This window comes from Burkholderia sp. WSM2230 (assembly GCF_000472445.1).
Classification (GTDB): domain Bacteria; phylum Pseudomonadota; class Gammaproteobacteria; order Burkholderiales; family Burkholderiaceae; genus Paraburkholderia.
On sequence record NZ_AXAJ01000004.1, the window covers coordinates 230,540 to 286,233 of the forward strand.

A 55,694-nucleotide genomic window follows, 5' to 3' on the forward strand; every position below is an offset into this window, starting at 1 on the left:
TCGCCCGGAAGGCGGCATGTTCATCTGGGTGAACCTGCCCGCGCAGATCGACAGCACGAAGCTGCTGGAAGAAGCCGTCGCGCAGAATGTCGCGTTCGTGCCGGGCGGTCCGTTCTTCGCGAACGAGGCGCAGCACAACACGCTGCGGCTGTCGTTCGTCACGGTGCCGCCCGCAAAGATCGACGAAGGCGTGGCGCGTCTCGCCGCGCTGATCCGCGCGAAGGTCTAAACCCAACCGCCCGCTCGCACAACACGCTTCTCCGTTTTTCACTACCGACCGAGGACAACATGGCTCAAACGAATGTTTACGACAAGCTCAAGGAACTGGGCATCGAATTGCCGACCGCCGGCGCGCCGGCTGCCGCTTATGTGATGAGCGCGCAAAGCGGCAACACCGTGTACCTGTCCGGCCACATCGCGAAGAAAGACGGCAAGGTGTGGGCAGGCAAGCTCGGCGCCGACCTCGGCACCGAAGACGGCAAGGCTGCGGCACGCTCCATCGCCGTTGATCTGCTGGCCACGCTGCACGCTCACGTGGGCGACCTGAATCGCGTCAAGCGCATCGTCAAGCTGATGAGCCTCGTCAACTCCACGCTCGATTTCACCGAGCAGCATCTGGTCACGAACGGCGCGTCGGAACTTATCGCCGACGTGTTCGGCGAGCGCGGCAAGCATGCGCGCTCGGCATTCGGCGTCGCGCAGATTCCGCTCGGCGCATGCGTCGAGATCGAGATGATCGCGGAAGTGGAGTAACGCAGCCTCACGCATTGTCAGGCCGGGCCACCAGGTTTCGCCATAGCCGGGCCGGCTCGGCCGGGCGCTGAACAGAACGCGTCGCGGGGTGCAAGTACCCGCGGCGCGTTTTCCATTTGTGGCGAGGTAGATCGTTCGGGCGGCAGCGGATAGAATCCGCGAACCATACCAACCGCAGGAATCGCCGGACCACGCCCGATGCCCGCCAACACAGTTCGTTTCAAACAGGTGGACGTATTCACGTCTGTACCGTTCAAAGGCAATCCGGTCGCCGTCGTGTTCGACGCCGACGCGCTCAGCGCCGATCAGATGCAGGCAATCGCGCACTGGACGAATCTGTCCGAAACGACCTTCCTGTCGCAGCCCACGGAGCCGGCCGCCGACTATCGCGTGCGCATATTAACGACGCACGGCGAATTACCGTTCGCGGGACATCCGACGCTCGGCACCGCGCATGCGCTCCTCGAAAGCGGCTATCGGCCGAAGCAGCCGGGCAGGCTCGTGCAGCAATGCGGCGTGGGGCTCGTCGAATTGCAGGCCTTGGGCGAAAGCGCAAGCGGCGCCGAGGGAGCGTGGGCCTTTGCCGCGCCGCCCGCGCGGATCGCGCCGCTGCCAGAACTACAATACCCGGCACTTTCTACGGCTTTACGTAGCAACGCGATAGACTTCAGGGCCGCGCCGTGTGCCGTCGACAATGGCGCGCCGTGGCTCGTGGTGCGGATGAATTCGGCGCGCGATTGTCTCGCGCTCGAACCGGACCCGGCGCTGCTCGCGCAAATCGTGCAGTCGGTCGGCGCGCACGGCGTCGCGGCGTATGGTCCGCACGATGCGGGCGGCCCCGCCACCTTCGAGGTGCGCTGCCTGATGATGGGCGGCGCGTTCGGCGTCGGCGAAGACCCTGTTACCGGCAGTGCGAATGCCGCGCTCGCGGGTCTGCTGAGCGCGCAGAATCTGCGGCCCGGCGCCAGCTATACCGCGCGCCAGGGCACTGCGCTCGGACGCGCGGGCCAGGTCCTCGTGCGTTATGACGACGCCAACGGCAAGACGTGGATTGGCGGGTCATCGGTGACGGTGGTCGACGGTACGTTCCGGATGCCATGACCGGCCCGTCGTTTGCTTCCGTCCCGCTAACTTTGCAGCAGCAACGGTAACGCTGCCGCAACCCGGCGACGATAAGCCGGTGACGATAACCCGGACGCGGTTTACTTCTTTTAGTCACGCTTGAACTACGCTTGACCAGGTTTGCCATAAAAGCCGCGGGCCGCATTTGCGCGATGCGGCTTGCATAACGAAACGCCTGAAAAGGTCATGTGCGCAAGGCGCCATGCCGGAACGCCGAACCCGATGGACTATTCGAACATAATGACCGCCAGCGTACGATCCCGCGCATGCCCTGATCTGCCGCCCGACCGGCGGCCGGGCACGCCTCGGAACGAAGTCCGGAAAAACGCGGAAAACAGCCCGGAAAACGGGCAGCAAAACAGCTTCCTTACGGTCTCGGACTGCGCCCGCGTATACCCGATGCCCGGACCCTTCCTTAATCCAGTCGCATTAAGTAATATCGAAACGTACCTGACAAAGTGCGAACGATCAGCGCCAAGCCACGCCCCTTCTTGCGCAGCAGTTGCGGCAACTCCATGCAGCCACCCATGAAAACAGCGCAGTCGACCCTCGCGTCTTCGCAACCGGCCGGCAACTGGGTACGGGCCGCCTGATGAGCAAAACCCGCTTCTCCGACCAGCGCGAATCCCAAAGCCGTCGCGATCCCGCAGCATCGCGGCGCCGCGCGTTGCTCGCCATTCCCGCGCTCGGCGTACTCGTGCTGATTCTCCTTTGGACGGTCATCTTCGCGCGTCTTTCGGTCGAAAAAGAAGCCACGTACCGCGAAGCCATGGCGTCTGCCGCGATTCTCTCGGCTGCGCTCGAACAGCATACGATCAAGGCGATTCACCAGGTCGATCAGATTACGCGCTTCGTCAAATACGAGTTCGAGAAAACGCCGGGACGTTTCGATCTGACCAACACCGTCGAAAAGGGCGTCGTGCAAAGCGAGACGCTCGTGCAGGTCTCGTTGATCGATGAGCACGGCAAGCTGATTGCCAACACGGCCGAGCTCAATCCCAAGCGCATCGATCTGTCGGACCGCGAGCACTTCAAGGTCCACGAGCACGAAAACGACGACCAGTTGTATATCAGCAAGCCTGTACTCGGCCGCGTGTCGGGTCACTGGACCCTGCAGATGACGCGCCGTCTCAATCATCCGGACGGCACGTTCGCGGGCGTCGTGGTGGTGTCCGAAGACCCGAGCTATTTCACGAGCGACTTCTACAACAACGCGGCAATCGGCCGCGAAGGCGTGATCGCGGTGATTTCAGACAACGGCACGGTGCTCGCGCGGCGCACCGGCAGCGTCGTGAATGCGACCGGCACGTTTTCGGCAAGCGGTTCGTATCCGACTTCGGAGCATGTGTCGGGCACCTATGTCGATTCGATCGACAACGTCACGCGCATCGTCTCCTACCGGCATATCGACGGCTATCCGCTCGGCGTGCTCGTGGGTCTCTCTCAAGCCGAGGAGTTCGCCGACTACAACCACACGCGCAACGTCTATCTGCTGATGGCGGGTTTCATCTCGCTCGCCATGCTGAGCTTCTTCGCCGTGGCAACGGGTTTGATCGGCAAGCTGCTAGGCCGCGAGCGAGAAATGACGCATCTCGTCGAATACGATCTGCTGACCGGCTTGCGCAATCGCTACGCCACCTTGCGCACGCTGCGGCAAGAGGTGGCGCAGCCGGCCAACCTCGGCCACCTCGCGATCCTGTTCATCGACCTCGATAACTTCAAGACCGTCAACGACACGCTCGGTCACAACGCCGGCGACATCGTGCTGCAAATGACGGCCTCGCGCCTCGCCACCGCGGTCGCGGACGGTGGCACGTTGAGCCGCATAGGCGGCGATGAGTTCGTCGTCGTGATCAAGGGCGACGAGGTCGAGAAACGCGCCGTGGCGCTTGCCGAAGCGGCGGCCGAAGCGTTCTCGAAACCGTTCGAAGTGCGCGGCAGTTCGTTCGTGCTGCATGCGAGCATCGGGATCGCGCTTTACTCGGTCGCCAACGAGAGCGAGATCGACCTGCTGAAAAAAGCCGACCTCGCGATGTACAGCGCAAAAGACGCGGGCAAGAACTGCTATCAGTTTTATTCGCCGCAACTGTCGCATCGCGCGGATCATCTGATGAAGTGGGAGCAGCAGTTGCGGGTCGCGCTCGCCGAAGGACAACTCTTTCTCGCCTATCAGCCGAAGATCGATCTGACGCGCCGCTGCATTACCGGTTTCGAGGCGCTGGTGCGCTGGAATCATCCGCAGCACGGTCTGATTCCGGCCAACGAATTCATTCCCGTTGCGGAGTCGACGGGCCTGATCGTGCCGATCGGCGACTTCGTGATCGAAACCGCCTGCCGCCAGTTGGCGATATGGCAGCAGCAAGGCTACGACACGTTGTCGCTGGCGGTGAACATTTCGGCCGTGCAATTCTGGCGCGGCGATCTGTACGAAACGGTCTCGCACGCGATCGAGGAAAGCGGCATTTCCGCGCGCCGCCTGGAACTCGAAATCACCGAAACGGCGATGATGGAGTATCCGGAACTCGTCTCCGAAAAGATCTTTGCGCTCAAGCGCCTCGGCGTGCGAATCGCACTCGACGACTTCGGCACCGGTTATTCGTCGCTCTCGTATCTGAACCGGTTCTCGGTGGACACGCTCAAGGTCGACCGGTCGTTCGTCCAGGCCATTCCGGGCGATCGCAGCGTGTGCGTGATGGTCACCGCGATCGTCAATCTGGCGCGCTCGCTCGGGCTCACGGTGGTGGTCGAAGGGACTGAGACCGAAGAGCAGATTGCGTGGCTCGCCGCACTCGGCCATATCGAGGCGCAAGGCTTTCTGTTTTCGCGCCCCGTTCCCGTCGAGGCGATTCCTGCGCTGCTCGAACGTTTCGGCGTCTGCGGCATGAACGGCCGGCGCCCCATTCAGGAAGCGAACAGCACGAGCGCCAGCACGAACGGTTAGGCAGTGCGTGCCCGATATGCCGGACACCCTGGCTGAGGGCTTCGCGCAACGCGGCGGCTTGACAGGTCCGTCGATACCGCGGCCGCGCAAAACCGGCTACATTCTCGCTGTATCGCGTTCTCGCGCGACGCCGTCGGACCGGCCGGCCGCGCGCAACATCAAAGGATCCACAGGACGGGCGCCCGCACACCGGGCGCCCGCGGCGCCATGCAGACGATAACAAGCCACGATGCGACAAGACGAGGGGAGCGGGAACCGCTATGGACGCTGTTCAAGGTCGTGTTCGGCCTGTCCGCATTGTCATGGGGCGGCCTTGCGCTGATGGCGCAGCTCGAAAATCATTATGTCGAGCGCGAGGCGCGGCTCTCGCGCGTCGCGTTCTCCGATCTGATTGCGCTCGCGTGGATGGTGCCGGGACCGGTGGGCTGCAACGTCGCCGTGCAACTCGGACACGCGCTGCGCGGACGCGCCGGCGCATGGGTCGCGGGCGTCGCGAGCGTGCTGCCCTTCTTCATGCTGATGACGCTCTTCGCGATCTTCTACCGCACGCCTCTTGTGCGCGCCGCCGCGTCGCAAACCTTGCTCAATCATTTCAGCGTCGTACTGGCGACGCTGATCGGCATCACCTGGTATAAGCAGACGCGCGCGCTGGTTCGCGGCAAGCTCGAATGGGCCGCGGCGGTGGTCGGTTGCTTTGCGCTTTTCTTCGCGCACAGCCCCGCCGCTTATGTGCTGATGCTAAGCGCGGCGTTCGGCGCCGGCTGGGCGGTCAGCCCGGTGCGCAACGCGCGCTTCGTGGTGTCGTTTGCGCGCGGCGACTGGCAGATACTCGGCATGCTGTGCGTGTTCGTGCTGCTGTTCGCTCTGCCGCTGCCGCATCGCTACGATCTCGCCCTGCTATGGCCGCGCCTCGCGGGTGCCGGCATGACGCTGTTCGGCGGCGGCTTTTCCGCGCTGCCGGTGCTCAAGACCTTGTTCGTCACGCCGACCATAGGGATTTCGGACAACGACTTCACGCTGGCTTTTTCGCTATCGCCGATCTCGCCCGGACCGCTTCTGAATGTAGTGCCGTTCTTCGGCTATCTCGTCGACGGATGGGCGGGCGCGCTTTTGGCCACGCTCGCCCTGTTCGTTCCGTCGGGATGCCTCGTCGTACTGGCGCAGCGGCATCTGCATCAGTTGAAGATGAATCCGCGATTCGAGCATGGCATGCGCATTCTGCGCGCGGTCACGACCGCCTTCCTCGCGGTGGCCGTGCTGCGTATCGCCGGACGTGTGCCGCTGCAACCGGTCTATCTGATCACCGCCTTGTTCTCGGCGATGTGCTTCGCCAAGCTCAAGCTGCCGGTGTATGCGGTGTACGGCACCGTGGCCGCGGCATGCGGGTTGTGGCTGGCGTATGGCGCCTGGGGCTAGACTCGGCTAGCGGCGACGCTTTTGGAAATAGCGCGCCGGCTGGCAGCGCTTTCGTAAATGGCTTGCTGGCCGGCCGCGGCCTGGTAAATCACGCGCCAGCCGACGACGACGCAATCAATCGCACGCGCCCTCAGAATCCGCGGGAAAGCACTGCGACGCCGACGGTCACCACGCCCAGCACGATGTTGACCAGCACGAGACGCCGGATCGTGCCGACGGCCTGTGCGCCGTCAGGCCACTTCTGCGCCTGCACCGCGCGGCGAATGCGCGGAAAGACGGCAAAGCGGATATGCCCGAAGATCAGCATCATCACAATGCCGATGCCAGCCATTGCATGCAGCGGCCACGTGGCGTGACCGCCGCCGAATTGCATCAGCAGGAAGCCGCCCGTCACCAGAATGACGAGCACCGAAGCGGCCACCCAGTTGAAGAAGCGGCCGAACACCGATTCCCACAACGGCAGGCGCAATTGCGGCGAAAGATCGGCCATTGCCGGGCGCAAGCAGAAATGCGCGAAGACCATCCCGCCCACCCACACCGCGACCGCGAGCAGATGTAGAAAGAGCGCGAGTTCGATAGCCTTGTTCATGGTGTATTCCTCTCCGACGATGCCGCGCCGCTTGTGCGAAACGCTATGAGCAGCGGCTATTGAGCGCGTTCGACCGCACGTGCTGCGTGCAGTTCCGAAACGCCCATGGCTACCGTCGTTTTTCTTGTTGTTATTGCAGCGCGCCCGATGTTTCGACGATGTACCGACACCTGGCACTTCGACTCGACACCGCAACGCCGCCCCGGATCTGCCGCGCGATGCATTGCGCTTGATGCTGTGCTAGTTGCTGCGTTTGTTAGCTGGGTTTGTTAGCTGTGCTTGCCGCGGCGCGTATTGTTCCGCTCACTGCCGCACTCACTCACCGGCCGCGCTTATTGCTTTCACCTACTGCACGCGGCCAGCGTCTCGCATGCTAGCAGACGCCGGCCGTTTCCAGCATGAATCTTCGTCAGCCGGCCAGCACGGGACGCATACCTTCGAGCTTGAGCTTGCTCTCAGGCGCGCGGCCCTTGCGGGCCCGCTTGCCGACATGCGCGGTGAGCGCGGCGCCGCTCAACTTTTCTTCGTCGAGACGTCCGCCGCGACGCGCGCCGATCAGCATGACGCCCGCGGCATTGATGGCGAGCGCCTGCACCAACGTTTCCTTCTCGTCGAGCGCCATGAGCGTGACGCCGCGTCCGCCGCCCGAGAGCGTCTTCATTTCGTCGATGCCGAACACCAGCAGGCGCCCGGCCGACGACAGACACGCGACCTGCGTCGCGTCCGGCAACATCGGCATCGGCGCGAGCGGCGCGGCGCCGGCGTCAATGGTCATGAACGACTTGCCTGCCTTCACGCGGCTCACCATGTCGCCGACCTTGGCGATGAAGCCAAAGCCGTTGCTCGACGCGAGCAACAAGGCCTGATCCGCCGAAGCCGCGTAGTAATGCATCAGATGGCTGCCCGATTCGAGCTCGATCAGCGACGTGACCGGCACGCCGTCGCCGCGGCCGCCCGGCAGCGACGCCACCGCGACCGAATAGACGCGCCCGTTGCTGCCCCACGCGACGAGCGTGTCCGGCGTGCGGCACTGGAACGCCGCGTACAGACCGTCGCCGGCCTTGAACGTGAAGCCGGCCGTATCCAGACCGTGACCCTTCAGCGCGCGCACCCAACCCTTTTGCGAAACCACGACCGTGACCGGCTCGTCGATCACGCGCGCTTCGTACGTCGCGCGCTTTTCCTGCTGGATCAGCGTGCGGCGCTCGTCGCCGTATTGCTTCGCGTCGGCTTCGATTTCCTTGATGAGCAGGCGCTTCATCGCCGATTCGCTGCCGAGCAGTTCCTCGAGCCTGGCCTTCTCGTCGCGCAGTTCCGCGAGTTCCTTCTCGATCTTGATCTTTTCGAGCCGTGCCAACTGACGCAGCCGGATTTCAAGGATGTCGTCGGCCTGACGATCCGAGAGCCCGAACGCGGCCATCAGCGCGACCTTAGGCTCGTCGGATTCGCGAATGATGCGGATGACTTCGTCGATATTCAGATAGACGATCATCCGCCCTTCGAGGATGTGAATCCGGTCGTCCACCTTCGTCAAACGATGCCGCGTGCGACGCGTGACCGTCGCGAAGCGGAATGCGATCCACTCGTGCAGGATTTCGCTCAAGCCCTTCTGACGCGGCCGGCCGTCGCCGCCCACCATCACCAGATTCAGCGACGCATTCGATTCGAGGCTCGTATGCGCGAGCAGCGTGTTGACGAACTCCGTCTGATCGATGCGGCTCGACTTCGGCTCGAACACGAGGCGCACCGGCGCGTCCTTGCCGGACTCGTCGCGCACCGCGTCGAGCAGGCCGAGCATGGTCTGCTTCGCCTGCAGTTGCTCGGGCGTAAGCGCCTTCTTGCCGAGCTTGATCTTCGGATTGGTCTGCTCCTCGATTTCCTCTAGCACCTTCTGCGCGGCCGTGTTCGGCGGCAATTCGGTGATGACCAGTTGCCACTGGCCGCGCGCGAGGTCCTCGATCTTCCAGCGGGCGCGCACCTTCAGGCTGCCGCGGCCCGTTTCGTAGGCCGCCGAGATTTCCGTCTCGCTCGAAATGATCTGGCCGCCGCCGGGGAAGTCAGGCCCGGGCATGTGCTGCATCAACTCCGCGTGCGCGATCTTCGGATTGCGGATCATGGCGACCGTGGCGGCCGCGACTTCGCGCAAATTGTGCGACGGAATCTCGGTGGCGAGACCCACGGCGATGCCCGAGGCGCCGTTGAGCAGCAGGAACGGCAAGCGCGCGGGAAGTTGCCGCGGCTCCTGTTCGACGCCGTCGTAGTTGGGCATGAAGTCGACCGTGCCCTGATCGATCTCGTCGAGCAGCAGCTTCGAGATCGGCGTCAAGCGTGCTTCGGTGTAGCGCATCGCCGCGGCGCCGTCGCCGTCGCGCGAACCGAAGTTGCCCTGCCCGTCGATCAGCGGATAGCGCATCGCAAAGTCTTGCGCGAGACGCACCAGCGCGTCGTACGCCGACTGATCGCCGTGCGGATGATACTTACCGATGACGTCGCCCACCACGCGCGCCGACTTGACCGGCTTCGCGTTGTCGCTCAGGCCGAGCTCGTTCATCGCGTACAGAATGCGCCGCTGCACCGGCTTTTGCCCGTCGCAGACGTCGGGCAGCGCGCGCCCCTTCACCACGCTCACTGCGTACTGAAGATAGGCGCCTTCCGCGTAATTGCCGAGCGTGAGGAAGTCGCCTTCGGGCGGCGGCGGCTCGGTGAAAAGGTCGAGAGTGTTATCGTCGTCCATCTAGAATCCGTATCGTGTTTGGCGTGAAGTTTCGTGCGGGAGCGCTTGTGCCGCTCAAATGTCCGCTTCGACCTCGTTACCCTTTTCTTCCAGCCAGCTGCGCCGCGAGGCCGCTTCGCCCTTGCCCATCAGCATGGTCATGCGCGCGACCGTGGTGTCGTAGTCGAGCTCGCCGAGCGCCACCGGCGTAAGACGCCGCGTGTCCGGGTTCATCGTGGTGTCCCACAGTTGCTCGGCGCTCATTTCGCCGAGGCCCTTGAAACGGCTGATCGACCATTGCGTGTCGCGCACGCCGTCCTTGCGCAGCTTGTCGAGAATCGCTTCGAGTTCGCCTTCGTCGAGCGCGTACAGCTTCTGCGCCGGCTTCTTGCCGCGCGCGGGGGCGTCGACGCGAAAGAGCGGCGGACGCGCGACGCACACATGGCCACGCTCGATCAATTGCGGGAAATGCTTGAAGAACAGCGTGAGCAGCAACACCTGGATGTGCGAACCGTCGACGTCCGCGTCCGACAGAATGCAGATCTTGCCGTAGCGCAGATTCGACAGATCGACCTTGTCGTCCGGGCTATGCGGATCTACGCCGATAGCCACCGAAATATCGTGCACCTCGTTATTGGCAAAGAGTCGATCGCGCTCGGTTTCCCACGTGTTCAGCACCTTGCCGCGCAGCGGCAGGATCGCCTGATATTCCTTGTCGCGGCCCATTTTCGCGGAGCCGCCCGCCGAATCGCCTTCCACGAGGAACAATTCGTTGCGGCCGATTTCCGTCGATTCGCAATCGGTCAGCTTGCCCGGCAGCACAGCCACGCCCGAGCTCTTGCGCTTCTCGACCTTCTGGCCGGCACGCGTGCGCGCCTGCGCCTGCTTGATGACGAGATCCGCGAGTTTCTTGCCGTGCTCGACATGCTGGTTGAGCCACAATTCGAGCGCGGGCCGCGCGAACGACGCCACGAGCTTTACCGCGTCGCGGCTGTTCAGACGCTCCTTGATCTGCCCTTGAAATTGCGGGTCGAGAACCTTGGCGGACAGCACGAACGAGACTCGCGCGAACACGTCTTCAGCGAGGAGCTTCACGCCCTTCGGCTGCAGATTGTGCAACTCGACGAAGCTCTTGACCGCCTGATACAAGCCTTCGCGCAAACCCGATTCGTGCGTGCCGCCCGCGGGCGTCGGGATCAGATTGACGTACGACTCGCGCGTAAGCGGCCCTTCCTCGCTCCACGCGACGACCCACGCGGCGCCCTCGCCTTCGGCAAACGTCTCTTCGCTCGCCCGCGAGTTTTCGGCATAACGCTCGCCTTCGAAAAGCGGAATCAGCAGGTCGCTGCCGTTCATGCCTTCGAGCAGATAGCCGCGCAGGCCGTCTTCGTATTTCCAGCTTTGCTGTTCGCCGGTCTTTTCATTGACGAGCGTGACTTCGACGCCCGGCAGCAGCACCGCTTTCGAGCGCAGCAGACGTTGCAGTTCGCCGAGCGGCAGGTTCGGCGAATCGAAGTATTTGGGGTTCGCCCATGCGGTCACGCGCGTGCCCGATTTCTTTTCGCCCTTGGCGGCTGCGCGCACTTCGAGCGGCTTCGCGACGTCGCCGTTGGCAAAGCTCAGCGCGGCGACCTTGCCGTCGCGCCACACGGTGACGTCGAGGCGCGTGGACAGCGCGTTGGTGACCGACACACCCACACCATGCAGGCCGCCGGAAAACGTATACGCGCCGCCAGCGGCCTTGTCGAACTTGCCGCCCGCGTGCAGGCGCGTGAATACGATTTCGACGACCGGCACGCCTTCTTCGGGATGCAGGCCGAAGGGGATGCCGCGGCCGTCGTCTTCGACCGACACTGAATGATCCGCATGCAGCGTGACCGTGATTTGCCGGCCATAGCCGCCAAGGGCTTCGTCCGACGCGTTGTCGATAACTTCCTGAATGATGTGCAGCGGATTCTCGGTGCGGGTGTACATGCCGGGCCGTTGCTTGACCGGCTCGAGACCCTTCAACACCTTGATCGACGCTTCGCTGTACGCGGCGTTTGGCTTTTTCGTAGACATGGTTGACTCGGGTGCGTCGGTTCATCGTTGTCCACAGGTCCTGTTCATAAGTCCGTGGACAATGCGTTGAGTTTTTAAAAAAAGCGAAACGAAACAACGTGGTTAGGTGGGGTGCCCGCACTGCGGGCATGCTGTTTTGTTGCAGGGCTACCGCACGTTTGCCGCGCGATTGCCGCGCTGGCCTTCGTGCGCGCTGTCGGATCCGGCGCTGCATCGCATCGCTACCGCCCGTGTAGCCGGGCAGCGTCGCCGCAGGTGAAAACGCCGGGGAAGCCCGGTTCGCGGGGTATTTTACTGATTTCGAACCTGGCGGCAATTCACAGCGCACGCGACTGGCCGTCCGGACAAGCCGCCGCCAACGCGCCAGCGAATGTGCCGACGGCCCGGCACGTCAGCGCATGGCGCGTCATTTGCGGCGGTTTTCGAGTTCGTCCCAGCGTTCGAGCGCGACCAGCAGTTCTTCGTCGATCGCGGCGTAGCGTTCGGAAAGACGCGCGCCTTCCTGCGGGTCCTTCGCGAAAATCGAGCCGTCTTCGAGTTGCGCGCCGATGGATTTCTGCTCGGCCTCGAGCGCGGCAATTTTCTCCGGCAGCGCCTCGAGTTCGCGCTGCTCCTTGAAGGACAGCTTGGCCGCGCGCGGCGCGTTGCGGCCTGCTGAACTGTCCTTGCCAGGCGCGTCTTTGCTGGCGTCTTTCGATGCGTCTTTCCCCGCCTCTTTCGCCGCGTTGCTGTTCGCCTCTTTCTGCGCGTCAAGCGCGAGTTGCTGCGAGCGCTCGCTCTGCACCTGCCAGTCAGTAAAGCCGCCCACGTACTCGCGCCACTTGCCGCCGCCTTCCGACGCGATCACAGAGGTGGCCACGTTATCCAGAAACGCGCGGTCGTGGCTCACGAGAAGCACCGTGCCGTCGTAGTCGGTGAGCAGTTCCTCGAGCAGTTCGAGCGTAGGAATGTCGAGGTCGTTGGTCGGTTCGTCGAGCACCAGCACGTTGGCGGGCCGCGCGAAAAGGCGCGCGAGCAGCAGACGGTTGCGCTCGCCGCCCGACAGCGACTTGACCGGCGAACGTGCGCGCTCCGGCGCGAACAGAAAATCGCCGAGATAGCTCATGACATGCTTTCTCTGGCCGTTCACCTCGACCCACTCGCTGCCCGGGCTGATGGTGTCGGCGAGACTTTTTTCCAGGTCCAGTTGCGCGCGCATCTGGTCGAAATACGCGACCTGCAGGTTGGTGCCGACGCGCACCGTGCCCTCGTCCGGCTTCAGTTCGCCGAGGATGATTTTCAGCAGCGTGGTCTTGCCCGCGCCATTCGGGCCGACAAAGCCGATCTTGTCGCCGCGCATGACCGTGGCGGTGAAGCGGTCGATCACCGTGCGCGTGCCGTAGCGCTTGGTCACGTCCGTCAGTTCCGCGACGATCTTGCCGGACTTCTCGCCCTGGCCGACGTCGAGCTTGACGTTGCCCTGCACATTGCGGCGTTCGGCGCGCTGCTTGCGCATTTCGACGAGCCGCGCGATCCGCCCGACGCTGCGCGTGCGGCGCGCCTCGACGCCCTTGCGAATCCACACTTCTTCCTGTGCGAGCAGCTTGTCGGCCTTGTCGTTTTCGACGCGCTCTATTTCGAGTTGCTGCGCCTTGCGCGTCTGATAAGCCGAAAAGTTGCCCGGGTAAGACAGCAGACGCCCGCGATCCAGCTCGACGATGCGCGTTGCGACACGGTCGAGAAACGCGCGGTCGTGGGTGATGAACAAGAGCGCCGCGCGCTGCGACACGAGCAGATCTTCAAGCCAGCGAATGCCGTCGAAATCGAGGTGGTTGGTCGGCTCGTCGAGCAGCAGCACGTCTGGCTGAACGACAAGCGCACGCGCGAGCGCGACGCGTTTTTGCATGCCGCCCGACAGCGAACCCACGCGCGCCTCGCCATTCAGGCCGATCTGTTGCAGCGTGGTGGCGACGCGCGTGCTCCAGTTCCACGCGTCCGCTGCGTCCAGCGACGATTGCAGCGTGTTCATGCGCGCCATCAGCGCGTCGTGCTGCGCGCCTTCTGGTTCGTCCGCGAGCTGGTTGGCGACCGCGTCGTATTCGTCGAGCAGCGCGCGGGCGTGCGTGAGGCCCGCTGCGACGGCGTCGAACACAGTGTCGTCCGGGTCGAACTCGGGCTCCTGGGGCACGTACACCGTGGTCAGATTCTGCTGGCGCGTGATGAGGCCGTCATCGGGCTTCGTCAGATCGGCGACGATTTTCAGCAGCGACGACTTGCCCGCGCCGTTGCGGCCGATCAGCCCGACCCGCTCGCCCGCTTCAAGAGAGAAGTCCGCGTGATCGAGCAACGCGACGTGACCGAACGCCAGTTGGGCTCCGGTAATGGTGTAAAGCGACATGGAGAATTGGAGAAGACAGCGAGGACTCGGAACTGCTCATTGTACCGGGCGCGCGCGCCGGTGCCTGGAGGCCTGAAGATATAGGACGAAACGCGCCTCGCGACAGCCAGCGCCAATGTCCTTGCAACGAACCGAAGCGAACGGCCTGCATGCCCGCTGCAAGCCGGGCGAGCGCGAGCCCGCAGCCGGGCGCTGCCGATCCACGCCCGGCCACTCGAGACTTTGGCGCGGTGCGCTTACTTCACATGCACGGTGATGGTCTTGCTGAGTTCGGGACCATAGGAACGATGCGCGCCGTCGCCGAATTGCAGCGTCAGCGTATGGTCGCCCGGCGGCAGCGTGAGATCCGTTTCCGTCTGGCCCTTGCCGAAGTGCAGCGCTTTGTCGTTGGCGGGAATCACCTCGCCTTTGGACAACGGCTTGCCGTCCACCAACAGATGATGATGGCCGGTGCCGTCCGTCATCGTGCCGGCGGGCGCGATTTTCATGCCGTCCAGACCGAACACCACGTGGACGGGATTGCTGACGGTCGCGCCGTCCGTCGGCTGCACAAAGGACACGCTTGCCGCCTGCGCCGCACCCGATGCCGCCAGCAATCCAGCCAGTGCCGCGCCGGTCAACCATTTGGTTTTGAACATCGTCTTCTCCTGGTTAGAAACACGAGCCACACAGATACGCAGTCCCGCTGCGAGTGAGCAGCATACACGCAGTGCGTGACGAGCTTTGGCGGCTGCCATCTGACAAAAACCGGATTGCCGAAGCATTTGACGAATTCCGGTAATATTGCGGGTCGCCGCCGGCGCCCCAAAAAGGGGCAGACTGCGCGGACCATTGCATTGAAGAGAGAAGAGTGCGTCGTGAGTGAAGTAATGGATGTGACTGAGTACAAAAGCTGGGTTTGCCTGATCTGCGGCTGGATCTACAACGAAGAGGAAGGCTTGCCCGACGAAGGCATCGCGCCCGGCACCCGCTTTGCCGCGATTCCCGAGGACTGGCGCTGCCCGCTGTGCGACGTCGGCAAGGCGGAGTTCGCGGTGGTCGAGTTTTGAGGTCGCGCGGTTGGTAGATACGCAGCCGGTTTTAGTCGAGTCGGCAACGCGATAACGCGTTCGTGGTTTGCGCGGCCCAGCAGGTGATGCCTGCTGGGCCGCTTCTATTTTGGGACCGCAGCGATCGAATGGATTCGGGTCAGCCGTCCTGCCGCTGGTTGTCGTCGATAGGCGCGCCTCTCCCTGTTCTGTTCGCCCCTTTCCGCATTGGCGACGGGCGCGGCGGTACCGCATACAGATATCGCACGGCTGGTTTCAAAGCGACAAGCTCAAGCATTTCGCGGTCGCAGCGCCGTTCGGCGCGCCAGGTGCGTACCTGGCGCGCGACACGGCGCATCCGGTGATTTACGGCAGGCTGATCGGGACGATTCCTGGGCTCATCAAGGAAGGTATCGACGGCACCTGTCGCACGAGCGGTTTTTCCTACAAGGATCTGGCCGAGGATGTCGCCGGCGCGCTCACCGGCGCGTTGCTTGGCGACTGGGCTATTACCTGTAGCCGCGGGTCGCGAGGGCAGACGGTGGCGGTGGCTTATTCGACGCGGTTTTGAGGCGATTTTGGGCGAGTGCGAGCGTGGTGCCGCTTTGTGCGTTTTTGCTATACTCTTGCCCTCGCTCGCTTAGCTTAATGTAGCCAAACACGCGAGCGGCTGCCGTGGAATGTCGGCGCGGCGGTTTGGATTCCGGGGCCTGGTCCGCCCCGTTATTGCTGTCCATCTCCCTGTAGTTCAATGGATAGAACAAGTGCCTCCTAAGCGCTAGATGCAGGTTCGATTCCTGCCAGGGGGACCACCCGCTTCTCACGTCGCCAAGGCAATCCTGCGGTTGCCGGCCGCACCCCCGCGGCCCACGCGCCTCACGGACCGGACGTCTCACCATCCAGTAGACCCTCTTGCCGAGTTCAATCCCGACATCCGTGACCACACCGGTCACATGAGTGATGCGAATTTCCCCGCGCTGTAGCTGCCCGGCAGATTTCCAGCGTCGCGGCGTCGATACGCTGCTACGCCGGGCGCGCCACTAAACCCGCTTCGGACTATCCAGCCCCCGAACCACCGCCGGCCGCGCGACGAACGCCGCGAGCGCACGCCTCACGTTCGGAAAATCCTGAATGCCGACGAGCTCGCCAGCTTCATAGAAGCCGACCAGATTGCGCACCCACGGAAAAGTCGCGATATCCGCAATCGAGTACTGATCGCCAAGAATCCACTCGCGTCCTTCCAGGCGCTGCTCCAGCACACCGAGCAGCCGCCTCGATTCCGCGACGTAGCGATCGCGCGGGCGCTTGTCCTCGTAGTCCTTGCCCGCGAATTTGTGGAAGAAACCGAGCTGGCCGAACATCGGGCCGATGCCGCCCATCTGGAACATCACCCACTGAATGGCTTCGTAGCGGCCGGCGGCGTCCTGCGGAATCAGTTGGCCTGTCTTGTCCGCGAGGTAGATCAGGATTGCGCCGGATTCGAAGAGCGGCAACGGTTTGCCGTCGGGACCGTTGGGGTCGATGATCGCGGGAATCTTGTTGTTCGGGTTCAGCGACATGAACTCCGGCGTCATCTGATCGTTCGTGTCGAAGCGCACCAGATGCGGCTCGTACGGCAAGCCGGTTTCTTCGAGCATGATCGACACCTTCACACCGTTCGGCGTCGGCAGCGAATAAAGCTGGATGCGCTCCGGATGCGCTGCAGGCCATTTTTTCGTGATCGGGAAAGCGGACAGATCTGTCATGTGATGATGTAGCCCTGTGCGGAATGGCGGATAAAAACGCTATCGGGACGACCGCCCGGCCGGCTGGCCGGCGTTCGTCACGATGCGGACCGCCCAATATAAACCGACTCGGCGCAACGCGTGCTGCGGCCGGCAGGTCCGCGCATCAGGCGTGGCTCACCACAGATCTTTCGTCGCGCTGCCCGCGCGCACGTTATAGCCCTCGCGCCATAACGCGGCGCCCACGGTCAGCAGTTGCGTGCGGTGGGCGACGTCGAGCTGCTCCCACGCCGATGCCAGCCAGGCCGCGAAATTCGCGCAGGTTTCCTCCAGGTCGACTGGCGCTTTGCCCTCCAGGTACTGTCGTTCGAACATCGAAAGCACTTTCTCCGGTGTCATTGGCTCGCCTCCATGTTGGATGCATTCAGTCTAAAGGCGTCGCAGCCACTGCGGCGCGTTCGGAGCGCCAAAACCGGGTTACTCCCAGGCCGCACGTTCCGGCAATTGAGAAAAGGCGCCGAAGCGCCTTTTCACGGACACGTGATGCAGCCGCATTACGGGTTGTTGCGCTTCGCTTCGTCCTTGGCATCTTCCTTCGCGTCGCCGTAGGACTTCTGCACCTTGCCCGCGCCCTGCTGGACATCGCCCTTGAGTTCCTTGCCTGGGTTGTCAGTTGCCTTGCCCACGGCTTCGTTGATCTTTCCCTTTACCTGTTCGCCCACGCCTTTTACCTGGTCCTTGTTCATCTTCGACTCCGTCTAAAGGTAGTGCCGACGCAACATTGCGCCAGTGACCGTGCCGAGCAACGCTCATGCCCGGCACGTCTGCAGACGAATCCACCGGGTTTTGAACCGATACAACCGACGTCGCGTCCACCCCGTCGAAAATTTTTTTTCACGCGAACCCTAAAGTTCCCCTCCAGCCCGCCGTAATAGCGGCCATGGAGGAGCCATGGACCGCACACCCGTCACCCTGTCGGCATCATCGAAAACCGCTTTGATCGACGGCGACATCACGCATATCGCACGCGCGATGCGGCTGTCCTTGCAAGGCGATCTGGCCGGCCCCATTCTGCCGCCGGCCTACTGGCGCGAGCGTCTTTACAAGCTGCTCGACATGGGCAGCCTGACGCACCCGCAACTGTGCGCGGTGGACAGCCTTCTGCTGCAACTCGACCAGTTCGAAGCGCAGCCGCCGCTGCCTTGGGACGAACTCGCGCCCGCCACCGCAGCGCTCTTTCCGCCGACGCACGAAGCCGGCGCCGGCCAGCGCGCCTGACGCGGCGCCTTCGGCTCGACCGGAGGACGCCGGGCGCCTTGGCGCGCCTCGCGGGTCTCACGCGCACCCCGTCCTCGCGAAACTCGCTATAAAAAAAGGCCGCGAACCATGCCGCGGCCTCAACACGTCGCAACGCAGGGACTTCGCGTCACGCTGCTAGCGTACACATGCAACCATGACAGGCGCATTTCGAGGCGGGCCTTTCCGGCGCGTCACATCGCGCCCCAAAATTCCTGGACAGGCGGTTGTCGAACGGTCAAAATGTCCGCCAAAATTCCCAGCGAAAAGACAACATGACACGCGACATGACCCCGGCCACGAGGCACGATCTGCTCACACAGGCGTTGCAGGTCTATAGCCAGGCGGAAATCGCGGCGCGCTGCGGAAAGAACGTTCGAACCATTCGCCGCTGGAAGAGCGATCAAACCTGTCCACGAATTGCGGAAGCCGCTTTGCGTGAGATGTTGCAAGCCGAACCACGCAACGGGCTTACGAAAAGCCAGCCTGATTTTCGTTTCATCGACCTCTTTGCCGGCATCGGCGGCATTCGGCGCGGCTTCGAAGCGCACGGCGGCCGGTGCGTCTTCACGAGCGAATGGAACGAGTTCTCGAAGAAGACCTACCAGCAGAATCATCGCGATGCGGACGACGCACACCAGTTCGTCGGCGATATCGTTTCCTTCGCGGAACAGGCGGTTCCGCCGCACGACGTGCTGCTCGCCGGTTTCCCCTGCCAGCCTTTCAGCATTGCCGGTGTGAGCAAGAAAAATTCGCTCGGCCGTCCGCATGGTTTCGAATGCACGACGCAGGGCACCCTGTTCTATGACGTCGCGCGCATCATCGATGCAAAGCGTCCAGTGGCGTTCCTGCTCGAGAACGTCAAGAACCTCATGTCGCACGACAAGGGCAATACGTTCCGCACGATTCTGGAAGTGCTGCGCGACGAACTGAAATACGAGGTTCACCATAAGGTAATCGACGGGCAACACTTCACGCCGCAACACCGCGAGCGGATCGTGATTGTCGGCTTCCGCGAACAAACCGATTTTTCTTTCGACGACCTGCAATTGCCGACCAGCGGTCCGCGCCTTGCGTCTATCCTGCACAAGACCGACGGCAGCGAGCCGCTGTTGCCGCACGACGGCGAGCGCTTCTTCGACCACGTGCGCCGCAACGTCCAACCGAAATACACGCTGACGCCGAACCTGTGGGCCTACCTGCAGGCTTATGCGGAGAAACATCGTGCGGCTGGGAATGGCTTCGGCTTCGGGCTGGTCACGCCGGCCAGCGTCACGCGCACGCTGTCGGCGCGTTATCACAAGGACGGCTCGGAGATTCTGCTCGCACAAGGCAAAGGCGAGCGGCCGCGCCGCCTGACGCCGCGCGAATGCGCGCGCCTGATGGGCTTTCCCGACGACTTCGTGATTCCCGTGAGCGATACGCAGGCGTATCGCCAGTTCGGCAACAGCGTGGTGGTGCCAGTCATGCGGGAAGTGGCGCGCATCATGACTCCGCATATCAGAGCGCTGCTCGCACAGGACTTTCAGCCTCAGCAAGCACGAGCGCTGCTTCACGCGTAATCATGCGTGCAGCGCAGTCCGGTCGGGTAAGAGCCCCGCACCGGACCGCGCGGCCGCTAGGCTCAGCCTGCGGGGCTCATCGCGGCTTCGTGAATCAGCGCCGCGACTTCCGCAGGCCGCGACGCGAGCGACGCATGACTTGCCTCGAGCGTCACGATCTTCCTGGCGTTAAGCCGTGCGGACATCATCTTCTGATTCTCAGGATGGATCATCCGGTCCTCACTGGAAATCTGGTACCACGAGGGCTTCTTCGCCCACGCAGGAGAAGTAATCTGGTCTCCGAACGTTCCGGCTAGCGGCGCTTTTTGCGTAACGGCCATGACGAGCGCCTCGTCGGCAGCCAGGTCCTGACAGAAGCTCTGATGGAACTTCTCCGGCTTGATCCAGAGATAGCCGTCGCTGTCGGGCTCGAGGTTCGCCGCCGCATCCGGCAGCCGCTGCTGCGTAATGCCGCCGGGACTCTCGCCCTTGTCCGGAGCAAACGCCGCGACATACACGAGCCCTGCTACATCCGGATGATTGCCCGCTTGCGTGATCACCGCGCCGCCATACGAGTGTCCGACCAACAGAACCGGGCCACCACACTGCGCGATCATCTTGCGGGTTCGTTCGACGTCATCCGCAAGCGACGTCAAGGGCAATTCAACTGCGCGGATCGATTCATAACCTTTGCGCGCGAGCTCGACGATGACCTTGCTCCAATGGGCGGCGCCGCCCCAAAAACCGTGCACCAGCAAGATCGCAGGCTGATTGCTCATTACAGCACTCCTGTTTGTTCGAATGGTAATTGTTGTGCGCTGACCGCGGCATCGATCGACTCCGCGGTGCGCGCGAGACGCGTCAACCGCTGCCCCGGAAGACAGTGGTCGATACCATCATAGGTCCATTAAAACGAAACGCAGGGAAAGTTATCGGCGTGTGGCGAGCTCGAGCGCGGAGAGGCCGATCGCGTCCAGACGCGAGCGGAGAACCTCGATGAAATGCCGCGTCAACAAGGAGGGCGCCGTGTGCGCGCGCATCGCCATGCGCACGGGAACATCTATCGCCGGTTCGAGCGGCTTCACCAGCAACTGGCCGGCAAAGGTATTCGCCACATACGGATTGACGATGCCCACGCCATTGCCCGCGCTCACTAGCGCGCAGATCGTAATAGACGACGTGGTCTGGATCGCGAAGTCCGTCGGCATATCGTGTGCGTCCAGCACCGCCTTGATCGCGATGGTCAGGTCGTCCATCTCGCCGAGAGAAAGCAGACGCTCGTCATGCAATGCTTTCACATGCACCGTGTGCTGCGCTTCCAGCCGATGGCCGAGCGGCAGCACGCAGACAGCGGGCACCGTCTTGATGATCTCCGTCTGGAAGTCGAGTTCGTCGAGCTTGCCAGTGGTCAAAATCAGATCGAAGAGTTCTTGCCGCAGCAGGTCGGTCAATTGCGGCGTCGCGGCCGTCTGCACGTTCAGATAGGTCTGCGGAAAACGCGTGCGGAATTCGCGAATGACCTGCGGCAACAGACCGGTGCCCAACGTGGGCGTACAACCAATGTGCAATGCGCCCGTGCCTGACTTGCGCAGGATCGAGACTACGGACTCGATGTTCTCAAGACCGTTGAAATGCTTCTGCACGGTCTTGTACAGCAGTTGCCCCTCGCTCGTCGGCCGCAGCCTGCCCTGATGCATCTCGAACAGCTTCAGCCCGGAGGAGCTTTGCAGTTCGGCGAGGCGCCGGCTGATGGACGGCTGCGTGGTGTTCAGCGCCGCGGCGGCTGCAGTCGTCGTACCCATCTGCATGACGGCGCGAAACGCCTGGATCTGTTGAAAGTTCAGTGGCCGGGTCATGTGGGGACAATCCGATCGACTCGTCGGGTGGGACTATACCAAAAGTGAATAGTCGTACGGCAAAAATGAATTATCTGACATTGCCGCGCGGGCGATATCCTTCAGCCATTGTTCGCATCGGCAGAGGCAGCCGGCGCTTTCGTTGCTTTCCCTGCTTTCCACTCAACCCGGCCCGCTCATGACCGCTTCGTCGCAATGCACTGTTGACCGCCCTTGTCCGCGTGCAGGATCCGTCAAACATCCATGCCCGATCCGGCGAATAGGCGCGGGCGATCGGCATCATTTCTTCGGCTACTACAACAAGAGCGCCTGGGACCGCACCGGACGCTACGTGCTCGGCAACCGGCTCGCAATGATGGACGCGCCTCTCACTCCCGAGTTGCCCGCGGAAGTCGGCTATTTCGACATTCAGGATGGCGAATCATTTCGCGCAATCGACACGACCACCGCCTGGAACTGGCAAATGGGCTGCCAGTTGCAGTGGCTCGACGGCGAGCCTGGCCGCAAGCTGATCTACAACACACGCACCGGCGATCTGTCAGCGCGTTATCCGGGTTTCGGCGCAATCGTTTTCGACATCGATAGCGACAGAAAGACGGCGCTCCCCATGCCGGTCTATGTGTGCGCGCCCAATAGCCGCTATGCCCTTTGCGTCGATTACCGGAGGCTCTACGTCACGCACGAAACAATTGGCTACAGCGAGCATGGCGGCCCGTTCCCGGTGCCGCTCGCACCGGCGGACGACGGCATACACCGCATGGATCTCGCATCGGGCAAAACCACGCTGATCGTGAGCTACGACGATTTGCGCCGGTTCAACCACGTTGCGTCGATGGAGCGCGCCATTCACTGGGTGAGCCACATCGAGATCAATCCTGCGTCGTCGCGCGTGCTGTTCCTGCACCGCTGGACTGAACGCACCGCCGACGAAACCTGCTTTTTGCATCGGCTCATCACGATGAATCCGGACGGCTCTGCCATGCGCCTGCTCGAATGCTCGGACCACCCGTTGCCGCAACTGGCGGATGATTTCGATCCTTCCGCGGTCGGCACGTTCGACTACGAGAAGTCCGAGTACCAGATATCGCATCCGCTCTGGCAAGACGATTCGCACATCGTCGTGTGGGGTCCTCACGCCGGCAGCATCCACTATCACCTGTATGAAGACCGCGAGGGCGGCCATGTGCAGGTGATCGGCCGCGATCTGCTGACCGAAAACGGGCACATGAGTTTTTCGCCCGTCGACAGGCGCTGGCTGTTGTCGGACACCTACCCCGACTCGCAGACCAACACGCGCGTTCTGTTTCTGTACGACATGCACGAAGGCATGCGCTACGAGATCGGCGAATTCTATGCACCGCCGGATCTGAAAAAAGAAAACCGTTGCGATCTGCACCCCCGCTGGAATCACAACGGCAGCGCCGTTTGCATCGATTCAGTTCACGAAGGCGCACGGCAGATGTACGTGATCGACGTCTCGCTGATTACCGGCACGCGCTGAAAGCAACACCGGCAAAAGAATCGACTCGCGGTTTCACGACCGCGCTTTTCGGGGAGCCCCAAAATGCCCATCCTGGAGACGACCATGAAACAGCAGCACCCCGTGCGCGTTCTGGCACGCAGCCGCGTCGCGATCGCCGCCATCGCCATCACCCTCGTGGCATTGAATGCGTTCAACGAAGCGAGAGCGGCGCAACCCGAGCTGACGGGCACGCTGCTGAAAGTCAGCGAGGAACATGTGATTACCATCGGCTATCGCGATGCATCGGTTCCGTTCTCTTATTACGATGCCAACCAGAAGCCGATCGGCTACTCCATCGACATTGCGCATCTGATTGTCGAGCGCATCAAGACCGAACTGAAGCTTCAGGATCTGAAGGTCCGTACGATTCCGATCACCTCGCAGAACCGGATCTCGCTGCTTCAGAACGGCACCATCGACTTCGAATGCACGAGCACCACGAACAACGCGGAGCGCGCGCAGCAGGTGTCGTTTTCAAACAGTTTCTTTACGATCGGTACGCGTCTGCTCGTCAGCACGAAATCGGGCATCAAGGACTTCGCCGATCTGAAAGGCAAAACGGTGGTGGTCGGCGCGGGGACTACTTCGGAAAAAATCCTGCGCAAGATGAATGTCGAGAAGTCGATGGGAATGGACATCATCAGCGCGAAAGATCACACCGAATCTTTCCTCATGCTGTCCACCCGCCGCGCCAAAGCGATGATGATGGACGACGCGTTGCTCGCCGGCGAACGCGCAAAAGCGCGCAATCCCGAGGATTACGAAATTGTCGGCACACCGCAGACGCACGAGGCATACGGCTGCATGCTGCGCAAGAACGACGCGCCGATGAAAGCGATCATGGACGCCGCAATCGCCGACGCACAAAAGTCCGGTCTTGCGGCGAAGCTGTATCAGCGCTGGTTCCAGCAGCCTATCCCGCCAAAGCGCGTGAACCTCGGCTTGCCGCTCTCCCCGCGCATGCAGGCACTGTTTGCGAATCCCAACGACAAGCCGACGTCCTGAGCCGCGTCGAACGACTGTAACGACTTGCATTAACACGCGCCGACGCGCGCAGGCTGGAGGGATTCCATGGATTACAGATGGCACTGGGGCGTGCTGCTGCAGCCCGTTGCTACCGGCGAGCCCGCCACCTACTTCGACTGGCTGCTGTCCGGACTCGTCAATACCGTTGAATTGACATTGCTCGCCTTCTCGCTCGCGCTCGCGTTGGGCACCGTGTTCGGCGTGATGCGTACCTTGCCCAACCGCGCCGCAAGTGCAGCGAGCGCCGCGTATGTGTCGATTTTTCGCGGCGTACCGCTTATCGTGCAGTTCTTTATCTGGTTCTTCGTCGTGCCGGAACTGCTGCCGGGCGCTGCTGGCGACTGGCTAAAAAGCCTGCCCTCGCATCCGCAGTTTCTGATTGCATCGGTAGTTTCCCTTGGCGTGTACACCGGTTCGCGAATCTGCGAGCAAGTGCGTGCCGGCATTCTGGCCCGCCCAGTAGGACAGTTCCATGCAGCTTTCGCACTCGGACTCACGCGTGCACAGGCCTATCGCTACGTGCTGTTGCCGGTTACGTTTCGCACAATATTGGGTCCGCTGACATCCGAGTTTCTCATCATATCCAAGAACTCGGCCGTGGCATCCACCATCGGTTTGCTGGAACTGTCGGGCGAGGCGCGGCAACTCGTCGACTACACCGCGCAGCCGTACGAGTCGTTTATCTGCGTGACGCTGGCATATGTAGGACTCAATTTCGCGATGCTGCGCGGCATGCGCTGGGTCCGCCGGCGCACCGCGCTGCCCCGAACGGTTGGGAGCTGACATCTATGTTCGAGATGGACTGGCAAGCGCTCATCGACTCAAGAGACGTCCTGCTCTCAGGCATGAAAATCACATTGCAGATCACCGTTGTCGCGATTCTGGCTGGCCTTGCGTGGGGCACGGTGCTGGCGGTGTTCAGCATGTCCTCGCATCGTCCGCTGCGTATTTTCTCCCAAGCGTATGTGTCGCTGTTCCGGTCGATTCCGCTCGTCATGCTGCTGTTGTGGTTCTTTCTGATCGTGCCGCAACTGCTGAAGGCACTATTCAGTCTTCCTTCGACAGTGGACTTGCGGCTCATTTCAGCACTGACAGCCTATTCATTACTCGAGGCAGCGTTCTTCTGCGAAATCATTCGCGCAGGCATTGCAAGCCTGCCGAGCGGACAGTTTCAGGCGGGATACGCACTCGGTATGACATCGGGCCAGACGCTGCGCTATGTGATCTTGCCGCAGGCGTTTCGCGCAATGGTGCCGCTTGCGCTCACGCAATGCATCGTCATCTTTCAGGACACGTCGCTTGTCTATGTGATCGCGCTTGGCGATTTCTTTCGGCGCGTGACCGCGATCGGCGAGCGCGACGGCACTATCGTACCCATGCTGCTCGTCGCGGGCCTGGCTTACTGGGCGATCACAACCGTGCTGATCGCGATCACCAATGGCGTCCGTATGAGACTCGCAAAATGATTGCACTGAACGACCTTTCGAAATGGCATGAACAGTTCCCGGTACTGGACAACTGTTCGCTCCGCGTGCACGAAAGCGCGGTTGTAGTCGTATGCGGACCTCCGAGCTCGGACAAATCAACGTTGATCAAGACGATCAACGGTCCTGAGCCGATTCACCGCCAGCGCGCCAGATGACGAGCAGTGCAAGCCACGACACGCAACTGCGCATGTTCGTCGCGGTGGCGAAATCTCATTCGCTGCGCGCGGCGGCGGACGCTGTCGGCATCACGCAGCCGGCCTTGAGCCGGCACGTTCAGTCACTCGAACTGAAGCTGGGCCACGCCCTGTTCAGGCGCCACGGACGCGGCATGCAGCTCACGTCCGACGGCGAGGCGCTATTCCGGACGGTGGAACCGCTCCTTGACGCACTCGACGAGTCCGTCTCGCATGCCGCGGCGCACGGCCCCGGTTGGGGACTTTCGCTGCGCATCGCCACTGTGCAGACGCTGATCGGACATTTCATTCCCAACTTCAGCAAGGAGCTGTTGCGGATCTATCCGCAGACGCGGCTTTCGCTGCAATGCGACAGTTCGAGCCACGTCGTCGAAATGGTTTTACGCGGCATGGCCGACCTGGGTCTGACCTATTCGACCGATCTGAGCACCACCGACCTGCAAAGCGTCGATCTTCACGAAGAACGCCTCGCTCTTTATCACAGCGCCAACATGGATATCAGCCGCGAAGCGATGTCTCGCCTCTCTGAGCTGAAGCTGATCCTGCCACCCCGTCATTTCGGAGTGCGACGCTATGTGGAGCGCGTGCTGGGCTGCGCGATACAGCCATCAATTGAATGCGACTCGCTGGAGCTCTCATTGCGCATGGCGTCGGTTAGCCGCGCCATTGCATTGTTGCCGGAACACGTCCCCGATGATTTAATAGCGAGCTGCGATTTGAAGCGCATAATCCTCGCGGATATTCCCCCCTCGGCGGCTTGTCGCCTTCTGGCGAGTTCAAAGCCGGAAACCCGTGGTACTGGACACGGCGATTGAAATTGTCACGCGGACTCACCCCGCCAAACCATAACAACACGTTAATTCAGACTTATTTCTGGGACCATGGCACTGCCTTTCGGCCCCGCTCATAATTGCATTGCGCTGCGCAGCATGCCACGCATACTTTCAATAGCTTCTGAAGCCGATAGACAACTAAAAGAACGTTGTTAAAAATCCGGCTGAATCGTCGAACGGCTTCGACAAGCAGCAACGCATACATTTAAACGGTGAGGACACGATGAAGAATCATCAACTTCGCGCGCTCGTCGCCATTGCAGACGCCGGCAGCGTTCGCGGCGCAGCCCGGGCCCTGGGACTGTCGCCCTCCGCGATCACCCAGGCGCTGAAAGATCTCGAAGACTATGTCAGCGCGCCTTTGCTGCAACGTGCATCGTCGGGGGCGACATTGACCGAATGCGGCAATACGCTTCTTACTCATGCCAGACTTATCGTGTCGCAGGTCGAGCGTGCTCATGGCGCGTTGAATGAGATGCGAGGCGAACCGTGCGGCAAGCTCTCGGTCGCTATCACGCCATGGATAGCGTTATGTTTTCTTCCGGAGATCTTCGTCCAGTTCCGCCAACGCATGCCGAAGGTGCAACTGGAAATGTTCGAAGGCCTCATGTCGATCGCCTATCCGCGCTTGCGCGATGGTAGCGTCGAAGTATTCGTGGGCCCGCAGGCTTCCGATACGATCAACACGGAATTCAATTTCCGCCCATTGTTCTCCTGCGGGCTTACCGTCGTTGCACGGCGGGGGCATCCACTCGCGCAGTCCCGCTCTCTTGCGGACCTTCTGGACGCCGACTGGCTGGTCTGTCTGGACTCAGACATGGAATGCCGCCTTTCAAAGAAAATGTTCTATCGCAATGGCTTGCCGGAACCGCGCAACATTCACTTCACACATTCATTGACGGTGGCCGCGTCAGTACTGCAAAGAACCGATGCAGTCAGTATCTTCCCATGGCCACTGGCAGAACTCTGTGTATCGCGTTTCAAGTTCTGCGCGTTCCCGCTGAGGGAAGAACTCGAGGAGAGCTCCATCGGCATCATCTCGCGCAACGCACATCCTCAGAGTCCGGCAGCGAACTGCCTGATCGACATACTGTTGGAGACTATCCGCGATAGCGACAAGGCTGGCAGCGTGGAGGCAAAGCGGGTTCTGCAATCGACAGAGTTACTGTTCTAGGTCGCCCGAACCTGCGACGCCGGCGGCCTTGCCCTTCGCGCCGGCGCATCGCCAGGGTCAGCGAATCGGGTTGCCGTCGCGCGTAATCAGAATCGCCGTTTCGGCACGGTACCTTGCGTGCACACTGTCGCCCACGGCGATCTTGTCGAGCGATACGTCGGGTGCTATCTGCAACAACACGCTGCGCGCCGGTCCGCGCAACATGATCTGGCGGTTCTTGCGATCCAGGCTTTGTACGGTCGCGACAACGTCGACGTTGCGCAGCTTGACGGACATGCCGTGCGACATCGGCGTGGCGGCTTCTTCCTCGACTCGCGAGCGGACGCCCTTCGCCTCCACTTTCTCCGCCGACAACAACAGCGCCCCTTTATATTCGACGTGAACTTCGTCGCCCACTTTGAGCAGCCTCACATCGGCCACTTCGGGATCGACCTCAACAACCACCGTCTCGCCGCGCGACCCTTCAACCGTGATGCGGCTCGTCTGCGTGTCGACATTGACGATGCGGCTGGTGACTCGGGCGATCACTTCCGCGCCAGGTGCGCCGGCCGATGCCGCGGCGCGCGCCTGCGCCTGCTGCGCGTGACTCGCTAAGGGATGGCCCGACAATAGGGCCGCGGCAAACGCGAGGTTCAGCATGGTGGGCGACCGCATTGTGAGTGCACGCATATCTTGCTCCGTGTTCGTGGTGAGTAGGTGGGGCGGACAGCCCGGGCGAGAACGTCAGCGTTGTTATCGGGGTAGCCGCCTGTTGACTGTCAGCAGCGAACGTATCGCGAGCGCATGCAGCTTGGGAAGAAGCGCAACCGTGAACGCGTTAATCGCCTGCGAACAGTGGCGCAACGCGCATGAGAGGCTGCGTACATCACGCGTGCGCGAGGCCACAGCACGTACGCGTCGCCGGACATGGAGGCTGTTCGGTTTTGCTTTACGCGTACGCCATTTCTGTTCTTTCCGCTTCGCGATGCTTGCATTACCTTTCCAACACGTTGCAGCGAGTAACGAACCCCGAGCCTCCACTTTCCAAGGTCTGAGTGGTGGACTTTCGCGGCCGCTTAGCGCGGCCGTTTTTTTTTGAGCAGGAGTGTCCATGAAAAAGATCATTTCCACTTTGTTGTTCTGCATGTTCAGCGCGGCATCCGCATGCTGGGCGCAGACCGAGGTAGACAAGACGTCTGCGGGCACGAACGATCAGATCGTCCAGATGCATCAGCGGATTTCCGCGGCCAATCGTACCTACGACGCGAAAGTAGCGGCCGCGAAACGCGTTTATTTGCGGCAGAAAGCCGCCGCGAAGAAAGAGCGCGACGCCGCGGTTGCGGCCGCGCGCGACGGCGTTCCTTCGGCCGAAACGCAGTAAGCGGTCAGCTTGGCGCGCTTGGAACAACCGGGTTCCGGCGCGCGATGTGAAGACGATCCACCACTGGTCAAACAGGAATAGGAGAGGCGTCGAACATGAAACAGGACAGCACGGCACGGGCGTTGTCGCGTGACAGGCAGGCGGGCGGCGAGGTACGCTCCGCTATTGCTTCGCATGCCGAATCAAGAGATCAGCAAGAGGCGAATAACAAGGAAGCAAAACACAAAGAAGCCGCAAAGCGCAAAAAGCTCAACGCGTCGAACCTCGACGCCATCATGACGCCCGGTGTGCGCTATACCTGCATGGCGCTCGCAAGCCAGCTGAACAGCAGTCCGCGGCAAATCAAGGCTTCACTGAGCCAGCTCGTCGACGCCGGCACAGTCCGCCACGTGCAGGAAGCCCGCACCGGCATCTACTGGGTGCCGACACACCAAGAGAAGCAGAACTTCGAGCAGAAGCGCAGTGCGCGCAGACAGCTTCTCGGCCATACGCTGGAAGGTTATGACGCGGATCTGCGCAGGCTGCAAAGCCTGTGCATGCTCGTACGCCGGTCCTGAAGGGCATCCTCCTCCTGTTGCAACGCGCGCGAAGCACACGATTTTGCGTAAACTGCTGGCAAGTGCCGGCATGAGCCGGCTTGCCTGCGCGCGCTTTGCATTGAAATGCCGACCACGCCCCAAGTGGCGTGCATCGTGCTCCCGCGCAGGCCATCGCTGCTTGCCGAGGAGTCCCAGCATGAGTCGACACACGTCCCCTTTCCCCACGTCGGAGCGCAGCGGCTGCGCGAGTTTGCGAAGCTAGCAATGGTCGATATCGTCGACAGCGCGACTCGCAGCCGCATGATGTCAGGCATCCGCGGCCGCAATACGAAGCCCGAAGTGTTGATCCGCAGTCTGCTGCATCGGCAGGGCTTTCGTTTCCGGCTCGATGCGCGCGATCTGCCGGGACGCCCGGACATCGTGCTGCCCCGCTACCGCGCAGTCGTGCTCGTGCACGGCTGCTTCTGGCATGGTCACGACTGCCGTCTCTTCAAATGGCCGCAAACGCGGCCAGAGTTCTGGCGCGACAAGATCGGCCGTAACCGCAGCAACGACGACAAGGTGCGCGCCGCGCTTCTCGCTGGCGGCTGGCGCGTCGGCGTGGTATGGGAATGCGCTTTGCGTGGCGCCAATCGCGACATCGAGGGCGTAGTGACGCGGCTCGTGGAATGGCTGAAGAGCGACGCGCCGAGCTTCGAGGAGCGCGGCTGAAAGCCGTTCAAAGCGTGTTCTTTGCGAGCGAATCGAAAGCCCGCGGTGATACACTCGACTGGCTGATCCGAAGCGGCGAAGGCGTGCCGGGCATGACGAAGGCGCGCCGCCAGAAGCGCCTGCTTCGGCCGTCAAAACCCGTCAAGAAGGGAGGCACACAATGGCTGATTTCCGTCTCTGGTCCGACGATTTCCCCAACAACGGCTTCATGCCGAAAGCGCACGAGTACCACGATAAGGCCTTCGGCGTCGATGGCGAGAACATCTCGCCCACGCTGCAATGGGAAGGCGCGCCGCCCGACACGCAAAGCTTCGCGCTCACCGTGCACGATCCCGATGCTCCCACCGGCAGCGGCTTCTGGCACTGGATTGTGGTGAACATTCCGGCCGATGTCCGTTCGTTGCCGCGCAACGCCGGCAAGGCCGACGGCTCGCTGCTGCCGCAAGGCGCATTGCAGGTGCGCAACGATTACGGCACTGTGGGCTTCGGCGGCGCGGCGCCGCCGCGCGGCGACAGAACGCACCGCTACATTTTCCGTTTGCACGCGCTCAAGGTGCCGCACCTGCCGATCACCGCCGAGACCACCAACGCGGTCGCGCGCTTCATGACCCACATGAACGAAATCGACTCGACGACGCACACTGGCCTGTACGAGCTCAAATAGCGGCAAGCCTGCGGTGCCGCGTCGCGGCTGCATCGGATAAGCGGCGCGGCACCGGCGCGATCGGCGCGGACCGTTTCGCGACGGCAGGCATGAACCGCGGCTCGCTGCGCGCCCGGCGCACCGCTCAAGGCAAAATCCAATAATCGATGCACGCACAACCATCCGGCAACGGCGGGACACTCCCGCCGGACGCCGAGCAAAGCCTCGCGCCCGACAGCGCGCCGGCATCCAGCTCCGAACACGGCCTGCCGACGCCGCAACGCTATTGGGCGATGCTCGTCATTGCCCTCACGCTGACGCTCGCGGTGCTCGACAGCGCGATCGCCAATGTCGCGCTGCCTACCATCGCGCGCAACTTGCAGGCTAGCGCAGCCGGTTCGATCTGGATCGTCAACGCGTATCAGCTTGCCATCACCATTTCGCTGCTGCCGCTCGCGTCGCTTGGCGATCGCATCGGCTACCGGCGCATCTATCTGGCCGGGCTGATTCTTTTCACGGCAGCCTCGTTGGGCTGCGCGCTGTCCACGTCGCTGCCCACGCTCGCGGTTGCCCGCGTCGTGCAGGGCTTCGGCGCGGCGGGCGTGATGAGCGTGAACACAGCGCTCGTGCGCATGATCTATCCGCCGACGCAACTCGGACGCGGTGTCGCCATCAACGCGATGGTGGTCGCGGTGTCCTCGGCCGTCGGACCCACGGTGGCCTCCGGCGTGCTCGCGGTGGCTCCGTGGCCGTGGCTCTTCGCGATCAACGTGCCGATCGGCATCGCGGCGATTGTCGGCGGCTTCAAGGCTCTGCCGATGAACCGCGGCCACGAGTCCCCGTACGACCTGTTGAGCGCGGTGATGAACGCGCTTGTGTTCGGCCTGCTGATTTTCGCCGTCGACGGACTGGGCCACGGCGAGCGGCTCGGCTATGTGGCGGTGGAATTGATCGGCGCAGTGGTAATCGGCTATTTCTTTGTGCGCCGGCAGTTGAGCCGCCCCGCGCCCCTGCTGCCAATCGATTTGCTGAGGATTCCCATCTTCGCGCTATCTGTCGGCACGTCCGTGTGTTCGTTTTGCGCGCAGATGCTCGCTTTCGTGTCGCTGCCTTTCATGCTGCAAGACATGCTCGGCTTCTCGCAGGTCGACACCGGACTTCTGATGACGCCGTGGCCCGCGATCATCATTCTCGCCGCGCCGATTGCCGGCGTGCTGTCGGACAAAGTGTCGGCGGGCTGGCTGGGCGGCGTGGGGCTCGCCGCGATGACAGTCGGCCTGCTCCTGCTCGCCACGCTCGGCGCCCATCCCGACGCCGTGCAGATCGCCTGGCGCATGGCGCTGTGCGGCGCGGGCTTCGGCATTTTCCAGTCGCCGAACAACCGCACCATGCTGTCCTCCGCGCCGCGCGAGCGCAGCGGCGGCGCGAGCGGCATGCTGGGCACCGCGCGCCTGACGGGACAGACGCTTGGCGCAGCGCTCGTCTCGCTGATCTTCGGCGTCGCGCCGCACAGCGGGCCCGTGGTCGCGCTGTACGTGGCCGCGGGCTTTTCCGCGTTGGCGGCGGCGGTCAGCACCATGCGGGTGACGCAGCGGGTCAACTCGCGGTCCGCCTGAGTTTCGCGAATCGGATATGCAAAGAACAATGCAAAGGGCGCGCATCCTGCGATGCACGCCCTTTCCGCACTTTGCGGCGCTGTTTTTTCCTGCCTCGCTGCGACGTGACCAGCTCGCGCGGCTTGCAGGAACCGCGCAGCCGCCGGACGACTTACGACGACGCCGTCACGTCAGCGAGCTTTACCGCTTTGGCCGTCACCGAAGACGCTGTCGCCACGTTGCGCAGATCGGCGAGGAACGTATCGCGCCATACCGACAGGTTGTTCTCGCGCATCGGCGCCATCATGTCCGCGTGGCGCGCCTGGCGCTCGGCAAGCGGCATGGAAAGCGCGCGTTCCAGCGCCTCGGCCATCTGCGAGAGATCGAATGGATTGACGACCAGCGCACCCGGCAATTGCTCGGCCGCGCCCGCGAACTGCGACAGGACGAGCACGCCAGGATCGGCCGGATCTTGCGAAGCCACATATTCTTTCGCGACCAGATTCATGCCGTCTCGCAGCGGCGTCACATAGCCCACCTGCGATTGCCGGAACAGCGCCATCAGCAGATTGCGCTCGTATTTGCGGTTCAGATACTGGATCGGCGTCCAGTCGAGTTGCGCAAAGCGGCCATTGATGCGGCCGGCCTCGCCTTCCAGCGTCTGACGAATCCGCTGATAGGTCTGCACGTCGGAGCGGGTAGGCGGCGCGATCTGCACCAGCGACACACGCCCATGCCACCCCGGCGCATTCAGCAGCAGGCGCTCGAACGCCTGGAAGCGCTCGACGAGTCCCTTCGAGTAATCCAGCCGATCCACGCTCATGATCAGCTTGCGGCCGCGCATGCCGTCTCGCAGGCTGCGCACCGGCTTGCGGTCGGTGAACTGTTCGGCGGCCCTGGCGATTGCATCTGGATAGATGCCGATCGGATACGCGGCCACCTTCAGGAAGCGGTTGTACGCGTGAACCATGCCGTCTTCGCTCGAGGTGCCGTGGTTCCCCCGCTCGATGAAATCGACAAACGACTGCCGGTCCGCTTCGGTCTGAAAACCGATCACGTCGTAGCTGCACATGGCCTTCACGAGTTCTTCGTGCGGCGGAATGGTGCGCAGTACTTCGGGAACCGGAAACGGAATATGCAGGAAGAAGCCGATCGGGTTCTTCACGCCCAGGTCACGCAGGCAGCGCGCGAACGGCAGCAGGTGATAGTCGTGAACCCAGATGATGTCGTCGGGCCTGAGCAACTCCTTGAGCTGCTTCGCGAGCGTGGCGTTGACGCGCTGATAGCCCGCGTATTCCTGGCGGTCGTAGCGCGAAAGGTCGTTGCGGTAGTGGAACGTCGGCCACAGCGTTGCATTCGAAAAACCGCGGTAATACTGGTCATAGTCGCGCTTGGTGAGACCGACGGTCGCATAAGTCACGTTGCCCTGCTTCTCGATCACCGGCGCCGCCGGCTCGCTGACCGTCTCCCCGCTCCAGCCGAACCAGACTCCGCCGGTTTCCTTCAACGCGTCCAGCACGCCGATCGCCAGGCCGCCTGCTGCGGGCCGGCCTTCCTGGGTCGGCGCGACACGATTCGATACCACGACCAGTCTGCTCATTGGTGCTCCACCTAGTTCAGTTATTTCGTTGCATACGGACATGTGCGGGGACAATGCACGCAAGCAGCGTGCCTCTTTTTCGCGCACGCGAAATAAAAATGTATGCAGATGTGACGAACGAGCAGGAAATCGCCAAGCGGCAGCGGCCAGCAGAAGATTCTTCCGTCCAGTAACTAGAACGAGAAGCAATCCTTCCCGCGGGTGCCGGGCCGGGCGCCTCACGCGTCCTGTTCGGAGCCGAGGTCGCGCTGATAGTCGAGGCCTTCCTGGCGGACGCCGCCCTGGTTGTATTCCCCGTCAGGCGGCGCGTCGGGCGCCACCCGGTTCTGCGCGGAAGGGTCGTGGTGGGGCGCCGGCGAAGCCGGTACGGCCTGAGAGCCGGTGGCGGGCCCGGAAGGAACGGCCGGATCACTCTTGCTGGCGGGACGGCCTTCGCGCTTGGAATGGCGCGCTGAGCGCCGCAGCGCTGGATGTCTCATGATCGATGTCTCCGGGCAAAGCCAGGCGCCGCCAGGCAACGGCGGCATCAACGCAGTGTAGGAGCGACGACGGCAAGCTGCCGGTAAATCATGCGTCGCACTTGTAACATGTACACAAATTCGTTGCGCCAGGCGAGGGCACAATCGGCACGCGGATCACACGCGCAGAGAGATTGGCGGACGCGGCCTGGCCTGCGGAGTTTGCGTGGGCTGTGGCGGGGGGTCGCCAATGGGCGGCTCGACCGGTTCGATCGGCTGAGGACTCGGATCCGGCACCGTGTCGGGCTCGCCCGGCGTGGGCGGCGCGGTGGGCGGCTCGATCGGCTCCGGTCGATGCGCGTGCTGTCGAAGGGGCAGCGCGGGAGCGGCGGCGTAGTGCGGCATGTCAGTGGTCCTCGCTATGTCTTTGCTTCTGGACCAGCAAGGGTTGTGCCGTTTTGAGCCGCACTCCCGGCAGAAAGACAGCAATTTGACGCTATGCGTCCGCGCCGCCTAGCGCGCGCGATTCGTCGGCGGAATCGCTTTCTTCGCGCGCGTCGTTGCCGTATTCCACGAGGCGGTTGTACAACGTCTTCAGGCTGATGCCGAGAATTTCCGCAGCGCGCGTCTTCACGCCGCCGCATTGTTCGAGCGTGGCCAGAATCAGTTGACGGTCGGCCTCGGCGAGCGAGGTGCCGAACGGAATCGTGATCGCCGTGCCCGCCGCGGGCTTGGACAACGTGATCTGCAACGGCACGGTCGCGGTGCTGTCGGAGTCCGTGCCCGACATGATGTGCGCCCGCTGCACGTAGTTCTTCAGTTCGCGCACATTGCCCGGCCATGGGTACGACAGCAGCATCTCCTTCACCGCCGGCGGGAAATGCTTCTTCGTGCCGTGCCGCTCGTTGAGTTCGTCGAGGAACGCCTGCGCCAGCAGTTCCACGTCCTTGCCGCGGTCGCGCAGCGGCGGCAGGCTGATCGGAAACACGTTCAACCGGTGGTAGAGGTCGAGCCGCAGCTTGCCCTCCAGCACCGCCTGCTCCGGATCGCGATTGGTCGCGGCAATGAGGCGCACGTCGGTTTCGATTTCCTTCGTGGTACCCACCCGCATGAACATGCCGGTTTCCAGCACGCGCAGCAGCTTGACCTGCAACTCGATCGGCATTTCGGTGATTTCGTCGAGGAACAGCGTGCCGCCGTTCGCGCGCTCGAAATAACCTTTGTGCTGACGGTCCGCGCCCGTGAACGAACCGCGCTCGTGGCCGAACATTTCAGACTCGATCAGATTCGGCGAGATTGCGCCGCAGTTCACGGCGAGAAACGCATGCTTGCGGCGCAGGCTGAGCTCGTGCAACGTCTGGGCGGCCACTTCCTTGCCGGTGCCCGACTCGCCGACCAGCATCACCGAGGCCGCCGTCGGCGCGACGCGGCCAATCTGGTCGTAGACTTCCTGCATGGCCGGCGAATTGCCGAGCATCAAACCAAAGCGGCCCATGCGGCGCAGCTCGCCGCGCAATGTGCCGATTTCCGCCTTCAGGTCGCCGGCGCGCGGCAGGCGCGAAAGGATCGCCTTCACGCGCTGCATGTTGATCGGCTTCACCAGATAGTCGGTGGCGCCCATCTTCAGCGCGTTCACCGCCGACTCGACGGTGGCGTGGCCGGTAATCACAATCACTTCCACGCCGGAGCGCGGATCGAGATCTTCGAATAGTTCGACCCCGCTGCCGTCCGGCAACTTGAGGTCGGTAAAGACAACATCCGGCATTTGCCGGACCAGTTGAATGCGCGCTTCGCGCAGATCTCCCGCGGTGGCAGTGGTCAAACCGTCTTCCCCGATGATGGCGGAAAGCGCCTCGCGGGTACTTACGTCGTCATCGACAATCAGTACATGTGGCATCGCGTCTCGAAAGCCTGCAAGCGTGGGAGAAACAGCATGCGGCACGCATGCTGGAAACGGCGACGACCTCGCGCGGGCAGCCGGCATCTACCTCTCAAAAGTGAGCGTACGCCAACTTCACTACAGCGCTTGGTCACCGATTTCATCCAATATTGCAACAATACACGCAAAAACCGCCACGTGATCGGCACTATTGTTGTGTATTTACCTATTATAAGGCTTTATCGAGACAATTTAACAGTCCCGGCACTACGCCGCAGCGCCGGCCGTGCTGGCGGCGGCGCAGTGTCGAACGGACCTCAACTGCTATGCGGAAACGGCCAGGCGTCCGGGTGCGCGGAGCCGTTCGGTCCGTGGGCGCCCGGACCGGCGTTGGCCGGCAGGCTCCTGGCCGACTCGGCCGACGCCGCCGACGGCGTGACCACAGCGCCGCCCTCGTCTTCCCAGCGGTTCAACTCGCGCGCCGTCGCCGGCTGGGCCGCGCGGCTGCGCTGCACATAGCGGACCGCCAGGTAGCCGCCGAGCGCCATCAGCGCGCCGAAGATGCCAATTTTGGGTCGAGCCATCATGAACTCCTTGTGTTCGTTAAACGCAGAGAAGAAAACCGGCGCGCCGTCGGCCGGTCACAGCGGATGCGAAGCCGGCGAAGCCGCGCTCAGCGCGCGGTCAGCACGCCCAGCACGAAGCCGACGCCAGCTGCGATGGCGACGGAGCTCCACGGGTTCTGCCGCACATAGCGTTCCGTGTTGACGGTCGCGTAGCGATAGCGCCGCTGCGCGTTTTCCTGCGCGTCGCCGAGTGCGGATTGCAGCGTCTCGACGTGGCTTCCGAGTTTCTGGCGCAGCGCGCCGACGCCCTCGCCGGGCACATTGGCGGCGAGCCGCAGCATCTCTTCCGAATCCTTCAGCAGCACGCGCAGATCCTCGACTATCTTCTGGCCGCCGAGTGCAAGCTGTTGCGTCGTGTCAGTCATCTTTCTCTCCTCGTCCAGGTTCAGTGCTCGCGTGAGCGCGCCGCGTGGTCCGCGGCTCAGGCATACGCGTGTCGCGGGCCAGTCGCAATGGCTGTGCCCGGTAAGTCTGGACCTCGCGCGAACGGGCGCAATGGTCATGCGAGCAGTTTCGACCGACTTCTGCCGACGCTCGCCTGTTTGCTGTCACATACATTGCAGGAAGCGCCGTCGAAGTGGTTAAATCGACCTTTGTGAGATAGAACTTCTGCTGTCTCGTTCCCGAGGCCTGCGCGCCGCAATAACACATTTGGACAGGACTTCCCCGTTTATGGCGTCAATCGATCTGGACTCGCCGACTGTGTCCGCCGGCGGCAGCGCTTCCGCCCAGGCGAAGCAGCGCGTCGCGGACGGCATCGCGGGACTGAAATCGTACGGCCTGCTGTACGGCTCTTCACCCGTGATGCTCGATCTCTACGAGCAGATCGAACGGGTCGCGAGCACCGATGCAACCGCGCTGATCATCGGCGAATCGGGCACCGGCAAGGAGCTGATTGCCCGCACGATTCACGATCAAAGCAGCCGCCGGGAGGCGCCTTTCGTCGCCGTAAATTGCGGCGCGATTCCCGACGAACTGATCGAAGCCGAACTGTTCGGCCACGAGAAGGGCAGCTTTACCGGCGCGGTTCAGGGGCGCGTCGGCTACTTCGAGCATGCGAACGGCGGCACGCTGTTTCTCGACGAAGTTACGGAAATGGCGCCCGTGCGTCAGGTGAAACTGTTGCGCGCGCTCGAGACCGGCACGTTCTACCGCGTGGGCGGCAACGAGTTGATCAGCGGCAACGTGCGCGTGATTGCCGCAACCAATCGCGACCCCGCCGTCGCGGTCAAGGAAAACGGCTTGCGCGAAGATCTGATGTACCGGCTCGCGGTGTTTCCGTTGCGCGCGCCGCCGCTGCGCGAACGCGAGAACGACCGCGAACTGCTCGCGCAGCACTTTCTCGCCCAGCTCAACCAGCAGGAAGGGACCAGCAAGAGCTTCAGCAAACGCTCGATCGAAACGCTGCGCACGTGGTCGTGGCCGGGCAACGTGCGCGAGCTGAAGAACGCGGTGTATCGCGCGTTCATTCTCGCGGAGAAGACGGTCGAGCTGCCGCATCCGCATCTCGCGTCGAAAGTGAAACGGCCAGTCACGCAAGGCGACGCCATGAGTGTATGGATCGGCACGCCCCTCGCTGACGCGCAGAAACAGATCATTCTCGGCACCCTCAAATACTGCGGCGGCGACAAGCGGCGCGCGGCGAAAGCGCTCGGCGTGAGCTTGAAAACGCTCTACAACCGTTTGAGCGCATACGGCGACGAAGGCACGGAAGAAGATACCGAACAGTAAGGCCGGGCAGACGCCGGGTTGTAGAAGCCCCTCTTCGAACAGTTCGCACCGCCAATCAAACCGGCCCCGAAGGCGAGCAGAAACCGGTTTGACGCGCACCATCTTTTGCAATTGCTTGCATTTTCCCTCTGCCATTTACAAAACGCATCCTGCAAAATGCAGCAGCCCATTTCTGGCAATGGGAGAACATGCCGCCGGTTCGCCGCTGCCTTCGCGCGAACCCCGGCGCTTTGCAAGAGCAGAGACAGGGAATGCAAAACAAAATGATGTGCGGCGGGTGGCTGAAACCGCGCCTCGAATCGCGATTCAAGCTGCGCTTCAAGGCGCGCGGTGAAGCCCGCCTGGAACAAGCGGCCGCAGGTGGGCGCCGCGAGGCCACGGCCGTCGTCGCATTGGCGGTAGCGTTCGCGTCGGCGCTTTCCGGCTGCAGTTCGGTCTACACGGAAGGCGCGACTGCCGGCGCGGGTATCGCCGGCGCCGCGCTCGCGGCCAAGGTCACGAGCAATGCCGCGGTCGCAACCGGCATCGGTCTCGGCGCGGTCGCCGCGGCGCGAGCCGGCGTTCAGTACTCGGAGCGCGTAGTCCACAAGAACACGCAGGACGGCATCGCGAAAATTGCCGGGCCACTCGAAGTCGGCGCAATCGCTCCGTGGAGTGTCACGCACACCATGCCGATCGAGGACGACGAGCACGGCCGCGTCACGGTCAGCCGCACGATCAGCGCGGGCGCGCTCGACTGCAAGGAGATCGTCTTCTCCGTGGATCACATCGCCACGAAGAACGTCCCCGCAAGCAGCGCGTTTTACGTCGCGTCCATTTGCCGCGACGGCGACACCTGGAAGTGGGCGTCGGCCGAACCCGCCACTGAACGGTGGGGTGCCTTGCAATGACGGTGCGTGCGCTCGCGGCGGTCAGGCCGCTGCATCGCGTGAGCCTGACGGCGCTCGCCGGCGCGCTGTGTATCAGCGCGGGTCTTCTGACCAGCGGTTGCTCGTCGATCGGCGCGGCAAGCGGCGCGGCCGCCGGTGTCGCCTCCGGGCTCGTCACGTCGAATCCGGCGGTTGGCATCGGCGTCGGCATCGCCGTGCAGGCGGCCACCGACGAAGCCGTGGGCCGCTACATGCGCAGCATGCACAGCGACCAGCAGAACCTGATCGCGGCATTGGCCGGCGCGATGCCGGTCGGCGAAACGCGTCCCTGGTCGATCAAACATACGCTGCCTGTCGAGAACGGCCACGGCCAGGTGCGCGTGACCCGCGCGTTCGGTTCGGCGCTCGCACTGTGCAAGGAATTCGTGTTCTCGGTGCAGGATGGCGACGGCCCGAACGCACACGAAGACTGGTACACCGCAAGCGCGTGTCAGCAGGACAAAGGCTGGAAATGGGCGTCGGCGGAACCGGCGGTGGAACGCTGGGGCAACCTGCAATAACGCCGACAGGCGCAGCGGCGGGCCGGGCAATCACTCGGCAATCACGTTTCCGCGCGGCTTGAACGAAAACGGCAGGGTCTCCCCTGCCGTTTTTCGTTGCGCCGGGCGCTGAACGCTCACGCCGCTCACGACTCCACGTCTTCCAGACTGAAAATTTCGGTCTGGTCGTTATACGAGAAAATCTCGCCGTAGCGGCCCCAGTTGATGACCGCGTCGAGCGTTTCTTCCGCGGCGCTGTCGGACAGAAAGTCCTCGAGTTCCTGCTCGAAGCGCACGCGCGGCGCGCGGTGCCCCGGGCGCTCGTTCAACACCTTCTTGATTCGCGCGGCCAGCGGCACGTGACGCAGCAGATGCTCGGCGAACATCATCTTGCGCTCCTGCGTGCCGAACTCAGCGAACACACGCGCGGGCGGCGTGAGGAAAATATCGCCTTCGCGGACGTCGGCGAAACCGAGATGCTGAAGCACTTCCGCGACCGGAAAGAGGTCATCCACTTCCAGGTGCAGCGAACGGGCGATTTCCGGCATGTCCGCGCGGCCGTGATACGGCGCGGCGGCGAGCGTCTCGATCAGACCGGCCATCAGGTTGGTCGACACATGCGGCAACCAGCTGTGCAGTTCGAGACCCTTCCTGGTTTTCTCGTCGGTCTGGCGCGCGGTCATCTTTGCGTAGATCTCGTCGACCAGACGCCGGAACGCCGGATCAAGACGATTACGCGGATGCTTGAACGGCACCTTGATCTCCGCAATCACGCGGCCCGGATTCGACGACAACACCAGAATCCGGTCGCACATGAACACCGCTTCCTCGATGTTGTGCGTGACGATCAGCACCGCCTTGATCGGCATGCGGCCTTGCGTCCAGAGGTCGAGCAGGTCGGTACGCAGGGTTTCGGCGGTCAGCACGTCGAGCGCGGAGAACGGCTCGTCCATCAGCAACAGCGTGGGGTCCACCACCAGCGCACGCGCAAAGCCGACGCGCTGGCGCATGCCGCCCGACAGCTCGCGCGGATAGGCGTTCTCGAAGCCGTCCAGACCGATCAGGTCGATCGCGGCGAGCGCGCGTTCGCGCCGCTCGCGCGCGGCCACGCCCTGCGCCTCCAGCCCGGCTTCCACGTTTTGCAGCACGGTCAGCCACGGGAACAGCGCGAACGTCTGGAACACCATCGCGACGCCCTTCGCGGGACCGTCGAGCGGTTTGCCCATATACGTCACTTCGCCGTCGGTCGGCTCGATCAGACCGGCAATGATGCGCAGCAGCGTCGACTTGCCCGAGCCCGAACGCCCGAGCAGTCCGACTATCTCGCCCTCGCGCAGCGACAGGTTGGCGTCGTCCAGAACGAGCAGCTCGCCCTGCGTCTTATTGAAACCGCGGCACACGTCCTTGACGCGCAGAATTTCTTCGCCGAGGCGCGGCGGCTTCGGCGGCGTCTGGATCGGCGCGGCGGTCATAGCAGCTTTAGGATTTTGCATCGCGTTATGCCTTCAATTCTCAGGAAAACGCCGGGCCGCCCGGGTCTTGGTACTCCTGCGGCGGGCGCGGCGCGCAACGGCGGGGCTGGCGCAGAGGCTCGTGCCTCAGTCCAGCCGCAGCCTGGCTTCCGCGTAGGCGTACATCGGCCGCCACAACAGGCGGTTGAACAGCGTGACGAACAGCGACATCACCGCGATCCCGACAATGATCTTCGGATAATCGCCCGCCGCCGTGGACTGCGCGATATAGGCGCCGAGCCCGTGCGCGGCTACTCTGGTGTCGCCCCACTGCACGAATTCCGCGACGATGCTCGCGTTCCACGCGCCGCCCGACGCGGTGATCGCACCCGTCACGTAGTACGGGAAGATGCCCGGCAACATGGCCTGACGCCACCATTGCCAGCCGCGGATATGGAAATTCCTGGCCGCCTCGCGATAGTCGTTCGGATACGAAGTCGCGCCGGCAATCACGTTGAACAGGATATACCACTGCGTGCCGAGCACGATCAGCGGCGAAAGCCACACGTCCGGATTCAGGTGGAAGCGCACGATCACGATCACGAACACCGGAAACAGCAGATTGGCCGGGAACGCGGCGAGAAACTGCGCGAGCGGCTGGATCTTCTCGGCCAGCGCCGGCCGCAGGCCGATCAGCACGCCGACCGGCACCCAGATCACGGACGCTATCGCGATCAGCACCACCACGCGCAGCAGCGTGATGAGACCGAGCACGAACACATGGCCGACTTCGTCGAGCGACACGCCGGTGCGCACATAGATGAACACGCGGTACACCACATACACGGTGCCGACCAGCACGAGCGCGGCCCACACGATGTCGCCGACGCGCGAGCTCTTTTGGATCTGCGGAATCTGGAAGCGCGGCCCTTGCAGCGCGGGCATGCGCAGCGGCACCCGCGCGGCCTTCGCGAACATCCAGCCGAGCGGCACCAGCAGCCGATGAATCAGCCGCGTGCGGCGAATCAGGTCGAGCAGCCACGATTCGGGCGCGTCGCCGGAACTGGTGTTCTCCATGCGGAACTTGTCGGCCCAGGCCACCAGCGGGCGGAACAGGAACTGGTCGTACGCGAGGATCACGACGGTCATCGCAAGGATCACCCAGCCGATGGCGTGCAGGTTTTTGTCGGTGATGGCCTGCGCCAGAAAGGCGCCGATGCCGGGCAGCGTGATCGTGCGGTTGCCGACGGTGATCGCCTCCGAGGCGACCACGAAGAACCAGCCCCCGGACATCGACATCATCATGTTCCAGATAAGGCCGGGCATCGAAAACGGCACTTCGAGCTTCCAGAAGCGCTGCCACGACGTCAGGTGGAAACCGCGCGAGACTTCATCCAGATCGCGCGGCACCGTGCGCAGCGACTGGTAGAAGCTGAACGTCATGTTCCATGCCTGGCTCGTGAAGATCGCGAAGATCGCCGCGAGCTCGGCACCCAGCACGCGCCCCGGAAAGAGTGCGAGAAAGAACGTGACGGTAAACGAGATGTAGCCGAGCACCGGCACCGACTGCAGGATGTCGAGAATCGGCACCAGCACGAGGCCCGCGCGGCGGCTCTTCGCGGCAAGCGTGCCGTAGACCAGCGTGAAGATCAGCGACGCCACCATCGCCGCGAGCATGCGCAATGTCGTGCGCATTGCATACTCGGGCAGATTCGCGGGGTCGAGCGAGATCGCCTGCGTCTTGAGGGTGGACATCGGCGCGAGCGTCTCGTGAAAGCCGATCGCCGCCATCGCGATGATGCAGATGATGAGCGGGAACGCGACGAAGTCCCAGCGGTTGGGCAGCACTCGCCATGCCGACGCATTGGCGGTGCGCTTCAGGTCAAAGCTGAAATCCATCAGACCCACTCCTCATGTATACAGGCGGTCGAACGCGCGAAGGAGGCGGCGGCTGCCGCGCGGCGGTCTGAAGATTGGTCCGGAAAGCGGAAATCAGGCATGGCAAAACGCGTGTGCGCGGTAAATCGTTAGCGTAGGAGACATGTGGACTGGCAACGGAAGCGCCGCTGGGCAAGCCGCCCCGGAACCTCATTCGTCAAGCCAGAGTCCTGTCGCCACAGACGCCGCCCGTAGGCTGGCGAGCTTTCCTTTGTTTTGGACGGCACGACACTACACCATCCTATGTTTCAGGCACAACCATTGGGGGCAATTCCCCGCAACTTTCAACGGCCGCCTGACAAGGGGCCCGCAATGGCCTGACAGCGGCCTTGCGCCGAACGCGGCCCACGGCATCAAGAAACCAGCGCGGTTGCCGTTAAGAGCCTAACGGGTGCAGCCAATATGGATTTCGTGACCCAATAACGGTGCCCTCTGGCCCTATGACGGTTAAAATCCCCAAAGATGCGCCTGCGTTAATGGTTTTACCCCGGCCCGCTGCGGCGGCGTACGACCGCGCGCTCCAATAACGGCATAAACCCGAACGGCGAAACCCCGCGCGGCGCGACCCCGAGCGAAATGCGGGGCGAAACAGCGCCGCGGCGCTGCCACGAATAAGCTAGTTGCATGTTTCAGCCAGACGGATCAGAGGGTCGATGAACAGGACAACCTTGCGACACGCAACGGGCCCGATCGGCTTCATGCTGATCGTACTGGCTTGCTGGTTCGTGGCCGGCATGGTCGCGGACCGGATGGTACAGCAAGAGCTTGCGGCGGCGTTGCACGCGCAACGTCAGATGGCCGCCTCGATCGTCGACAACATGGCCGAGGTGATCGCAAGCGACCTCGCTATGTCGCGGGCCATCCCCGCAACCATGGCCGAAATGGACGTGGTCCAGAACGCACTGGTGCAATCCCGGAATTATGCCGCGAACAGCGATGCGACGGAACCCGCCCTGCGCGCCGCGTTGCTGAACGACCCGCATATGGGTGCCGTGAGCACCTTCCTGCACCGCGCTCAAGGCTTTTCCGGGCTCGATCAGGTATGGCTCGTGAATGCCAATGGCATCTGCGTGGCCTCGAGCGATGTCGGCAGCGATATGCAGGCGCCGCGCAGTTCCTTCCTGGGCGTCGACATGCGTGTGCGCGCCTATCTGACCAATGCGCTGCTCGGGGCGTTCTCGGAGACCTATGGCGTAGGGCGCACCACGGGCGAACCCGGCATCTTCATCGCGGTGCCGGTCTACGCCGACGGCCAGCTGGCGGGCGCGGTCGTCGCCAAGGTGGGAATCGCGCGGCTGCGCCACTGGGTTGCGCATGCCGGCACCTTTGTCGCCGACGACAACGGCGTCATCATCATGGCGCACGACAGCAAGCTCGAAGGCCACGCGCTGCCCAATTCGCGCGTCACGAAGATGAGCGCCGGGGACCGCACCGTGACCTATCGCCGCGACGCGTTCCCGGACATCCAGATTCGCGTCGATACCCAGGTGCGCGAGCAGGCGCCGTGGGTGTCCGCGGCTATGGCCGGGCAGTTGTTCGGCTCGGCCGGGCAGCCCGGACCGTCGCTGTATCAGACCCGCGGCGGACTGAACTCCGGGCTCTCCGCGCATCTCGTCGAGCCGCTCTCCGCCTGGCCAGAACTGCTGCGCAACCACAAGCGCGACCATCTGCTGGTGTTTCTGACACTGGCGGGCACCGTGGCGCTCGCGTGGGTGATCACCGTGTCGTATGTGCGCGAGCGGCGCCATCATCGGGCCACGCGTGATCTCGCCGAGCAGTTGCAGTCGGCCAATACGCTGCTTTCGGCGGAGGCGCGGCACGACGCGCTGACGGGCGCGCTGTCGCGCCGCTATTTCCTCGATCTGCTGCGTCATGAGATAGACCGCGCGCATCTGGGGAACCAGCCGCTGTGCATGGCAATTGCCGACCTCGACCACTTCAAGCAGATCAACGACCGCTTCGGCCATGCCGCCGGTGACCGCGCGCTAGAACATTTCGTCGACACCTGCCGAGCCGAACTGCGCGGCGCCGACGCGATCGGCCGGCTCGGCGGCGAAGAATTCGGGCTGCTGCTGCCGGCCACCGACCTTGCCGGGGGCCGCGAAGTGGTAGAGCGCCTGCGCTTGCGTCTGAAAGCGGTGCCGTCGTCGAAGCTGCCCGCTTCGGTGACGCTAAGCGTGAGCATCGGCATTACCGAACTTTCCGTCGACGACCTGCCCGAGCGGATCATGAGCCGCGCCGACATGGCACTCTACGCGGCCAAAACCGGCGGCCGCGACCGCATCGAAGCCCTGCCGCCCGACGACACCGCGCCGCCCGCGCGCACGGTCGCCAACGTCTGGTAATCGCGAGCCGACCTTCTGACACAACGCAAGCCGGGACTTCGAGCCTCCCGCGGCCAGGCAGGTATGATCGACACTGACCTTGAGTTGTCGCTACCGCCTTAACGGGAGATTCGCATGAAGGGAAATCTGGTCATTGTTTGCCGCGATCAGGACGCTGACGCGTTCGATCATCTGCTGGCGGAATACGGCGCGTTTCAAACGCGGCTATCGTCCACCGCCTGGTATCTGAAGCTGGAAGTCGCACCCGAAGTCATTCAGGAAGAGATACTCGCGCGCCTCGGCAAATACACGACCCACTATATTTTCGAGGCCGAAAGCGTGACGTGGAATACCGTGGATAGCGAAGCGGCGAACGCGCTGAACACGCTGTTCTCCGACTAGAGCGCAAGCGCTGGAACGCATGCGCGTGAAGCGGTCCTGACAGCGGCCGAAGCAATAGCTATGCAAATCGCAGCGAAGGCGAAACGCCATAAACCAGGTGCTACGCAACGCCGCGCCTGCGCCCCCTCTACCAGACGGTTTCCGACGCTGCCCGCGCCTGAGGCAGCGCGGAAAACGGAAAGCTCATCAGAACTCGCAAGCCACGGCCTTCGTGGTTGCCGATCTCCCACTCACCCCCCGCGCGCCGCACCAGCCTCTCGACGATTGCGAGCCCGAGGCCGCTATGACCATTGCCGCCGCGCGCCGGATCGAGCCGCACGAAAGGCCGGCTTGCATTGACGAGGTCCTGCGCGGCGATGCCCTTGCCGTTGTCGCTCACGGAGAGTGTGAAGCCTTCGGCCGTGCGCGCGGTGGCGACGACGATGGGTGGTGCGCCATACGCATGCGCATTGTCGAGCAGGTTCGACAGAATCCGGTCGAGCGTGGCGGCGGGCAGCAGAAAGCCCGGGCCGGCGCGCAGCTCGGTTTGCACGGTCGGCGCACCGGAGGCCACCGCGCGATAGCTGCGCACCACCCGCTCGCATTGCGCGTCGACTTCCACGGCTTCGCTGCGGTCCGCACCGTCGTGCGCGAACACCAGGAATTGCTCGACGATGTGCGTCATTGAATCGACGTCGCGCACCACGCCGTCGCGCATCTTCGCTTCGTCCATCATTTCGGCGCGCAGCCGCAAGCGCGCAAGCGGCGTCTTCAGATCGTGCGCGACGCCGGCGAGCATCACCGCGCGGTCGTTTTCCGTGCGCGCGACTTCCTGAACCATCTGGTTGAAACCATGCGTCAGTTGCCGCAACTCGCGCGGTCCGCGCTCGGGCACCGGCGGCACAGGCAAGCCGCGCCCGAAGCGCGCCACCGCCTGCGCGAGCGAGCGCAACGGCTGCTGCAGCGCCCATGCGGCAAAGAGCGCCGCCATCACGGCGAATGAAAATATGATGACGAGCCACAGCACGGTCCGGTCGAGCGAGCGCGGCGGCCGCAACGGCTGCACCGGCACGACGATCCAGCTGCGATCCGTGGGCGCGCGTACCCACAGCGTGGGCGGACGGCCCGGCAGGCCGACGCGCACCTGCGTGCCGGACGGCATGCGGTCGCGCGCATCTTCAATGAAACGCTCGAGCGGCGGCGGCATCTCCGACGTTTCGGGCGGCACTTCGGGGCTCGACGGGTCGACGAGTTTCACGCGTGACGGCAGCGGCTGGTCCGGGTTGCGCACCACGTGCTGGCGCACCGCGTCGACGAGAAAAGTCGCTTCCTCGACCGCATAGCGGGTTTGCAACTGGCTGCGCTCGAGGCGCATGAGCGCATACCACGCGAAATGCGACAGCAGCAACACCGCGACGACCAGTAACGCCAGCCGCCCGAACAGCGAATCAATGGGCCGGCGCATGCTGTTCGCCGTCGGGCACGAACACGTAGCCGCGCCCGCGCACTGTCTGGATGAAACGCGGCGTGGACGGGTCCGTTTCGAGAATGCGCCGCAGACGCCACACCTGCACGTCGATGCCGCGGTCGGTGCCGTCGTATTCGGGACCGTGCAGCAGCTCGAGCAGACGCTCGCGCGTCAGCGTACGCATGGGGTGATTGACGAAAATTTTAAGCAGCGCGAACTCGCTGCCCGACAGCGTGAGCGGCTTGTCTTCCAGATGCAGCGTGCGCGACTGGAAATCCAGTGTGAAGCGGCCGAAGCTGAACGGCTCGCGCTGCTCGGGCGCCGCCGCCGAGGGCAACGTGCGCCGCCGGCGCAGCACCGCCTGCACGCGCGCGAGCAGTTCGCGCGGATTGAACGGCTTGCCGAGGTAGTCGTCCGCGCCGAGTTCGAGACCGACGATCCGGTCGACATCGTCCGCGCGCGCGGTCAGCATGATGACGGGGATGTCGTCGCCCGACGCGCGCAGCTTGCGCAATGCAGTGAGCCCATCCACACCCGGCATCATCAGATCGAGCACGATCAGATCGGGACGCTCGCGTTCAAGCCTGCGCTCGAGCGAGCCCGCGTCGTGCAGCACCGAAACCTCGATGCCCTGGCGGGCCAGATAGTCGCGCAGCAGATCGCGCAGTTCGACGTCGTCGTCGACAACAAGTATTTGAGTAGCCATGAATGAAGTTTAACGCGCGGCACGTGCGGTTTTCGGTTTCAGGCGGGCCTCAAGGGTTACCGGGTGTTACGGTGAAAGCTGCACGTAATGGCCCGTAACAGCGGCGCGAGACCGCGTAACACAGGGGCCGATGCTCTTCTCTACGCTGTGTCTTACCGAATGCAGGCCGCCACTTGAATCGGATGCATCGTCGGCTATTCCATTACAAGGAGCCTTATATGTCCACCAGAAAAATCTCGCGTGCCCTCGCCGTTGCCGCCACCGCTCTCGCCATCGGCGCGGGCGCGGCTTATGCCGCCCAACCACCTCACGAGGCCCACGGCGGCCCCGGCGGTTGGCACGGCCACTTCATGAAGGAGCTCACGCAACTGCATGACCAGTTGAAGCTGAACGCGGATCAGGAAAAGCAGTGGCAAGCCGCGCTCGACACCATGAAGCAGAGCCATGAGGCAATGCGCGCCAATCACGAGCAGATGAAGAACCAGTTCAAGGCCGCGCAGCAACAGCCGATTCTGGATCTGAACGCAATGGCCGCCGCTCATCAGCAGATCGAGCAGAAAGACGCGCAGTTGCGCCAGCAGACCACGGACGCCTGGCTCAAGTTCTACAACGGCCTGAACGACCAGCAGAAGACGACCGTCAGCACCGCGTTGAAGCAGCGCTTTGCGAAGATGGAATCGCGTCACGAGAAAATGCGCGAGCGCTGGCAGCAACATCATGGCGCGGCGTCGGCGCCGGCTGCGAATCAGTAAGCCGCATAGCAGTTCCGCTGACGCTCGCCGCGCCGCAAGCCCGGCGAGCTGGAACTGCGTGAAGACGGCCGGCATGGCCGCCTTCGCAAAAACAGAAACGCCACGGGAAAGGTTTCCCGTGGCGTTTCTTTCATCGAGCCGCGTCGTGGTCAGCCGGTGCCGGTGCATGGCTTGCGCACCGTTCGCACTGGTTGCGCGCTCAACCATTCTGGTTGAAGGACGCGCGACCGGCGCCGCCTCAGCCGTCCAGCCGGCCGAGATCGAACAGCAGCACTTCCGCCTGCTCGCCCTTTTCGAGCGTCACGGTGTCGATATCGCTGAGCTTCGCCGCGTCGCCGGCTTGCAGCGCCTCGCCATTCACCGCGAGCGAGCCACGCGCCACGTGCACGTAGACGAGCCGCCCTTCCGGCACAGCGAACGTGGCCGTTTCCGCGCCGTCGATCAGCGCGGCGTAAATCGACGCGTCCGCATGGATCGTCACCGAGCCGTCGCGACCGTCGGGCGACGCGACGACGCGCAGACGGCCGCGCTTGTCGGCGGCGTCGAAGCGCTTTTCCTCGTAGCCCGGCTGATCGCCCGCACGTTGCGGAATCACCCAGATCTGCAGCAGGTGCGCCTCTTCGTCCTGCGACGCATTGAACTCGCTGTGCATCACGCCCGTGCCGGCGCTCATGCGCTGCACGTCGCCGGGACGAATCGTCGAACCGTTGCCCATGCTGTCGCGGTGCGCGAGCGCACCTTCGAGCACATACGTGACGATCTCCATGTCGCGGTGTCCGTGCGTGCCGAAGCCCTGTCCGCCCGCAATGCGGTCTTCGTTGATAACCCGCAGCGGTCCGAAATGGACGTGCTCGGGGTCGCGGTAGTCGGCAAACGAAAAGCTGTGATACGAGTCCAGCCAGCCGTGGTTGGCATGGCCCCGTTCTGCGGAGCGGCGGATTTCGATCATGACGTACTCCCGGTGAAATTGGCGATGGCGAGAATGTATGGGCTCGCCGCTCCCCTGACAATCGGGCGCAAGCGCACTGGATCGTTTCGCAAATCCGCGTAATCGCACGTGACTTCACGAGCCACCGCGCGTTCCTGCGGACGAAACTGCAGCGCACGGCTTTGCAGCGATGCGGCGTGCATGCGTCGCGCACACGCAACGCCTCCCGAGGCGGCGCGGGCGCGGCGCACACCGCGGACTGGCGCCCGCTCCCTGTTCGGGTAAAATACCGCGCTTTTCACCGCACATGGTGGCGCAAAGCGCGCCGGCACGGCCGGACATCACGCGCAAACCGCGACGGCGCTGCAATTTTGACCGCCTAGAATAGCGACGGCCGGCCACAAGCCAGGCTTCGTCGGGATCGGACAAGAAGACGATCAGTTTGACCCAGGAGAAACATGAAGAAGCTCGCACTGTGCGTAGCGCTCGCCGTCATGGCCACCGGCGCCATGGCAAAAGAATGGAAAACCGTACGCATCGGGGTTGACGCCAGTTATCCGCCGTTCGAATCGAAGGCGGCCAGCGGCCAGGTAGTCGGGTTCGACGTCGATCTGACCAAGGCGCTGTGCGCAAGAATGAACGTCAAGTGCGTATGGGTGGAGCAGGATTTCGACGGCATCATCCCGGCACTCAAGGGCAAGAAGTTCGACGCAATCGTGTCGTCGCTGACCATCACGGACAAGCGCCGCGAGCAGATCGATTTCTCCGACAAGCTGTTCGACGCCCCCGCCCGCATGATCGCCAAAGCCGGCTCGCCGCTCTTGCCCACCGCTGAATCGCTGAAGGGCAAACGCGTCGGCGTCGAACAGGGCACGACTCAGGAAGCGTACGCCAAGGCCTATTGGGAGCCGAAGGGCGTGACGGTGGTGCCCTATCAGAACCAGGATCAGGTCTACGCCGACCTCACCTCCGGCCGGCTCGACGCCGCGCTTCAGGACGAAATCCAGGCCGACGCGGGGTTCCTGAAAACGCCGCGCGGCAAAGGCTTCGCCTGGGCCGGCCCGGAAGTGAAGGACGCGAAAACCATCGGCGAAGGCACGGCCATCGGTCTGCGCAAGGAAGATGCCGAGCTTAAGACGATGTTCAACAAGGCGCTCGCGCAGATTCACCAGGACGGCACGTTTAGAAAGCTCGAAAAGCAGTACTTCGACTTCGAGATCTATCCCGGACACTGAGCGGCCAGCGGGCACGCCTGAAACGGCCGCCTGCCTCGGGCGTCCTGCCCGGGTTTCCGTCAAATGCACCAAACAGGAGACTCGGGGCTCGCCCGCATGGGCGTGCCCGGGGCTTCGTAATACAGTCGGTCTAGTTTCAAAGAGAGTCGAAAAGCGCGCTGCAGGACCGGCAACGGCCATGCAGTCATGATTTGCACAGCGGTGCGCTGTGCGCTGCGGATCACGGCGGGCGATGCCCGCGTTACCTGCGGCGCCGGTCCGCCCGCGTCTTTCGCGGTGTGTCGCAAACGCATCGTCAAGGACCCCCTATGTTCCTTCAAGGCTACGGCCCGCTGCTTCTCAACGGCACCTGGCAAACCGTCAAGCTGGCGGTTTTGTCACTGGCGCTCGCTTTCTTGCTGGGCCTTCTCGGCGCGGCGGCGAAACTGTCGAAGAACCGCCTCTCGTACGGCGCCGGCACCGTCTACACGACGCTCGTGCGCGGCGTGCCCGACCTCGTGCTGATGCTGCTGCTCTTCTACAGCATCCAGATCTGGCTCAACAATCTGACCGACATGCTCGGCTGGGAGCAGATCGACATCGACCCCTTCGTGGCCGGCGTCGCGGTGCTCGGCTTCATTTACGGCGCGTACTTCACTGAGACGTTCCGCGGCGCGTTTCTCGCGGTGCCGCGCGGCCAGCTGGAAGCCGGCGCGGCCTACGGCATGACGAGCTGGCAGGTGTTCTCCCGAATCATGTTCCCGCAAATGATGCGCTTCGCGCTGCCCGGCATCGGCAATAACTGGCAGGTGATGGTGAAGGCCACGGCGCTCGTGTCGATCATCGGTCTAGCGGACGTGGTCAAGGCTTCGCAGGACGCGGGCAAAGGCACCTTGCGGTTTTTCTTCTTCACCCTGCTCGCGGGGGCGATCTATCTCGTCATCACCACAGTGTCCAACTTCGTGCTGATGTACCTCGAAAAGCGTTACTCGACCGGCGTGCGAAAGGCGGATCTATGATCGAGATCATTCAGGAATACTGGCGCAATTATCTCTACACGGACGGCTACCGCTTCACCGGCCTCGCGATCACGCTGTGGCTGCTGGTCGTTTCGATCGGGCTCGGCTTCTGCCTGTCGATCCCGCTTGCAGTGGCGCGCGTCTCGAAGAAGAAATGGCTCGCCGGTCTCGTCTGGCTCTACACCTACATCTTTCGCGGCACGCCGCTTTATGTGCAGTTGCTGCTGTGTTACACGGGCTTATACAGCCTCGAAATCGTTCGCAATCACGAGCTGACCAACGCGTTCTTCCGCGACGGCATGCATTGCACGCTGCTCGCGTTCACGCTGAACACCTGCGCGTACACCACGGAGATTTTCGCCGGCGCGATCAAGGCGACGCCTTATGGCGAAATTGAAGCGGCACGCGCGTACGGCATGTCGTCGTTTACGCTGTATCGGCGCGTGATTCTGCCTTCCGCACTGCGCCGTGCGCTGCCGTACTACAGCAATGAAGTGATCCTGATGCTGCACGCCACGACCGTCGCCTTCACCGCGACCGTGCCGGACATTCTCAAGATCGCGCGCGACGTGAACTCCGCGACGTATCAGTCGTTCAATGCTTTTGGCATTGCCGCCCTGCTCTATCTGTGCATTTCTTTCGCGCTCGTGTGGCTGTTCCGCCGCGCGGAGCACCGCTGGCTCGCTTACCTGCGGCCGCAAGGCAAATAATCGGGCCCGCGCCCGGCATGTAAGCACGCCCAAGGATTCTGATGAACAACACGAAGCAAAAGCTTTTCGTCGACGAGCTTCATAAACAGTACGGCGACAACGAAGTCCTCAAGGGCGTTTCCCTGAAGGCGAACGCCGGCGACGTAATCAGCGTGATCGGTTCCTCCGGTTCGGGCAAGAGCACCATGCTCCGCTGCATCAACTTTCTCGAGCAGCCGAACGCTGGGCGCATCTTCGTGGACGGCGAAGAAGTCCGTACGCAACTGGCGAAGAACGGTGCGCTGCGCGTGTCCGACCCGAAGCAGCTGCAACGCGTGCGGACCAAATTGTCGATGGTGTTTCAGCACTTCAATTTGTGGTCGCACATGAACGTGCTCGAGAACATTATCGAGGCGCCCGTGAACGTGCTCGGGCTCAAGCGCAAGGAAGCCGAAGATCGCGCTCGCGAGTATCTGGAAAAGGTCGGCCTCGCGCCGCGCCTCGAAAAGCAGTATCCGTCGCATCTGTCGGGCGGTCAGCAGCAGCGCGTGGCGATTGCGCGCGCGCTCGCCATGCACCCCGACGTCATGCTGTTCGACGAACCGACCTCCGCACTCGATCCCGAACTGGTGGGCGAAGTGCTGAAGGTCATGCAGACGCTGGCCGAGGAAGGCCGCACGATGATCGTCGTCACGCATGAAATGGCGTTTGCGCGCAACGTGTCGAATCACGTGATGTTCCTGCACCAAGGCCGCGTGGAAGAAGAAGGCCATCCGGATCAGGTTTTCAGAAATACGCGCAGTGAGCGGCTGAAGCAGTTCCTTTCCGGCAGTCTTAAATAGCAAAACATGTCGCACAGCCTGGTATTTGAGATTTGGCGACGAATCCTGATTACCGGCTGTAGTCAAAGTAGTTTTACAAGGCGCTTACGGGCGCCTTTTTTGTTTCGGTCAACTGCGTAATCCGCGCTTTTCGGCCGCGAAATCCTCGTCCAGTCTGCTCTCCAGCTCACGTTTTCCGCCCTAGCCTGCCGCAGTGAATGCGTCAATAGTGGCAATCCTTGATCTCGCCCTTCTCGATCCGTGATTCGCTTGTCGCATAAGGGTTTTCGCCGTTTCGTCGGACGCCGCAACGAGCCTTTGCGCACACCGGTATTGCAATTTGGAGACACAGGTCAAGCTCGGTACTAATTTCTTCTCACACTCAAGTTTATTTTTGATAAATTAGTAACCAAAGTAGCAAAACTAAGTACATTAAAAGTAGTTTCACTTCAAAGCACAGAGGAGAACCGGTCGGCGAGGGATCGGCATGGCGAACAGAACAGCCTCAAGGCTGCACGTCAGGACAGGAGACCAATCCGCCCGCTAATCTCCCTGGTACCGATTTCTGTTCGGCGCGGCTCGCGTCCGAACACCATTCGCAGTACTGGGTTTCACTTTTTGACAGGGTATGGAGGAGAAGATGAAGAAAGCTTTGCTCGCCGCTGCGCTGATGTCGGCCGGGGTCGTTGCGCATGCTCAAAGCAGCGTGACGCTGTATGGCCGCCTTGACGCGGGTCTCGAATACATCAGCGGTCTGCCGAACGCCAACTATACCGGTTCAACCTCGCGCTGGCGCGCGGAAAGCGGTGACTGGGGCACGAGCCTGTGGGGCATGAAGGGCGTCGAGGACATCGGTGGCGGCAACAAGGTCCTGTTCCAGTTGGAAGGCTCGTTCAACACGATGAACGGCCAGGGTCCTGGCGGCGGCGGTCTCTTCAATCGCTGGGCAACGGTCGGTCTGTCGAACAGCGCATACGGTACGCTGACCATGGGTCGTATGCTGTTCATCTCGAACGGCGTGTGGGACTTCGATCCGTTCGGTCAATCGAACTGGTCGTCGGCATCGCTGGTACGTGGCCGCAACTGGCCGCAATCGAGCAACAATATCGCTTACCAGTCGCCGAAGTTCTACGGCTTTGACGTGTACGGCCAGTACGCACTGTCGAACGCGACGAACTGGAACGGTAACGGCACGACGTCGCAAGGCCGCGAAGCGGGTCTGCAACTCACGTACACCTCGTCGCTGTTCCAGGTTCGCGGCATGTACGACGAAATCCGCAATAGCGCAAACGGCAACTTCACGAACCCGTTCACCGCATCGCGTGAATACACGGCTGCTTTCAACGTGTTCCTCGGCCAGTTCAAGGTCCAGGGCGCGTACCAGGCAGTGCGCACGTCGTCGGCTGCTACCGCCGCAGGCACCTCGCCGACCTCGCTCGATCACGAATGGGGCGGTGTGACGTGGCAAGCCACGCCGGCTGCAGCGCTGATCGCTGCGGTCTATCACGTGAACGCGAACAAGGGCGGCGGCAACGCAACGATCTACACGATCGGCGGTTCGTACAACCTGTCCAAGCGCACGCTGCTGGACATCCAGATCGCAACCGTGCGCAACAGCAAGTCGGCTAACTTCGGTCTGGACGCGAACAACGCAGGCAATGGCGGCAACATTACCGCTTCGGACGGCACAGTCTCGTACAACGAGAACCCGCTGCCGGGCCACAGCCAGACCGGCGTGTACGCAGGTATTCAACACTCGTTCTAACCGGACGGTGTTCCCCGAAGGCGTCGCCTTCGGGG

53 protein-coding genes, 1 tRNA gene and 1 pseudogene (1 of these 55 cut by a window edge) are annotated in these 55,694 nt (G+C 62.9%); 32 read left to right on the plus strand and 23 right to left on the minus strand.

From position 1 onward, the window contains the following. The 5 genes from A3AC_RS0111195 to A3AC_RS0111215 all read left to right on the plus strand — a co-directional run. Window positions 1-229 carry the end of an aminotransferase-like domain-containing protein gene (locus tag A3AC_RS0111195; RefSeq protein WP_025598917.1) on the plus strand. It extends 968 nt beyond the left edge of the window, so 229 of the gene's 1,197 nt are visible here — the last part of the coding sequence; its start codon lies beyond the left edge, outside the window; its stop codon occupies window positions 227-229. Window positions 230-288: 59 nt separating this feature from the next. After that, window positions 289-753 carry a RidA family protein gene (locus A3AC_RS0111200; RefSeq protein ID WP_025598918.1) on the plus strand — a complete coding sequence of 155 codons (465 nt, stop codon included), beginning with the start codon at window positions 289-291 and terminating at the stop codon, window positions 751-753. A gap of 198 nt (window positions 754-951) precedes the next feature. Beyond that, on the plus strand, window positions 952-1,854 hold the full coding sequence (locus tag A3AC_RS0111205; RefSeq protein WP_025598920.1) for a PhzF family phenazine biosynthesis protein: 903 nt from the start codon (window positions 952-954) through the stop codon (window positions 1,852-1,854). Window positions 1,855-2,467: 613 nt separating this feature from the next. After that, entirely contained in the window at window positions 2,468-4,816 is a 2,349-nt protein-coding gene (locus A3AC_RS0111210) for a bifunctional diguanylate cyclase/phosphodiesterase (RefSeq protein WP_025598921.1), read from the plus strand. A 207-nt stretch (window positions 4,817-5,023) separates the two neighbouring features. After that, window positions 5,024-6,232, plus strand: a complete 1,209-nt coding sequence (locus A3AC_RS0111215) for a chromate transporter (RefSeq protein ID WP_025598923.1) — start codon at window positions 5,024-5,026, stop codon at window positions 6,230-6,232. Window positions 6,233-6,362: 130 nt separating this feature from the next. Here the strand turns inward: A3AC_RS0111215 and A3AC_RS0111220 are convergent, their stop codons facing one another. The 5 genes from A3AC_RS0111220 to A3AC_RS0111240 all read right to left on the minus strand — a co-directional run bounded on the left by A3AC_RS0111220 (window position 6,363) and on the right by A3AC_RS0111240 (window position 14,610). Beyond that, window positions 6,363-6,821, minus strand: a complete 459-nt coding sequence (locus A3AC_RS0111220) for a CopD family protein (RefSeq protein ID WP_025598924.1) — start codon at window positions 6,819-6,821, stop codon at window positions 6,363-6,365. Between the two features lie 409 nt (window positions 6,822-7,230). After that, window positions 7,231-9,555, minus strand: coding sequence for a DNA topoisomerase IV subunit A (gene parC, locus A3AC_RS0111225; RefSeq protein ID WP_025598925.1), 2,325 nt, complete (start codon window positions 9,553-9,555; stop codon window positions 7,231-7,233). Window positions 9,556-9,609: 54 nt separating this feature from the next. Beyond that, window positions 9,610-11,595 carry a DNA topoisomerase IV subunit B gene (locus tag A3AC_RS0111230; RefSeq protein WP_025598927.1) on the minus strand — a complete coding sequence of 662 codons (1,986 nt, stop codon included), beginning with the start codon at window positions 11,593-11,595 and terminating at the stop codon, window positions 9,610-9,612. A gap of 406 nt (window positions 11,596-12,001) precedes the next feature. Next, entirely contained in the window at window positions 12,002-13,972 is a 1,971-nt protein-coding gene (locus A3AC_RS0111235; protein WP_025598928.1) for an ATP-binding cassette domain-containing protein, read from the minus strand. Window positions 13,973-14,208: 236 nt separating this feature from the next. Next, window positions 14,209-14,610: a DUF4399 domain-containing protein gene (locus tag A3AC_RS0111240; protein WP_025598929.1), complete on the minus strand. Its 402-nt coding sequence runs from the start codon at window positions 14,608-14,610 to the stop codon at window positions 14,209-14,211. 231 nt (window positions 14,611-14,841) lie between these two features. On the opposite strand from A3AC_RS0111240, the gene A3AC_RS0111245 reads away from it, so the two are divergent. The 3 genes from A3AC_RS0111245 (at window position 14,842) to A3AC_RS0111255 (ending at window position 15,812) form a co-directional block, all read left to right on the plus strand. Further along, the gene (locus A3AC_RS0111245) at window positions 14,842-15,021 is read left to right on the plus strand and encodes a rubredoxin (RefSeq protein ID WP_035475017.1); all 180 of its coding nucleotides are present in this window, start codon (window positions 14,842-14,844) and stop codon (window positions 15,019-15,021) included. A gap of 67 nt (window positions 15,022-15,088) precedes the next feature. Beyond that, window positions 15,089-15,571, plus strand: coding sequence for a hypothetical protein (locus A3AC_RS29160; RefSeq protein ID WP_232231929.1), 483 nt, complete (start codon window positions 15,089-15,091; stop codon window positions 15,569-15,571). 166 nt (window positions 15,572-15,737) lie between these two features. Further along, window positions 15,738-15,812: transfer RNA gene (locus A3AC_RS0111255), tRNA-Arg, on the plus strand. 75 nt (window positions 15,813-15,887) lie between these two features. Here the strand turns inward: A3AC_RS0111255 and A3AC_RS30660 are convergent. The 4 genes and pseudogenes from A3AC_RS30660 to A3AC_RS0111270 all read right to left on the minus strand — a co-directional run. Further along, a pseudogene (locus tag A3AC_RS30660) lies at window positions 15,888-15,986 on the minus strand (DUF1275 domain-containing protein); the annotation flags it as partial. 54 nt (window positions 15,987-16,040) lie between these two features. Beyond that, entirely contained in the window at window positions 16,041-16,745 is a 705-nt protein-coding gene (locus tag A3AC_RS0111260) for a glutathione S-transferase C-terminal domain-containing protein (protein WP_025598931.1), read from the minus strand. A 156-nt stretch (window positions 16,746-16,901) separates the two neighbouring features. Then, window positions 16,902-17,123 (minus strand): hypothetical protein, encoded by a 222-nt coding sequence (locus tag A3AC_RS0111265; RefSeq protein ID WP_025598933.1) that lies wholly within the window; start codon window positions 17,121-17,123, stop codon window positions 16,902-16,904. A 155-nt stretch (window positions 17,124-17,278) separates the two neighbouring features. Next, window positions 17,279-17,470, minus strand: a complete 192-nt coding sequence (locus A3AC_RS0111270) for a CsbD family protein (RefSeq protein ID WP_025598934.1) — start codon at window positions 17,468-17,470, stop codon at window positions 17,279-17,281. A 205-nt stretch (window positions 17,471-17,675) separates the two neighbouring features. Here A3AC_RS0111270 and A3AC_RS0111275 point away from each other — a divergent pair, with 205 nt between their 5' ends. After that, window positions 17,676-18,002: a hypothetical protein gene (locus A3AC_RS0111275; RefSeq protein WP_025598936.1), complete on the plus strand. Its 327-nt coding sequence runs from the start codon at window positions 17,676-17,678 to the stop codon at window positions 18,000-18,002. Between the two features lie 293 nt (window positions 18,003-18,295). Further along, on the plus strand, window positions 18,296-19,582 hold the full coding sequence (dcm, locus tag A3AC_RS0111280) for a DNA (cytosine-5-)-methyltransferase (protein WP_035475018.1): 1,287 nt from the start codon (window positions 18,296-18,298) through the stop codon (window positions 19,580-19,582). A gap of 62 nt (window positions 19,583-19,644) precedes the next feature. On the opposite strand, the gene A3AC_RS0111285 is transcribed toward dcm, so the two are convergent. Together A3AC_RS0111285 and A3AC_RS0111290 are read right to left on the minus strand one after the other, a co-directional pair. Further along, window positions 19,645-20,340: an alpha/beta hydrolase gene (locus A3AC_RS0111285; protein ID WP_025598938.1), complete on the minus strand. Its 696-nt coding sequence runs from the start codon at window positions 20,338-20,340 to the stop codon at window positions 19,645-19,647. Between the two features lie 150 nt (window positions 20,341-20,490). After that, the gene (locus A3AC_RS0111290) at window positions 20,491-21,417 is read right to left on the minus strand and encodes a LysR substrate-binding domain-containing protein (RefSeq protein ID WP_025598939.1); all 927 of its coding nucleotides are present in this window, start codon (window positions 21,415-21,417) and stop codon (window positions 20,491-20,493) included. Window positions 21,418-21,595: 178 nt separating this feature from the next. On the opposite strand from A3AC_RS0111290, the gene A3AC_RS0111295 reads away from it, so the two are divergent. From A3AC_RS0111295 to A3AC_RS0111325, 6 genes are all read left to right on the plus strand, one after another. Beyond that, window positions 21,596-22,918, plus strand: a complete 1,323-nt coding sequence (locus A3AC_RS0111295; protein WP_025598940.1) for a hypothetical protein — start codon at window positions 21,596-21,598, stop codon at window positions 22,916-22,918. An 84-nt stretch (window positions 22,919-23,002) separates the two neighbouring features. Beyond that, window positions 23,003-23,944, plus strand: a complete 942-nt coding sequence (locus tag A3AC_RS0111300; RefSeq protein WP_025598942.1) for a glutamate/aspartate ABC transporter substrate-binding protein — start codon at window positions 23,003-23,005, stop codon at window positions 23,942-23,944. Window positions 23,945-24,010: 66 nt separating this feature from the next. Next, window positions 24,011-24,748: an amino acid ABC transporter permease gene (locus A3AC_RS0111305; RefSeq protein ID WP_025598944.1), complete on the plus strand. Its 738-nt coding sequence runs from the start codon at window positions 24,011-24,013 to the stop codon at window positions 24,746-24,748. A gap of 5 nt (window positions 24,749-24,753) precedes the next feature. Then, a complete protein-coding gene (locus A3AC_RS0111310; RefSeq protein ID WP_025598945.1) occupies window positions 24,754-25,431 on the plus strand; it encodes an ABC transporter permease subunit in 678 nt (225 codons plus the stop codon). 208 nt (window positions 25,432-25,639) lie between these two features. Beyond that, on the plus strand, window positions 25,640-26,461 hold the full coding sequence (locus A3AC_RS29165) for a LysR family transcriptional regulator (protein ID WP_232231930.1): 822 nt from the start codon (window positions 25,640-25,642) through the stop codon (window positions 26,459-26,461). Window positions 26,462-26,702: 241 nt separating this feature from the next. Next, window positions 26,703-27,653 (plus strand): LysR family transcriptional regulator, encoded by a 951-nt coding sequence (locus tag A3AC_RS0111325; protein ID WP_025598948.1) that lies wholly within the window; start codon window positions 26,703-26,705, stop codon window positions 27,651-27,653. Between the two features lie 57 nt (window positions 27,654-27,710). Here A3AC_RS0111325 and A3AC_RS0111330 read toward each other — a convergent pair whose 3' ends face one another. Beyond that, complete coding sequence (locus A3AC_RS0111330; RefSeq protein ID WP_025598949.1) at window positions 27,711-28,322, minus strand: hypothetical protein; 612 nt, start codon at window positions 28,320-28,322, stop codon at window positions 27,711-27,713. Window positions 28,323-28,743: 421 nt separating this feature from the next. Here A3AC_RS0111330 and A3AC_RS0111335 point away from each other — a divergent pair, with 421 nt between their 5' ends. The 5 genes from A3AC_RS0111335 to A3AC_RS0111355 all read left to right on the plus strand — a co-directional run bounded on the left by A3AC_RS0111335 (window position 28,744) and on the right by A3AC_RS0111355 (window position 32,522). Continuing rightward, window positions 28,744-29,013 carry a hypothetical protein gene (locus A3AC_RS0111335; RefSeq protein ID WP_025598950.1) on the plus strand — a complete coding sequence of 90 codons (270 nt, stop codon included), beginning with the start codon at window positions 28,744-28,746 and terminating at the stop codon, window positions 29,011-29,013. Between the two features lie 95 nt (window positions 29,014-29,108). After that, on the plus strand, window positions 29,109-29,570 hold the full coding sequence (locus A3AC_RS0111340) for a hypothetical protein (RefSeq protein WP_025598952.1): 462 nt from the start codon (window positions 29,109-29,111) through the stop codon (window positions 29,568-29,570). 246 nt (window positions 29,571-29,816) lie between these two features. Further along, a complete protein-coding gene (locus tag A3AC_RS0111345; protein ID WP_025598953.1) occupies window positions 29,817-30,263 on the plus strand; it encodes a very short patch repair endonuclease in 447 nt (148 codons plus the stop codon). 160 nt (window positions 30,264-30,423) lie between these two features. Then, window positions 30,424-30,927, plus strand: a complete 504-nt coding sequence (locus A3AC_RS0111350) for a YbhB/YbcL family Raf kinase inhibitor-like protein (RefSeq protein ID WP_025598954.1) — start codon at window positions 30,424-30,426, stop codon at window positions 30,925-30,927. A 146-nt stretch (window positions 30,928-31,073) separates the two neighbouring features. Next, window positions 31,074-32,522, plus strand: coding sequence for an MFS transporter (locus tag A3AC_RS0111355; RefSeq protein ID WP_025598956.1), 1,449 nt, complete (start codon window positions 31,074-31,076; stop codon window positions 32,520-32,522). A 151-nt stretch (window positions 32,523-32,673) separates the two neighbouring features. Here A3AC_RS0111355 and otsA read toward each other — a convergent pair whose 3' ends face one another. From otsA to A3AC_RS0111380, 6 genes are all read right to left on the minus strand, one after another. Next, window positions 32,674-34,101, minus strand: a complete 1,428-nt coding sequence (gene otsA, locus A3AC_RS0111360; RefSeq protein ID WP_025598957.1) for an alpha,alpha-trehalose-phosphate synthase (UDP-forming) — start codon at window positions 34,099-34,101, stop codon at window positions 32,674-32,676. Window positions 34,102-34,319: 218 nt separating this feature from the next. Next, the gene (locus tag A3AC_RS0111365; protein WP_025598958.1) at window positions 34,320-34,580 is read right to left on the minus strand and encodes a hypothetical protein; all 261 of its coding nucleotides are present in this window, start codon (window positions 34,578-34,580) and stop codon (window positions 34,320-34,322) included. Window positions 34,581-34,736: 156 nt separating this feature from the next. Continuing rightward, complete coding sequence (locus A3AC_RS30980; RefSeq protein ID WP_084515436.1) at window positions 34,737-34,964, minus strand: hypothetical protein; 228 nt, start codon at window positions 34,962-34,964, stop codon at window positions 34,737-34,739. 91 nt (window positions 34,965-35,055) lie between these two features. Continuing rightward, on the minus strand, window positions 35,056-36,456 hold the full coding sequence (locus A3AC_RS0111370; protein ID WP_025598959.1) for a sigma-54-dependent transcriptional regulator: 1,401 nt from the start codon (window positions 36,454-36,456) through the stop codon (window positions 35,056-35,058). Window positions 36,457-36,755: 299 nt separating this feature from the next. Beyond that, complete coding sequence (locus tag A3AC_RS0111375) at window positions 36,756-37,022, minus strand: hypothetical protein (RefSeq protein ID WP_025598960.1); 267 nt, start codon at window positions 37,020-37,022, stop codon at window positions 36,756-36,758. 89 nt (window positions 37,023-37,111) lie between these two features. Then, entirely contained in the window at window positions 37,112-37,429 is a 318-nt protein-coding gene (locus A3AC_RS0111380; protein WP_025598961.1) for a DUF883 family protein, read from the minus strand. Window positions 37,430-37,736: 307 nt separating this feature from the next. Between A3AC_RS0111380 and A3AC_RS0111385 the strand changes: the two genes are divergently transcribed. The 3 genes from A3AC_RS0111385 (at window position 37,737) to A3AC_RS0111395 (ending at window position 40,224) form a co-directional block, all read left to right on the plus strand. Continuing rightward, window positions 37,737-38,795, plus strand: a complete 1,059-nt coding sequence (locus A3AC_RS0111385; RefSeq protein ID WP_025598962.1) for a sigma-54 interaction domain-containing protein — start codon at window positions 37,737-37,739, stop codon at window positions 38,793-38,795. Between the two features lie 251 nt (window positions 38,796-39,046). Beyond that, window positions 39,047-39,685: a hypothetical protein gene (locus tag A3AC_RS0111390; protein WP_025598963.1), complete on the plus strand. Its 639-nt coding sequence runs from the start codon at window positions 39,047-39,049 to the stop codon at window positions 39,683-39,685. Then, window positions 39,682-40,224: a hypothetical protein gene (locus tag A3AC_RS0111395; protein WP_025598964.1), complete on the plus strand. Its 543-nt coding sequence runs from the start codon at window positions 39,682-39,684 to the stop codon at window positions 40,222-40,224. Before A3AC_RS0111390 ends, A3AC_RS0111395 begins: the two co-directional genes overlap by 4 nt. A 125-nt stretch (window positions 40,225-40,349) precedes the next feature. On the opposite strand, the gene A3AC_RS0111400 is transcribed toward A3AC_RS0111395, so the two are convergent. Together A3AC_RS0111400 and A3AC_RS0111405 are read right to left on the minus strand one after the other, a co-directional pair. Beyond that, window positions 40,350-41,696 (minus strand): ABC transporter ATP-binding protein, encoded by a 1,347-nt coding sequence (locus A3AC_RS0111400; protein ID WP_025598965.1) that lies wholly within the window; start codon window positions 41,694-41,696, stop codon window positions 40,350-40,352. Between the two features lie 105 nt (window positions 41,697-41,801). Then, window positions 41,802-43,553, minus strand: a complete 1,752-nt coding sequence (locus tag A3AC_RS0111405; RefSeq protein WP_025598966.1) for an ABC transporter permease — start codon at window positions 43,551-43,553, stop codon at window positions 41,802-41,804. 692 nt (window positions 43,554-44,245) lie between these two features. Between A3AC_RS0111405 and A3AC_RS0111410 the strand changes: the two genes are divergently transcribed. Further along, on the plus strand, window positions 44,246-45,937 hold the full coding sequence (locus tag A3AC_RS0111410) for a sensor domain-containing diguanylate cyclase (RefSeq protein ID WP_025598967.1): 1,692 nt from the start codon (window positions 44,246-44,248) through the stop codon (window positions 45,935-45,937). Between the two features lie 114 nt (window positions 45,938-46,051). Further along, window positions 46,052-46,318, plus strand: a complete 267-nt coding sequence (locus A3AC_RS0111415; protein WP_013338549.1) for a double-stranded DNA-specific endonuclease — start codon at window positions 46,052-46,054, stop codon at window positions 46,316-46,318. Between the two features lie 127 nt (window positions 46,319-46,445). Here A3AC_RS0111415 and A3AC_RS0111420 read toward each other — a convergent pair whose 3' ends face one another. Both A3AC_RS0111420 and A3AC_RS0111425 read right to left on the minus strand, forming a co-directional pair. Next, complete coding sequence (locus tag A3AC_RS0111420; protein WP_025598968.1) at window positions 46,446-47,762, minus strand: ATP-binding protein; 1,317 nt, start codon at window positions 47,760-47,762, stop codon at window positions 46,446-46,448. Next, complete coding sequence (locus A3AC_RS0111425; RefSeq protein WP_013338547.1) at window positions 47,746-48,471, minus strand: response regulator; 726 nt, start codon at window positions 48,469-48,471, stop codon at window positions 47,746-47,748. The genes A3AC_RS0111420 and A3AC_RS0111425 overlap by 17 nt, the downstream gene beginning before the upstream one ends. 218 nt (window positions 48,472-48,689) lie before the next feature. On the opposite strand from A3AC_RS0111425, the gene A3AC_RS0111430 reads away from it, so the two are divergent. Next, entirely contained in the window at window positions 48,690-49,223 is a 534-nt protein-coding gene (locus tag A3AC_RS0111430) for a periplasmic heavy metal sensor (protein ID WP_025598969.1), read from the plus strand. A 238-nt stretch (window positions 49,224-49,461) separates the two neighbouring features. Here A3AC_RS0111430 and A3AC_RS0111435 read toward each other — a convergent pair whose 3' ends face one another. After that, entirely contained in the window at window positions 49,462-50,172 is a 711-nt protein-coding gene (locus tag A3AC_RS0111435) for a pirin family protein (protein ID WP_025598970.1), read from the minus strand. Window positions 50,173-50,609: 437 nt separating this feature from the next. On the opposite strand from A3AC_RS0111435, the gene A3AC_RS0111440 reads away from it, so the two are divergent. The 5 genes from A3AC_RS0111440 to A3AC_RS0111460 all read left to right on the plus strand — a co-directional run bounded on the left by A3AC_RS0111440 (window position 50,610) and on the right by A3AC_RS0111460 (window position 55,659). Further along, a complete protein-coding gene (locus A3AC_RS0111440) occupies window positions 50,610-51,386 on the plus strand; it encodes an ABC transporter substrate-binding protein (RefSeq protein ID WP_025598971.1) in 777 nt (258 codons plus the stop codon). 308 nt (window positions 51,387-51,694) lie between these two features. After that, window positions 51,695-52,384 (plus strand): ABC transporter permease, encoded by a 690-nt coding sequence (locus A3AC_RS0111445; RefSeq protein ID WP_025598973.1) that lies wholly within the window; start codon window positions 51,695-51,697, stop codon window positions 52,382-52,384. After that, window positions 52,381-53,094 (plus strand): ABC transporter permease, encoded by a 714-nt coding sequence (locus tag A3AC_RS0111450; protein WP_025598975.1) that lies wholly within the window; start codon window positions 52,381-52,383, stop codon window positions 53,092-53,094. Before A3AC_RS0111445 ends, A3AC_RS0111450 begins: the two co-directional genes overlap by 4 nt. Before the next feature lie 41 nt (window positions 53,095-53,135). After that, window positions 53,136-53,915: an ABC transporter ATP-binding protein gene (locus tag A3AC_RS0111455; RefSeq protein ID WP_025598976.1), complete on the plus strand. Its 780-nt coding sequence runs from the start codon at window positions 53,136-53,138 to the stop codon at window positions 53,913-53,915. Window positions 53,916-54,534: 619 nt separating this feature from the next. Next, window positions 54,535-55,659: a porin gene (locus A3AC_RS0111460; RefSeq protein ID WP_025598978.1), complete on the plus strand. Its 1,125-nt coding sequence runs from the start codon at window positions 54,535-54,537 to the stop codon at window positions 55,657-55,659. The last annotated feature ends 35 nt before the right edge of the window (window positions 55,660-55,694 follow it).

Coding starts and splice junctions, on each gene's coding strand:
- A3AC_RS0111200 (WP_025598918.1), top strand. CDS start 289: ATGGCTCAAACGAATGTTTACGACAAGCTCAAGGAACTGGGCATCGAA.
- A3AC_RS0111205 (WP_025598920.1), top strand. CDS start 952: ATGCCCGCCAACACAGTTCGTTTCAAACAGGTGGACGTATTCACGTCT.
- A3AC_RS0111210 (WP_025598921.1), top strand. CDS start 2,468: ATGAGCAAAACCCGCTTCTCCGACCAGCGCGAATCCCAAAGCCGTCGC.
- A3AC_RS0111215 (WP_025598923.1), top strand. CDS start 5,024: ATGCAGACGATAACAAGCCACGATGCGACAAGACGAGGGGAGCGGGAA.
- A3AC_RS0111220 (WP_025598924.1), bottom strand. CDS start 6,821: ATGAACAAGGCTATCGAACTCGCGCTCTTTCTACATCTGCTCGCGGTC.
- parC (WP_025598925.1), bottom strand. CDS start 9,555: ATGGACGACGATAACACTCTCGACCTTTTCACCGAGCCGCCGCCGCCC.
- A3AC_RS0111230 (WP_025598927.1), bottom strand. CDS start 11,595: ATGTCTACGAAAAAGCCAAACGCCGCGTACAGCGAAGCGTCGATCAAG.
- A3AC_RS0111235 (WP_025598928.1), bottom strand. CDS start 13,972: ATGTCGCTTTACACCATTACCGGAGCCCAACTGGCGTTCGGTCACGTC.
- A3AC_RS0111240 (WP_025598929.1), bottom strand. CDS start 14,610: ATGTTCAAAACCAAATGGTTGACCGGCGCGGCACTGGCTGGATTGCTG.
- A3AC_RS0111245 (WP_035475017.1), top strand. CDS start 14,842: ATGGATGTGACTGAGTACAAAAGCTGGGTTTGCCTGATCTGCGGCTGG.
- A3AC_RS0111260 (WP_025598931.1), bottom strand. CDS start 16,745: ATGACAGATCTGTCCGCTTTCCCGATCACGAAAAAATGGCCTGCAGCG.
- A3AC_RS0111265 (WP_025598933.1), bottom strand. CDS start 17,123: ATGACACCGGAGAAAGTGCTTTCGATGTTCGAACGACAGTACCTGGAG.
- A3AC_RS0111270 (WP_025598934.1), bottom strand. CDS start 17,470: ATGAACAAGGACCAGGTAAAAGGCGTGGGCGAACAGGTAAAGGGAAAG.
- A3AC_RS0111275 (WP_025598936.1), top strand. CDS start 17,676: ATGGACCGCACACCCGTCACCCTGTCGGCATCATCGAAAACCGCTTTG.
- dcm (WP_035475018.1), top strand. CDS start 18,296: ATGACACGCGACATGACCCCGGCCACGAGGCACGATCTGCTCACACAG.
- A3AC_RS0111285 (WP_025598938.1), bottom strand. CDS start 20,340: ATGAGCAATCAGCCTGCGATCTTGCTGGTGCACGGTTTTTGGGGCGGC.
- A3AC_RS0111290 (WP_025598939.1), bottom strand. CDS start 21,417: ATGACCCGGCCACTGAACTTTCAACAGATCCAGGCGTTTCGCGCCGTC.
- A3AC_RS0111295 (WP_025598940.1), top strand. CDS start 21,596: ATGACCGCTTCGTCGCAATGCACTGTTGACCGCCCTTGTCCGCGTGCA.
- A3AC_RS0111300 (WP_025598942.1), top strand. CDS start 23,003: ATGAAACAGCAGCACCCCGTGCGCGTTCTGGCACGCAGCCGCGTCGCG.
- A3AC_RS0111305 (WP_025598944.1), top strand. CDS start 24,011: ATGGATTACAGATGGCACTGGGGCGTGCTGCTGCAGCCCGTTGCTACC.
- A3AC_RS0111310 (WP_025598945.1), top strand. CDS start 24,754: ATGTTCGAGATGGACTGGCAAGCGCTCATCGACTCAAGAGACGTCCTG.
- A3AC_RS29165 (WP_232231930.1), top strand. CDS start 25,640: ATGTTCGTCGCGGTGGCGAAATCTCATTCGCTGCGCGCGGCGGCGGAC.
- A3AC_RS0111325 (WP_025598948.1), top strand. CDS start 26,703: ATGAAGAATCATCAACTTCGCGCGCTCGTCGCCATTGCAGACGCCGGC.
- A3AC_RS0111330 (WP_025598949.1), bottom strand. CDS start 28,322: ATGCGTGCACTCACAATGCGGTCGCCCACCATGCTGAACCTCGCGTTT.
- A3AC_RS0111335 (WP_025598950.1), top strand. CDS start 28,744: ATGAAAAAGATCATTTCCACTTTGTTGTTCTGCATGTTCAGCGCGGCA.
- A3AC_RS0111340 (WP_025598952.1), top strand. CDS start 29,109: ATGAAACAGGACAGCACGGCACGGGCGTTGTCGCGTGACAGGCAGGCG.
- A3AC_RS0111345 (WP_025598953.1), top strand. CDS start 29,817: ATGGTCGATATCGTCGACAGCGCGACTCGCAGCCGCATGATGTCAGGC.
- A3AC_RS0111350 (WP_025598954.1), top strand. CDS start 30,424: ATGGCTGATTTCCGTCTCTGGTCCGACGATTTCCCCAACAACGGCTTC.
- A3AC_RS0111355 (WP_025598956.1), top strand. CDS start 31,074: ATGCACGCACAACCATCCGGCAACGGCGGGACACTCCCGCCGGACGCC.
- otsA (WP_025598957.1), bottom strand. CDS start 34,101: ATGAGCAGACTGGTCGTGGTATCGAATCGTGTCGCGCCGACCCAGGAA.
- A3AC_RS0111365 (WP_025598958.1), bottom strand. CDS start 34,580: ATGAGACATCCAGCGCTGCGGCGCTCAGCGCGCCATTCCAAGCGCGAA.
- A3AC_RS30980 (WP_084515436.1), bottom strand. CDS start 34,964: ATGCCGCACTACGCCGCCGCTCCCGCGCTGCCCCTTCGACAGCACGCG.
- A3AC_RS0111370 (WP_025598959.1), bottom strand. CDS start 36,456: ATGCCACATGTACTGATTGTCGATGACGACGTAAGTACCCGCGAGGCG.
- A3AC_RS0111375 (WP_025598960.1), bottom strand. CDS start 37,022: ATGGCTCGACCCAAAATTGGCATCTTCGGCGCGCTGATGGCGCTCGGC.
- A3AC_RS0111380 (WP_025598961.1), bottom strand. CDS start 37,429: ATGACTGACACGACGCAACAGCTTGCACTCGGCGGCCAGAAGATAGTC.
- A3AC_RS0111385 (WP_025598962.1), top strand. CDS start 37,737: ATGGCGTCAATCGATCTGGACTCGCCGACTGTGTCCGCCGGCGGCAGC.
- A3AC_RS0111390 (WP_025598963.1), top strand. CDS start 39,047: ATGCAAAACAAAATGATGTGCGGCGGGTGGCTGAAACCGCGCCTCGAA.
- A3AC_RS0111395 (WP_025598964.1), top strand. CDS start 39,682: ATGACGGTGCGTGCGCTCGCGGCGGTCAGGCCGCTGCATCGCGTGAGC.
- A3AC_RS0111400 (WP_025598965.1), bottom strand. CDS start 41,696: ATGCAAAATCCTAAAGCTGCTATGACCGCCGCGCCGATCCAGACGCCG.
- A3AC_RS0111405 (WP_025598966.1), bottom strand. CDS start 43,553: ATGGATTTCAGCTTTGACCTGAAGCGCACCGCCAATGCGTCGGCATGG.
- A3AC_RS0111410 (WP_025598967.1), top strand. CDS start 44,246: ATGAACAGGACAACCTTGCGACACGCAACGGGCCCGATCGGCTTCATG.
- A3AC_RS0111415 (WP_013338549.1), top strand. CDS start 46,052: ATGAAGGGAAATCTGGTCATTGTTTGCCGCGATCAGGACGCTGACGCG.
- A3AC_RS0111420 (WP_025598968.1), bottom strand. CDS start 47,762: ATGCGCCGGCCCATTGATTCGCTGTTCGGGCGGCTGGCGTTACTGGTC.
- A3AC_RS0111425 (WP_013338547.1), bottom strand. CDS start 48,471: ATGGCTACTCAAATACTTGTTGTCGACGACGACGTCGAACTGCGCGAT.
- A3AC_RS0111430 (WP_025598969.1), top strand. CDS start 48,690: ATGTCCACCAGAAAAATCTCGCGTGCCCTCGCCGTTGCCGCCACCGCT.
- A3AC_RS0111435 (WP_025598970.1), bottom strand. CDS start 50,172: ATGATCGAAATCCGCCGCTCCGCAGAACGGGGCCATGCCAACCACGGC.
- A3AC_RS0111440 (WP_025598971.1), top strand. CDS start 50,610: ATGAAGAAGCTCGCACTGTGCGTAGCGCTCGCCGTCATGGCCACCGGC.
- A3AC_RS0111445 (WP_025598973.1), top strand. CDS start 51,695: ATGTTCCTTCAAGGCTACGGCCCGCTGCTTCTCAACGGCACCTGGCAA.
- A3AC_RS0111450 (WP_025598975.1), top strand. CDS start 52,381: ATGATCGAGATCATTCAGGAATACTGGCGCAATTATCTCTACACGGAC.
- A3AC_RS0111455 (WP_025598976.1), top strand. CDS start 53,136: ATGAACAACACGAAGCAAAAGCTTTTCGTCGACGAGCTTCATAAACAG.
- A3AC_RS0111460 (WP_025598978.1), top strand. CDS start 54,535: ATGAAGAAAGCTTTGCTCGCCGCTGCGCTGATGTCGGCCGGGGTCGTT.